Source organism: Solibacillus sp. R5-41 (genome assembly GCF_002736105.1).
Lineage (GTDB): Bacteria > Bacillota > Bacilli > Bacillales_A > Planococcaceae > Solibacillus.
In genome coordinates this window covers 2,777,544-2,835,214 of sequence record NZ_CP024123.1, presented here as the reverse complement: position 1 = coordinate 2,835,214, position 57,671 = coordinate 2,777,544, and the positions used below count along the sequence as shown (strand labels likewise).

53 protein-coding genes, 1 pseudogene and 1 riboswitch (2 of these 55 cut by a window edge) are annotated in these 57,671 nt (G+C 32.7%); of the genes and pseudogenes, 46 read left to right on the top strand and 8 right to left on the bottom strand.

Translation table 11 applies throughout. The features are described 5' to 3' along the window. The 10 genes from CSE16_RS13955 to CSE16_RS13915 all read left to right on the top strand — a co-directional run. Window positions 1–1,495: the 3' portion of an ATPase, T2SS/T4P/T4SS family gene (locus CSE16_RS13955; RefSeq protein WP_099424465.1), read on the top strand. It extends 500 nt beyond the left edge of the window; the window shows 1,495 of its 1,995 coding nt (coding positions 501–1,995); the start codon falls outside the window, past its left edge; it ends in the stop codon at window positions 1,493–1,495. A 10-nt stretch (window positions 1,496–1,505) separates the two neighbouring features. After that, window positions 1,506–4,112, top strand: a complete 2,607-nt coding sequence (locus CSE16_RS13950; protein ID WP_099424464.1) for a hypothetical protein — start codon at window positions 1,506–1,508, stop codon at window positions 4,110–4,112. A 21-nt stretch (window positions 4,113–4,133) separates the two neighbouring features. Next, on the top strand, window positions 4,134–5,750 hold the full coding sequence (locus CSE16_RS13945; RefSeq protein WP_099424463.1) for a site-specific integrase: 1,617 nt from the start codon (window positions 4,134–4,136) through the stop codon (window positions 5,748–5,750). Beyond that, the gene (locus CSE16_RS13940; RefSeq protein ID WP_099424462.1) at window positions 5,737–6,363 is read left to right on the top strand and encodes a hypothetical protein; all 627 of its coding nucleotides are present in this window, start codon (window positions 5,737–5,739) and stop codon (window positions 6,361–6,363) included. The genes CSE16_RS13945 and CSE16_RS13940 overlap by 14 nt, the downstream gene beginning before the upstream one ends. A gap of 776 nt (window positions 6,364–7,139) precedes the next feature. Continuing rightward, the gene (locus CSE16_RS21940) at window positions 7,140–8,318 is read left to right on the top strand and encodes an NACHT domain-containing protein (protein ID WP_253896092.1); all 1,179 of its coding nucleotides are present in this window, start codon (window positions 7,140–7,142) and stop codon (window positions 8,316–8,318) included. Between the two features lie 209 nt (window positions 8,319–8,527). Continuing rightward, window positions 8,528–11,830 carry a hypothetical protein gene (locus CSE16_RS13935; protein WP_253896091.1) on the top strand — a complete coding sequence of 1,101 codons (3,303 nt, stop codon included), beginning with the start codon at window positions 8,528–8,530 and terminating at the stop codon, window positions 11,828–11,830. Window positions 11,831–12,019: 189 nt separating this feature from the next. After that, a complete protein-coding gene (locus tag CSE16_RS13930) occupies window positions 12,020–13,651 on the top strand; it encodes a hypothetical protein (protein ID WP_099424461.1) in 1,632 nt (543 codons plus the stop codon). An 89-nt stretch (window positions 13,652–13,740) separates the two neighbouring features. Further along, on the top strand, window positions 13,741–14,688 hold the full coding sequence (locus CSE16_RS13925) for a bacteriophage abortive infection AbiH family protein (RefSeq protein WP_099424460.1): 948 nt from the start codon (window positions 13,741–13,743) through the stop codon (window positions 14,686–14,688). Window positions 14,689–15,055: 367 nt separating this feature from the next. Beyond that, entirely contained in the window at window positions 15,056–17,281 is a 2,226-nt protein-coding gene (locus tag CSE16_RS13920; RefSeq protein ID WP_099424459.1) for an AAA family ATPase, read from the top strand. Window positions 17,282–17,283: 2 nt separating this feature from the next. Then, window positions 17,284–18,135 (top strand): HNH endonuclease family protein, encoded by an 852-nt coding sequence (locus CSE16_RS13915; RefSeq protein ID WP_099424458.1) that lies wholly within the window; start codon window positions 17,284–17,286, stop codon window positions 18,133–18,135. Window positions 18,136–18,405: 270 nt separating this feature from the next. On the opposite strand, the gene CSE16_RS13910 is transcribed toward CSE16_RS13915, so the two are convergent. Beyond that, the gene (locus CSE16_RS13910; RefSeq protein WP_099424457.1) at window positions 18,406–18,759 is read right to left on the bottom strand and encodes a helix-turn-helix domain-containing protein; all 354 of its coding nucleotides are present in this window, start codon (window positions 18,757–18,759) and stop codon (window positions 18,406–18,408) included. Between the two features lie 149 nt (window positions 18,760–18,908). Here CSE16_RS13910 and CSE16_RS13905 point away from each other — a divergent pair, with 149 nt between their 5' ends. The 20 genes and pseudogenes from CSE16_RS13905 (at window position 18,909) to CSE16_RS13805 (ending at window position 36,546) form a co-directional block, all read left to right on the top strand. After that, a complete protein-coding gene (locus CSE16_RS13905; protein WP_099424456.1) occupies window positions 18,909–19,904 on the top strand; it encodes a DGQHR domain-containing protein in 996 nt (331 codons plus the stop codon). An 866-nt stretch (window positions 19,905–20,770) separates the two neighbouring features. Continuing rightward, window positions 20,771–21,139, top strand: a pseudogene (locus tag CSE16_RS13900) (ATPase, T2SS/T4P/T4SS family); the annotation flags it as partial. Further along, window positions 21,120–22,196: a competence type IV pilus assembly protein ComGB gene (gene comGB / locus CSE16_RS13895; protein WP_099424455.1), complete on the top strand. Its 1,077-nt coding sequence runs from the start codon at window positions 21,120–21,122 to the stop codon at window positions 22,194–22,196. The pseudogene CSE16_RS13900 and the gene comGB, both read left to right, overlap by 20 nt. Window positions 22,197–22,209: 13 nt before the next feature. After that, window positions 22,210–22,530 carry a competence type IV pilus major pilin ComGC gene (comGC, locus tag CSE16_RS13890; protein WP_099424454.1) on the top strand — a complete coding sequence of 107 codons (321 nt, stop codon included), beginning with the start codon at window positions 22,210–22,212 and terminating at the stop codon, window positions 22,528–22,530. After that, window positions 22,520–22,969 (top strand): competence type IV pilus minor pilin ComGD, encoded by a 450-nt coding sequence (gene comGD / locus CSE16_RS13885; RefSeq protein WP_099424453.1) that lies wholly within the window; start codon window positions 22,520–22,522, stop codon window positions 22,967–22,969. The genes comGC and comGD overlap by 11 nt, the downstream gene beginning before the upstream one ends. Beyond that, complete coding sequence (locus CSE16_RS13880; RefSeq protein ID WP_099424452.1) at window positions 22,962–23,255, top strand: type II secretion system protein; 294 nt, start codon at window positions 22,962–22,964, stop codon at window positions 23,253–23,255. Before comGD ends, CSE16_RS13880 begins: the two co-directional genes overlap by 8 nt. Continuing rightward, window positions 23,246–23,704: a ComGF family competence protein gene (locus tag CSE16_RS13875; RefSeq protein WP_099424451.1), complete on the top strand. Its 459-nt coding sequence runs from the start codon at window positions 23,246–23,248 to the stop codon at window positions 23,702–23,704. Before CSE16_RS13880 ends, CSE16_RS13875 begins: the two co-directional genes overlap by 10 nt. A gap of 407 nt (window positions 23,705–24,111) precedes the next feature. Continuing rightward, the gene (locus tag CSE16_RS13865; protein ID WP_099424449.1) at window positions 24,112–24,627 is read left to right on the top strand and encodes a shikimate kinase; all 516 of its coding nucleotides are present in this window, start codon (window positions 24,112–24,114) and stop codon (window positions 24,625–24,627) included. Between the two features lie 126 nt (window positions 24,628–24,753). Then, window positions 24,754–24,846, top strand: a riboswitch (glycine riboswitch). Window positions 24,847–25,292: 446 nt separating this feature from the next. After that, window positions 25,293–26,396: a glycine cleavage system aminomethyltransferase GcvT gene (gene gcvT / locus CSE16_RS13860; RefSeq protein ID WP_099424448.1), complete on the top strand. Its 1,104-nt coding sequence runs from the start codon at window positions 25,293–25,295 to the stop codon at window positions 26,394–26,396. 21 nt (window positions 26,397–26,417) lie between these two features. After that, on the top strand, window positions 26,418–27,764 hold the full coding sequence (gene gcvPA / locus CSE16_RS13855; RefSeq protein WP_099424447.1) for an aminomethyl-transferring glycine dehydrogenase subunit GcvPA: 1,347 nt from the start codon (window positions 26,418–26,420) through the stop codon (window positions 27,762–27,764). Then, window positions 27,757–29,217, top strand: a complete 1,461-nt coding sequence (gcvPB, locus tag CSE16_RS13850; RefSeq protein ID WP_099424446.1) for an aminomethyl-transferring glycine dehydrogenase subunit GcvPB — start codon at window positions 27,757–27,759, stop codon at window positions 29,215–29,217. Before gcvPA ends, gcvPB begins: the two co-directional genes overlap by 8 nt. 463 nt (window positions 29,218–29,680) lie before the next feature. Beyond that, a complete protein-coding gene (locus CSE16_RS13845; protein WP_099424445.1) occupies window positions 29,681–30,166 on the top strand; it encodes a GNAT family N-acetyltransferase in 486 nt (161 codons plus the stop codon). A 225-nt stretch (window positions 30,167–30,391) separates the two neighbouring features. Next, window positions 30,392–30,877, top strand: coding sequence for an HIT family protein (locus tag CSE16_RS13840; RefSeq protein WP_099424444.1), 486 nt, complete (start codon window positions 30,392–30,394; stop codon window positions 30,875–30,877). Window positions 30,878–30,963: 86 nt separating this feature from the next. Continuing rightward, window positions 30,964–31,689: a nucleotidyltransferase domain-containing protein gene (locus CSE16_RS13835; protein ID WP_099424443.1), complete on the top strand. Its 726-nt coding sequence runs from the start codon at window positions 30,964–30,966 to the stop codon at window positions 31,687–31,689. Window positions 31,690–32,052: 363 nt separating this feature from the next. After that, window positions 32,053–32,484, top strand: a complete 432-nt coding sequence (locus CSE16_RS13830) for a hypothetical protein (RefSeq protein ID WP_099424442.1) — start codon at window positions 32,053–32,055, stop codon at window positions 32,482–32,484. Between the two features lie 495 nt (window positions 32,485–32,979). Then, on the top strand, window positions 32,980–33,456 hold the full coding sequence (locus tag CSE16_RS13825; protein ID WP_099424441.1) for a GNAT family N-acetyltransferase: 477 nt from the start codon (window positions 32,980–32,982) through the stop codon (window positions 33,454–33,456). A 310-nt stretch (window positions 33,457–33,766) separates the two neighbouring features. Next, complete coding sequence (locus tag CSE16_RS13820; RefSeq protein WP_099424440.1) at window positions 33,767–34,471, top strand: MraY family glycosyltransferase; 705 nt, start codon at window positions 33,767–33,769, stop codon at window positions 34,469–34,471. Window positions 34,472–34,639: 168 nt separating this feature from the next. Then, window positions 34,640–35,122, top strand: a complete 483-nt coding sequence (locus CSE16_RS13815; protein ID WP_253896090.1) for a GNAT family N-acetyltransferase — start codon at window positions 34,640–34,642, stop codon at window positions 35,120–35,122. A gap of 126 nt (window positions 35,123–35,248) precedes the next feature. Continuing rightward, window positions 35,249–35,842: a DUF2441 domain-containing protein gene (locus CSE16_RS13810; RefSeq protein WP_099424439.1), complete on the top strand. Its 594-nt coding sequence runs from the start codon at window positions 35,249–35,251 to the stop codon at window positions 35,840–35,842. Window positions 35,843–36,036: 194 nt separating this feature from the next. Further along, the gene (locus tag CSE16_RS13805) at window positions 36,037–36,546 is read left to right on the top strand and encodes a GNAT family N-acetyltransferase (RefSeq protein ID WP_099424438.1); all 510 of its coding nucleotides are present in this window, start codon (window positions 36,037–36,039) and stop codon (window positions 36,544–36,546) included. 414 nt (window positions 36,547–36,960) lie between these two features. Here CSE16_RS13805 and CSE16_RS13800 read toward each other — a convergent pair whose 3' ends face one another. Next, the gene (locus CSE16_RS13800; RefSeq protein ID WP_099424437.1) at window positions 36,961–37,815 is read right to left on the bottom strand and encodes an effector binding domain-containing protein; all 855 of its coding nucleotides are present in this window, start codon (window positions 37,813–37,815) and stop codon (window positions 36,961–36,963) included. 455 nt (window positions 37,816–38,270) lie between these two features. Between CSE16_RS13800 and CSE16_RS13795 the strand changes: the two genes are divergently transcribed. The 6 genes from CSE16_RS13795 (at window position 38,271) to CSE16_RS13760 (ending at window position 44,490) form a co-directional block, all read left to right on the top strand. Beyond that, complete coding sequence (locus tag CSE16_RS13795) at window positions 38,271–38,486, top strand: helix-turn-helix transcriptional regulator (protein WP_099424436.1); 216 nt, start codon at window positions 38,271–38,273, stop codon at window positions 38,484–38,486. After that, window positions 38,479–38,871, top strand: coding sequence for a DUF2178 domain-containing protein (locus CSE16_RS13790; protein ID WP_099424435.1), 393 nt, complete (start codon window positions 38,479–38,481; stop codon window positions 38,869–38,871). The genes CSE16_RS13795 and CSE16_RS13790 overlap by 8 nt, the downstream gene beginning before the upstream one ends. A gap of 901 nt (window positions 38,872–39,772) precedes the next feature. Beyond that, a complete protein-coding gene (locus CSE16_RS13780; protein ID WP_099424433.1) occupies window positions 39,773–40,243 on the top strand; it encodes a peptide-methionine (S)-S-oxide reductase in 471 nt (156 codons plus the stop codon). A 306-nt stretch (window positions 40,244–40,549) separates the two neighbouring features. Continuing rightward, a complete protein-coding gene (locus CSE16_RS13775) occupies window positions 40,550–40,999 on the top strand; it encodes a hypothetical protein (RefSeq protein ID WP_099424432.1) in 450 nt (149 codons plus the stop codon). A 318-nt stretch (window positions 41,000–41,317) separates the two neighbouring features. Then, complete coding sequence (locus CSE16_RS13770; protein WP_099424431.1) at window positions 41,318–41,839, top strand: GNAT family N-acetyltransferase; 522 nt, start codon at window positions 41,318–41,320, stop codon at window positions 41,837–41,839. Window positions 41,840–42,516: 677 nt separating this feature from the next. Beyond that, entirely contained in the window at window positions 42,517–44,490 is a 1,974-nt protein-coding gene (locus tag CSE16_RS13760) for a S9 family peptidase (protein WP_099424430.1), read from the top strand. 670 nt (window positions 44,491–45,160) lie between these two features. On the opposite strand, the gene CSE16_RS13755 is transcribed toward CSE16_RS13760, so the two are convergent. Then, window positions 45,161–45,853, bottom strand: a complete 693-nt coding sequence (locus CSE16_RS13755; protein WP_099424429.1) for a stalk domain-containing protein — start codon at window positions 45,851–45,853, stop codon at window positions 45,161–45,163. Window positions 45,854–46,034: 181 nt separating this feature from the next. Between CSE16_RS13755 and CSE16_RS13750 the strand changes: the two genes are divergently transcribed. Beyond that, on the top strand, window positions 46,035–46,259 hold the full coding sequence (locus CSE16_RS13750) for a hypothetical protein (RefSeq protein ID WP_099424428.1): 225 nt from the start codon (window positions 46,035–46,037) through the stop codon (window positions 46,257–46,259). A gap of 162 nt (window positions 46,260–46,421) precedes the next feature. On the opposite strand, the gene CSE16_RS13745 is transcribed toward CSE16_RS13750, so the two are convergent. Beyond that, window positions 46,422–47,363 carry a DMT family transporter gene (locus CSE16_RS13745; protein ID WP_099424427.1) on the bottom strand — a complete coding sequence of 314 codons (942 nt, stop codon included), beginning with the start codon at window positions 47,361–47,363 and terminating at the stop codon, window positions 46,422–46,424. 273 nt (window positions 47,364–47,636) lie between these two features. On the opposite strand from CSE16_RS13745, the gene CSE16_RS13740 reads away from it, so the two are divergent. The 4 genes from CSE16_RS13740 to CSE16_RS13725 all read left to right on the top strand — a co-directional run bounded on the left by CSE16_RS13740 (window position 47,637) and on the right by CSE16_RS13725 (window position 50,685). Then, window positions 47,637–48,212, top strand: coding sequence for a ClbS/DfsB family four-helix bundle protein (locus CSE16_RS13740; RefSeq protein ID WP_371514487.1), 576 nt, complete (start codon window positions 47,637–47,639; stop codon window positions 48,210–48,212). 46 nt (window positions 48,213–48,258) lie between these two features. Further along, complete coding sequence (locus tag CSE16_RS13735) at window positions 48,259–48,729, top strand: GNAT family N-acetyltransferase (protein ID WP_099424426.1); 471 nt, start codon at window positions 48,259–48,261, stop codon at window positions 48,727–48,729. 210 nt (window positions 48,730–48,939) lie between these two features. After that, window positions 48,940–49,635 (top strand): VC0807 family protein, encoded by a 696-nt coding sequence (locus CSE16_RS13730; protein WP_099424425.1) that lies wholly within the window; start codon window positions 48,940–48,942, stop codon window positions 49,633–49,635. Window positions 49,636–49,911: 276 nt separating this feature from the next. Next, the gene (locus CSE16_RS13725) at window positions 49,912–50,685 is read left to right on the top strand and encodes a GNAT family N-acetyltransferase (RefSeq protein WP_099424424.1); all 774 of its coding nucleotides are present in this window, start codon (window positions 49,912–49,914) and stop codon (window positions 50,683–50,685) included. A 369-nt stretch (window positions 50,686–51,054) separates the two neighbouring features. On the opposite strand, the gene CSE16_RS13720 is transcribed toward CSE16_RS13725, so the two are convergent. Then, on the bottom strand, window positions 51,055–51,378 hold the full coding sequence (locus CSE16_RS13720; protein WP_099424423.1) for a hypothetical protein: 324 nt from the start codon (window positions 51,376–51,378) through the stop codon (window positions 51,055–51,057). 100 nt (window positions 51,379–51,478) lie between these two features. Further along, entirely contained in the window at window positions 51,479–52,186 is a 708-nt protein-coding gene (locus CSE16_RS13715) for a DNA alkylation repair protein (RefSeq protein WP_099424422.1), read from the bottom strand. 152 nt (window positions 52,187–52,338) lie between these two features. Between CSE16_RS13715 and CSE16_RS21930 the strand changes: the two genes are divergently transcribed. The 3 genes from CSE16_RS21930 to CSE16_RS13700 all read left to right on the top strand — a co-directional run bounded on the left by CSE16_RS21930 (window position 52,339) and on the right by CSE16_RS13700 (window position 54,709). Then, window positions 52,339–52,872 (top strand): CotD family spore coat protein, encoded by a 534-nt coding sequence (locus CSE16_RS21930; protein WP_253896089.1) that lies wholly within the window; start codon window positions 52,339–52,341, stop codon window positions 52,870–52,872. A gap of 243 nt (window positions 52,873–53,115) precedes the next feature. Continuing rightward, a complete protein-coding gene (locus tag CSE16_RS13705; protein ID WP_172954391.1) occupies window positions 53,116–54,198 on the top strand; it encodes a type III polyketide synthase in 1,083 nt (360 codons plus the stop codon). A gap of 1 nt (window position 54,199) precedes the next feature. Further along, the gene (locus tag CSE16_RS13700) at window positions 54,200–54,709 is read left to right on the top strand and encodes an isoprenylcysteine carboxyl methyltransferase family protein (protein ID WP_253896088.1); all 510 of its coding nucleotides are present in this window, start codon (window positions 54,200–54,202) and stop codon (window positions 54,707–54,709) included. Between the two features lie 82 nt (window positions 54,710–54,791). Here CSE16_RS13700 and CSE16_RS13695 read toward each other — a convergent pair whose 3' ends face one another. After that, entirely contained in the window at window positions 54,792–55,424 is a 633-nt protein-coding gene (locus CSE16_RS13695; RefSeq protein WP_099424420.1) for a pentapeptide repeat-containing protein, read from the bottom strand. A 351-nt stretch (window positions 55,425–55,775) separates the two neighbouring features. Further along, window positions 55,776–56,159, bottom strand: a complete 384-nt coding sequence (locus tag CSE16_RS13690) for a rhodanese-like domain-containing protein (RefSeq protein ID WP_099424419.1) — start codon at window positions 56,157–56,159, stop codon at window positions 55,776–55,778. A gap of 333 nt (window positions 56,160–56,492) precedes the next feature. Here CSE16_RS13690 and CSE16_RS13685 point away from each other — a divergent pair, with 333 nt between their 5' ends. Both CSE16_RS13685 and CSE16_RS13680 read left to right on the top strand, forming a co-directional pair. Next, window positions 56,493–57,272, top strand: a complete 780-nt coding sequence (locus tag CSE16_RS13685; RefSeq protein ID WP_099425836.1) for a lipoate--protein ligase family protein — start codon at window positions 56,493–56,495, stop codon at window positions 57,270–57,272. Between the two features lie 263 nt (window positions 57,273–57,535). Continuing rightward, window positions 57,536–57,671, top strand: the 5' portion of a protein-coding gene (locus tag CSE16_RS13680; RefSeq protein ID WP_099424418.1) for a vitamin B12-dependent ribonucleotide reductase. The gene runs 2,432 nt beyond the window's last position; the window shows 136 of its 2,568 coding nt (coding positions 1–136); its start codon is at window positions 57,536–57,538; its stop codon lies beyond the right edge, outside the window.

The window sequence follows — 57,671 nt, the reverse complement described above, 5'->3', positions numbered from 1 at the left end:
TGAGTTATCCCGCCACGTTATATCACTTGAAGACCCAGTAGAAAGTAGCCAAGAGCAACTGTTACAAATTCAAGTTAATGAGCGCGCGGGCGTTACGTATGCGACAGGGCTAAAAGCGATTTTACGCCATTCTCCGGATGTTATATATACAAATATGTTTAAAACGTTTAAAATTAGTATAAACACTAGTAATATAAAGTTTTATTTTGAACGAAGGGGAGGATTTTGTTTGAAAAATAAATTTTGTGTGATTCAAAGAGAGGTTTTAACGTTTGATAATACCAAGGAAACGAAAATAATAATGTCAATCCGATTTGCTAATTCTGAAATAGTTTATCCACACCCCATAACTAGATTTATTGAAGATATTCTAGAGCGTAGGAAATTTGAAATTAATACTATTAAAGCTTATGCGGAAGACCTAAAAGGATTCCTTAACTATATAGTTGAAGAGGAAGGTGACATAGGTTTAAAAGATATAAAAATTCAGCACGCTATCAATTATCTGAATTTTCTGAATGAAAGGATATATCTAAATCAGATAGGAGAATACACGTATAAAAGAAGAGCTAAAGTTTTAGAATGGTTTTTTAAATGGTTAAAGGATAAGGACTATCTAGATGAAAAACTACACTCTGATGTATATGCAAATATGTTTATTGAAAATAAAATGATTATCATAAAAAAGAACATGTTTGATCATCCTGAATATGGTTTGGTTTTAGCGAAAGAAGAAAGAACGGGGAATTTACTAGGCAGCGAAGTAATACATGATTTTCCTAATAATCGGATAGAGTATATGAAGACATTTCTAGAATTTACTTTGTCAGTTGTTCCTGAAATTGCTTTAGGTATTGCATTACAGTTTTTTGGAGGTCTTAGAAAAGGAGAAGTTGTAAACCTTACTATTGATGCTTTTCCAAAAACAATTACAAATAAAGACCCTTATTACATTGTAATAGTGCTAGATAGGTTTGATGAGATATTTGAGAATAAAATCTCTTCAGTACATGAGCAAGTAAAAGTTCCTAGAAACCAAATAGTTCTAAATTTAGGTATTGCACATGAGATATATACTCTACATCTTAAACGAAGAAATAAAATAAAAACAACTTCAAATGCAATGTTTGTTTCGGGTAAAGGAACTCCAATTTGTGGTCAAACTTATATAAAAAAATTTAATTATGTAAAAGAACTATTTTTAGATTATATGTTGATCAAAGATAGAAGAACTTATGAATATTTAACTCTTCATGAGTGGAGTTCTCATTTTGGGCGAGGAGTTTTTACTAATTTTTTATTAGATGATCTAGGGTGGGACTTAGAAGATGTTAGATTAATGCGTCATGACAAACGTGTGGATACAACTCAAATATATAGAGATAAAATAGTTCTAATAAATAAAGCAAAGACTATCCTAGATGTCATTCCTAAAATAATGCAACAAGAAGATATCGATCATTTAAAGAATGTTAGTAAAATGTTAAGGAAATAAGGGTGATTTGATGGATGAATTTATTACATTTAACAAAGTAAGACAATTATACGCCTATGGTTGTTCAAGTAAACGATTTGTTAATAAACTAGTAGAAAAAACTATTGTAAAGCGTAAAGCAGTTGGTAATAAAGTATTGTATTCAAAGGAGGACTTAGATAGATATGTTCAAGAAGTTGAACACATCATAAAGAATGGAGTAGCCTTAACTGATCTATCACTTCATTTATCTGGAATAAGTTCAAATAGTAATAACTTAAAAAAAGTTTATGAATTTGCTAAGGATATTGGCTTAAAAGAAACTAGACTACCTTTGAGAATCAATAACGAAAATGATATTTTTTATATGATGGAATCTATAAAAAAATTTCAAAATGATTTTATTTCAATAGATAATGCGTTTAATGAAAATGGAATGTACTCAGATCAATTAACATTTATTAAAAAGTTAAAAATTGAAGGTGTTAAGTTTTATGAGATGTTAAAATTTACAAAAACCACATTTATAAAAAAAAGTGATTCAAATAGTCTTATAAATATTAATGAGGTAATAGAATTAAATTATGCAATGCAACGGCTGAGTATAAATAAAGACTCATTTTATGCTGAGCTAAAGGATAAAAATATATTAACAATTAGAGGATTTAAAAAAAAAGTCTTTATAAAAAAAAATGACTTTAAAGTTTTATTGAATAAGCAAGCTCAATTAAGTGAAGAATTTGAAATGAATTACTATGACTTAGATGAGATAAAAGATTTAGTAAGAAATGAGGGATTAGTTAAAGAGAAAGGTGAGTTACTGGCATCGCTAACTAAAGTTGAAATCCCCAATTTATTGAGGACACAAAGATATAAAAATAAGTCAATTTTATATAATAAACAAGAATTTGATGAATATTTAAAAGTTTTACGGTTTAATAACGAATCAAAAAATATATTATTGGATTTCAACTTGGATAGCATAAGCACATACTTTGAATTATTAAAGTTAAATGGTATTGATATAAATGGCTTGAAAAACATAACTTGGAATGAGTGGTTCAAACATGTGAATTCAGAATTAAAATTCGCCAAAAAAGTGCGTGCGAGTACCAAAAATCTAATTATTAAGTTAAAGAATACGACTATAACTTTATATCAATTCAATAGAGGTAACGAGATATATGATTTCAAAAATGCAGAAATTAAATTAGCTCTTTTTAGTTCGGAAGTTCCAATAGTATATAGAATGGAAATCAGGAAGTTTTTGAATATTCTAAATAAAGTTCTGGTAACTAAAGGAATTAGAACTATTAACACTAGCGACTTAATTGTAGGTAGAGCAAGGGTGGGGTTAGAAACAGGGTTATATTCATATGAGGAGTATAAAATAATATATAATACAGTAAAAGACCTCTCAAGACATATAAGCTATATAATCAACAACAAGGTATTAAATAATCAAAATTCAGTATACATTGAGTTTTGGTTATATAGTTTACTCCACATTTTTACAGCATTACGCAGCCAAAATGCTATTGATTTCAAGGCTAACATCCCAGAATTACTCACAAAATATAATATTAAAACTATATATGATTTAAATGAAAGAAATATAACTGATGATACATTAGAAGAAATTATATTTTATGTGTGTAGTGTTACATATATACATACAAAAAATAACACAAAGGCTCTTATTTATTGTCCCGAAGAGCTTAAGAGATCTTTTGCATATGCTTTAATATGTTATCAGTTAAAAATGGCAAGCAGTAATATTGTAAAGGTTGGAGAAATTATATTGGAATCCAATAAATTTCCAGATAGTGTTGTAAATAGTTTTTTTGGAGAAAATATAGAGTTTAAATCAAAAAAGATGAATAAAACACTGATGACACTTGTGGACCAAGTTGAATCGGAAATATACAATAACTCAGTGGGAGAAGCTGCTGCAACTCTAAGAGGACATAAGAGGAATAGTGTAAGTACAGGGAAATATATTATTGTCACTCAGGAACGATTGGATGCAACACTTTCGGAAGTCTATGATATCGGTTTTTTTGGATATCTATATGAAAATCTAGTGAAATTTACAAAAAGTAATTTCGAAGAACTAGAGTTTGACAGTAAATATGAAATAATAAAAGGGATGAATAATATTTTTGGGGATACGTTAGAAATGCAACAAATAATCGAAGACATAATAAAATCTTCTGATAATGATATGATAGATATAAAAGATTATTTTGAGAATAACAATAAAACAAAAATTATAAATGATTATATGGGAATTGTATCTGGAATCAACATTAGTAAAACCAAAAATATTAGTTGTTTATTCAAGAACTGTGTTGATATGATAAGGGATTGTGAAAATTGTGTATTCCATGTACCTCATTTTTATTCAGTAAATGTTTTAATAAAAGAACTTTTTGCTAACCTGGAGCTATTTAAATCAATAGAGTTTTCAGAAGGAATGAATGGATATAAAAAGAAAATATATAATCTCATTATTAGAGATTTAAAGCAGTTAATATTTTTTTCCAAAAAATATGGTAAAGAATCTATAGAGTATTTAATGACCAAAGATTTTGATGAATTTAAGGGGCAGATGTTAAAACTACAAAAGCCTAAATAAATATCTTTGGAGGTGAATTTTTTGAATGATGGTGCATTAAGTATTTTAAATCATGAAGAGTTTGACGAGTATACTTTAGAAGTTACTGAAAAAACATTAAAAAAATGGGAAAACGCATCTAAGTATAATAGATGTAATATTAACGAAGATATATGGGAGATATTCTGTGAAGAAAACAATTTAATAATAACATTTAATTTCTCAAAAGTATCAACAAACTATAGTACTTCTTTAATTTTTAATTATGATGGAAATTTAAAGTTGCTTTTAAAATGTTGGGTAGCCAGTAATCTCTCTTTATATAGTTTGCGCAATATTGATCGCTCATTATATGTTTTGTGTGACTATATCGAAAAATCCTTATATCTTAATAAACTTAACACAGAAAGTTTGAGCTTATTATTCAAGAAGTTTTCAGACAATAAACAAAAAACTATTGCTATTTCAATTATCAATTTTGGTTTTTATGTTGAGGATTTACTTAAGGTAGAAGTTATAAATTATTTTTCTAAATTAAGTTTTAAGTATAATGACAACGTTAGATTGTTACCTAGTACGAAGTTTTTATTGATTTTTCATAATAAAATTAAAGAATTTGAAGGAATTATGAAAAAGAAACCTGTAAGGGTACAAATTTTACATTATTTAATTAAAATATGGTGGGAGTTATCGATGTTCGTTCCAATTCTGCCTATCGAAGCGGCCAAATTAAAATATAAAGACATAACTAAGGAAAACAACAAAATTTATTTAAAAATTAAAAGAAATAAAGCTTACAATAAAAGGGTTAATATTACAAAGGTGGTAATTCCTGAAAATTTATACAAGACTATCAGGAAATATTATAGAGAATCACGTGAATATGGAAGTTCAATTACGTTATTTAGTAGAAAATCTTTACCTATAATAGGAAAAAGGAATCAAAGATTACCTGAATATTTTAATAGAGGCAATCTAGATTATGCTTTAAAAAAGTATATTTCTATTGTTTTTAATAGCCAAGAGTTAGAAAATTATAAAGAAGATATCAAACTTTTCACACCAATAGTTACAAGGCATTTGGCAATTATAAATTTAGTGAGGCAAGGATATAATTCTCATGAAATTGCAGAGTTATCAGGGCATACATCAATATTTACACAAAACCATTATTCGTCGCACATCGAGAACTTAATTGATTTAGATTTAATAAATATATTTAATGCGTTTAAATATGATTCAGATTACAATGTGCATACGTTGTTTAGAACTTTTAAGAAGCGAATAGTAGCAGACAATGAATTGAATGAAAAAAAGCATGATGTATTGATAGGATTTTGCACTGAAGATGAAATGAAGTGTCCTGTAAAAAGTTGTTTTGATTGTGATTTTTGGAAAATTACTAAAAATGATGTACTTGTTTATAAAGAGGTATTGACAGAACATAGAAATAAAAAAATGGATGAGATAAAACTAGTTTTTTTTGAAATAATTTCTTTATTTAATATGATTCAAAATTTCAAAACAATGGTTGAGGTTGAAAAGCCTCTAGATAATGATCTAAAAATCAAAGCAAAAAAGCTGGAATCCTTAATGTTGCAGTATAAGAATTTTGAACAATTTTTCTGTTTAGAGGTGATTGAAAATGGGGAGAAATAAAATAGAGCTAGACGTTAAAATGGTAGAGGAATTTTTAGACACATATGTCGAAGAACATGGGAAAACTTCTAAACTAGAGTATAAAGAAGTTCATCTTTACTTTAACGATTTATTGGCTAAGGGTGAGTTTAAATATCCTAAAGATGAAATAAATATATCTTTTTGGAGAATCCCTAACAGACAAGGAAGAATTATTATCGATAATTATAATCAAAAAAGATTTGAAATAAAATATATTGATATAGATTTTCTTAAAGCCCTACATTCTATATACGATCTTAAGGATAATCCAACTAATTTAAAAAAATTATTGCAGCAATTAGAGAAAGATTATCTTGCGTTATTAAATAAACAAAAACCACTTGAGGAAAAAGTTGGCGTATTAAAAGATAAAATAGAAAAAATGAATTACAAAAATCATCACCTAGAAACAATACTTTTTTCTTTTAGTCAGAGTAATATTATGGATAAATCGAAACATCTAATGAAGATGCAGGAAGAATTTTTATTGAATATAGATAAGAATTTAATCAAAAACTTTAATTATAACATTCAGAATGTCATGAAAAATAACAGTGAAATTGAAGACTTGTTTAATGATTTAGAAGATTAGTATCCCCCTCTGTTTAAACTTATCGACATTAACCACTTTATTTGAAACGATGAACACGGGTGTACATCATTGGTGAATAAATAACAAGCTATTATCGAAATGTACAAAGAACTTTATGAAGCAGCTAAAAACTTGAATAAAAATACTGTAGTTTTTTAAACATATTTTTCAAATGAATCTGCAACTCGTTGTACCTGCTCAAAAGAATTAACTCGTTATTTTCAAGTAAACTGTCTATTGCTTTGTAGCATCGGCGTAGCTGGATCAAAGTAAAAAATCAAAAGAGGCGAAGAAATACACATTACATACTAAAAATGACGTGGGAAATATGCAGAATTTACTTTAGACGAAGTGATAGAAGGAACAACAGATAACTTTGATGTTATTGAAATGGATAAACAAAAGCATGAATATATATCCGTAACGAAAATATTAAAATTCTTGGTAATACTCATAAAAAGCGTAGTTTTGAAGATGAAAATACACAAAGGAATTTTATCAATGACAGTAACAAACGAACAACAGCTAATTCAGGTGGAAACCAACTGACCTAGTGATTAGAGCGGCAATCATTAATGGATATCCAAATTGATGGTTAACTAGGAGACTTTATAAAAGTTATGCGAGTGCTGCAAAAGTTTCCTGATAGTCATGAAACTTGGTAAAAAGAGCAACTTAATTTTTACAAAATTAATAATTCAACCTTAAAACACGGAAAGAAAGATGTCTGCCATAGAGCTAGAAGAATAATAAAAAATAAATTAAGAGGTTATATTATGTATAAAGATATAGCAATTAACTGGAATGTATTTCAATATAAGTTTACCGTAAATACTAGAGACGCATTTGAACATTTCTCGTATATACTCTTTTGTAATGAGTTTAAAATTGAAACAGGAATATTTAGATACTTTAATCAGCCATATGTAGAAACTTTACCTGTGAAAATTGGAGACGAATGGATTGGATTTCAAGCGAAATATTACGATGCAACGACAAGTATTGCCGATAAAAAAACGGAATTAAATAATGCAATTGAAGGTGCAAAAAATAAATACCCTGAAATCGATAAATTTATAATTTACACAAACAAAGAACTAAGTACTAGTAGCAAGAAAGATACAGTTAAACCTAAATATCAAGAAGAAATTGAGGAATATGGTCTTGAGAGAGAGATCTTAGTGGAATGGCGAGTCAAAAGTAATTTTGAAATAATGTTGATGAAGCCAGAATTAGAACTTATTAGGGATTATTTTTTTAATCCAGATTCGGGGATTAAGGGATATTTAGCTCAAACTAAACTTCACAGTCAAAATAAATTGGAAAATATAAAATCGACTATAATCTATAAAAATCAAGAACTTAAAATTAAAAATAACAAATTCAATCCCACTTCTTTTTATGAATCTGAGAAACCATGTTTAATTATTCATGGTGATGGAGGTTCTGGGAAGTCAGGTTTTGCAAAAGACTTATTAGAAAATGAAAGCGGGGCTACTATTGCTTTTAAAGCAACAGATTTTGATGTTACTACTTTTGCAGAATTTTCAAGGAAATTTGGAGACTATACTTTTGAGGATTACTTAAAACTGTATAAAGATGCAGAGAGAAAAATTTGTTTAATTGATTCAACTGAAAAAACCTTAATAATGAATAACCGAGATACATTTATTGAGTTTGTGAAATTATTAATCAAATATGGGTGGAAAATTATATTCACAATTAGGACAGTACACAAAGATAATTTTATTAATACTTTTTTATATGGGACAGGTTATCAAGAATTAAAGATAGAGACTTTAACAAAAATAGAATTACAAAATTTATTACAAGATTCAGATATCCTACTTCCAAAAGAAGAGCCATATATAAATCTAATATGTAATCTTTTTTATTATATATGGAGATTGCATGTGAAAATAGTAGTGATATTTCTACAATGGAAAAATTTATAGAAAGCATCTGGACATATAAAATTAAAAGTACAAACTATTATAGACAGTTGGAGATTCGTAGAGAATAAACTATTTATAATATAGTCCTATCTTGTGCAAATAAAGGTGAATATTATTATGAATATCAACTAAATGATGATTCAGAAGCAATAGAGGGACTTAAAGAAGATGAAATATTATTTTATGATGAAACTATGAGAGGATATTCTTTGAGTCATGATATTTATGAAGAACTTGTATTAAACCATATATTTGAAGGGTTATACAAGAAGAAAGTTGACTGCAAAAGTTTCTTTGAAGAAGTTGGAGATAGTTTAATTGTTAGGAAAAATCTGCGATTATGGCTTAAAGAGAAGCTAGTACAAGAAACAGAAAGAATTACAGATTTTATCCTTGAAATATTTTATTCTAATGAAGTTTCTACTATATGGCAAGATGAAATTTTGGTAACTTTGATGAGTATTGAAGATTACAAAATTTCATTAAATCTTATAGAACCTATACTAGCTAAAGATGAATATAAATTATTTTATAGAGCATTATTTTTATTAAATACGACTTGTAGAATTATAAATAATAATTTTTGGGATAAAATTCTTAATTCTGAAGAAAAAAAGTCAGTAAACCTGTATAGATCTACAAAACCAACTGGTGCAGGATGGAGATATACTTTTAATTTTATTAATGAAAATTTAACAACAATTAAATGGAATCCTCAAAATATAATGTTAGTAACTGAATGCTTATTTAATTGGACTTTGCATAACGTAAAAGGAATCGAAACTAAGCATGCAGGATTAATTGCATTATATTTATATGAACAAGTAAAAACTGAAAAATCTTTAACCTATAAGCTTAATGATAAAAAGATAGAGAAAATAAATAATGTGATATTATCAAGTGCCTGGGAAATTGATGGCGAGCTATCTGTCATCGTAGAAGAGGTAACTGCAGATACAAGTTTCAATCATATGCATAAATATTATGATTTGTGTAAGCAAGCATTATCTAATGTATATAATTGTGGGAATTTAGCTGACTCTAATCCAAAATTAATTTTTGCTTTAGCAAATAAATATTGGTTTTTTAAAAAAAAGAACGTATTTTATAATTCTCATGAAATTGAAGATTCTTTTGGGTTAAATGATTTAACAAGTCGCGAATATTATCCATCTAGTGCTTTTCAAACTCCTATATTTAGATTATTACAGTCCAGCCCTTGGGAAACAATAGATTTCATTATTAATTTGTTCGATAAGATAACTCAAGATTATTGTAGTTCAGAATTAGTAAATAAGTATGATGAAACATTAACAATAAAAATTACTTTACCTAATGGGAAAGAAATAGAGCAAATAGCTAGTCAACGCCTGTGGTTAATGCATAGAGGTACACATCCAGCCCCTAATTTACTTGAAAGTATTCTAATGGCATTAGAGAGATGGTTATTACTAGTTCTAAAAGATATCCCAGATGTTTTGGAGAATATTTCTATAAAATTATTGAGTTCAAAATCAGCAGCCTTAACCTCAGTTGTAGTGAGTTTAGTGGAAGCATATCCTCAAAGGTTATTTAAAATTGCATGTATTTTAATTCCATCAAAAGAGATTTTTGTATTAGATAAAATTCGAGCTTCTCATGAATTTAGCTCGAATTTTTTGAAAGATGTAGTTCCAGCTAATAAATTATATACAGATGAGAGAATAAGGACTAATAACCAAGCCTTTAGAAAGAAAATACTAGAAGATGTAATTCTTGAATATCAATTAAATTTAGAAGAAGTATCAGCAGAATTTTTAGAGGAAAGAAATAAAATTTTGTATAGCCAACTTGATAAAGTTTTCGAAAAAATAGAACAATTTGAAGAAATTTTCCAATTTGCATACTATAGAATGGATATCAGAAAATTAAAGCCGGACATTACTAATTCCATTGAAAAAGATGGAGATATTTATATGCCATTGGTTACTGAATTACCAAAGTCATTAACTGAAATTCAAAATCAACAAAGTAAGGAACGTAAGGAAAGGTTAAATGGCGTAGATTTAAATATGTGGGCAAAATTTAGGTTTGAAGAAAATCTGTCGGAATATGAAAAATATAGTGATTATGAAGAAAATCCGTCTCTAGCTTTTCATAAGGCTAAAGAAATTTTTGAAAGTAAAGATAGTAATTTTCTTTCATTAATAAATTATGCCCCTATATATACCTTTGTTGTCCTTTTTAGAGATTTTAAGGAAGAGATTTCTGAGGAAGAAACTATTTACTGTTTAGAGAATATTTTAGGTTATATTAATTCAAATATCGGTACATTTAATATGAAACAAGTTGGAACAGGAATCGATGCATGTATTGATGTTTTACCATTAATAATAAGTGAAGCACAAAATGATGTGATTTTAAAAGAATCGTTTTTTATATTCCTACTATTGATATTAGATTCTAATGAAGTAGCAATTAAGGCATTTTCTAATAAAATGTGGAATTTAAATGACATAAAATCTTTAGAGATTATCAGTTGTTATATGGAATTGAAGTCCATTTATGATTTATCAGTTAAAATTTATAATGGAATTACACAAAATGAATTTTTAAATCAGCATAAGCAGACAATTTATTCTATTTTAAATAGGTCATGTTTTGTTCCGGACGATTTCTCAACATTAAATTATTCTGAACTACTAAGTTTGAGTATGTGCTTATCTCCGTTTCATGAAGAAACAAGGGATATGACAATTGAAATTGGAAAGGTTATTTGGGAAACATTATTTAAGGAAGAGCGTAAGAGAAGAGATGATTTAAAAAGAAATATAGAAGTTGAGATGAAATATATCCAGTGGTTGGCGGAATATATTATGTCTATTCCACTATTAGAGCAAAAAAGACTTATAAAGCATTTATCTTCAAATATCAATAATGTTGAAGTTTTTGAATGGCTTTTAAGAGACATTATTTTTATTCAAGATAAAGTCAATAAATATGATGATTTTTGGAATATATGGAGTCAATTACAACCGGTTGTAATTTCTCTATGTAGGCAAACTGAACAAAGAGACAGAGATATATCTTCTAGAGAATATTACGATGATATTGATAAAATTGTAAGAACATATTTATTTGCGTTCCCTTGGTGGGGCGAAAAAATGAAATCTTGGCATTCTTTAAAGGAAGAAAGACATTTATTCTTCAGGCATATGAGTTATGAAATTGGTTTTAAGCCGAGTGTTTTGTACTCTATCAGTAAAGTTTTAAATAGTGTCGGTTATAATTTCTTATCACAAGGAATTGAATGGTTGTATGTGATTATTAAAAATAATTCACATTTAGAACATAAAAAATTAGAAGTAAATACAGAATATTATATAGAAGAGTACATGCAGCGATATATAGAAGAAAATCGATTGATTTTCAAAAGAACCCCTGCTTTACGCAATAAGGTAATAACTATTTTGAACTTTTTAGTTAATAGAGGTTCTACTGTTGGGTTTATGTTACGAGAGTCTATTGTTTAAAAGGGGAAGCAGGTACTATAAATTATTAGCTAATGACATTAAAAGATATATAGAGGGGCATTAAATAATGCTCCTTTTTTATTAATCCATAAATATCGAATCACTATTTTTTATAAAATTGCATATTTCTATTAATTTTTAATTTAATGAAGTTTATTAAGAAAGCTATTTGCTAGGAGGAATTATTTTATGATCAATCTTGACTTTACAAAAAGTGATTTCACAAAATTTTATAGAAAAATTTTGTGTACAGAGTGTAATGAATTTTCAATTCGTATGCTTAAAGGGGATATAGTAGAATGCTTTAATGGTTGTGAGGTACACCTAGAAAAATTGGAAGAAGATAATTTTAATGGTTTTTTTAATAGAGATGAGATTGAAGAATTGTTTTACTTTAACGAAAAAATTCAACTAGAACACTTCCTGAAATTTTCAAAATCTATTTCTTTTGGAAATATTAGAAAAGAAGAAGGGGATAGACTAAATTATCTTTTTGAAAAGAAAATGTTTACAGAGATTGATATAGATGATTTTGTTGTAAACTATATGATTAAAGAAGGAAAAACCGCAATTCCAGAAAAGCCAACTAACTTTGGATTTATAGTAAATTTAATAGAGGATATTCATTATTTCCTTGTGAGAGCATGCCAAGATTTAGCTCTTTTTGATATTACCCTTGAAGTTAATAAAACTAAAGAGGATCGCCCTTTTTATTCGGCAAGGTTTTTCTTTTATAACGCCATCGAAGCTATATGGTATGCATTTGAAAGATTAGTAGTATATATAGGTTTGAAATATGGATTCAAATTCAAAAGTAAAATAGAGGCGAATAAAACTTATAAAATAATCGATTTTCTTTCTAAGGAATTAGATGAAAAAACTACACCAATTTATAAAGAGCTATTTAGTTATATTCAAAATAGTACCAAGCATATTAGTTCTATCAGAAATAATAATACTCATAATGCTTCTATTCATATTCAAGAAATAAATAGAAAATCATCGGATAGGAATGCTAAAAAATTATTTATGGAAAAAAGTGCTAACTCCTTTGATGGTGTTTATCTAAAACCCAAAGTAAGTAAAACTATTTTGGCAATAGAGCAATTATATTCGGTTTTATTAGAAATTGTTAAGGATGCTAAGATAAGTTGTAATCAATTTGATAGTTTACAGATTCCGATGAAGAATGAATATGAAAAGCATACTTTACATGAGATACAGATGAATGAGAAATTTAATATTAAAGGGATTGATTTAAAGAAAAAGGCAGTTTTCAATATTTTACTTAAACTTCCAAAAGGAAATAAAAAAAATAATTTGGAACTTCAAATCTTGTGGGATATTTTCTTTAGACTTGAAGAAATACAAAAATGTATTTTTGATGTTTATAGATTAGAAAATAATACTTTTGTAGGATATTGGAATGATGTTTTAGGAATAGATATCTCGGGTTTTATTGACAAGCGAATGTTTATAAATGCTAGTATGTCTAGAATTTATGCTACGTTTGATAAATTTTCACAGTATTATGCTTCTACAAGAGGTATAGAAAATTTAAAATACTTTAAAGACTTGAAATCGGTCACTTTTAACAGTAATGATGAAGTATTAAATACTGTTAAAAGAATTTTAAATAGTGATGAATATTTGGGTTTGTCTAAATTTAGAAACAGGATAGCGCATAATTTGAGTGCAGGTATACTATATGGGGAGATCGGATTAAAAAGTGAAAATGCTCTCATCTATTATTGTATTAATAAATTAATTAATGACTGCTTCGACTTAATATTCGACGAAGCACAACAAAAATTGGAGTAATATTATCAACCTAAAGGAAAAAGTAACATTACCTGAATGATTAAGTAAGTATTTCTTGGAAAATTTATAAATAAGAGATGGAGAGAAAAATGAATTTATTTATTATTGGAAATGGTTTTGATTTAGGGCATGGTTTGCCTACGCATTATTGGAATTTCCGTATGTTTTTAAAAGAACATCATACTATTTTTTTAAACGAGTTTGAAGAAAAATATACTTTGTGGGGAGAGGGATTAAAAAAATTCCTTTGGAATGATATCGAATTTAATTTAGCTAATATACATGAAGATACTCTCTATGAAAAAATGTATCAAAATACAGATTTAGGATTAGAAAGTGGCAATGTTGGTATAGAAGATACTTTAAGTTATCATTTTGGAGAAGAATTCAACTATATTGAAAAATTAACTATCTATTTGAAAGATTGGATTGAAGAAGTAAGTCAAGAGTTAGATGGTGCGAATAAAAAAACTACTTTTATCAAAGAAAGCAGTCCTGATATATTTATAAACTTTAACTACACTACTACATTAGAAGAAGTCTACAGTATTAAAAAAGATAGAGTTTTACATATACATGGTGTTGTAAATTCTGACGACGATTTGGTGTTAGGACATTCAAATTTAGATAGAATCGCTTATTTCAATAAAAAATGTAGCGAATCTCAAAATAAAGGGGATGAACAAAGCTCGCCTATATATGAAATATTAGCTGAATATTGTTCCAATACATATAAGGACGTAAAGGAAAATATGCCTCTATTATTCTCATTAAATTACGATTCTATTGATAAAATATTGATTATTGGTCATTCTCTAAGTGCTGTGGATTTACCATATTTCAAAGAAATAAAGGAAAGTATTGGGGAAGATGTGAAATGGAACATTTATTATTATTGTGAAAATGAAATCGATATGTTTAGAAAACAATTAAAACAAATAGGTGTAAATGAACAACAAATACATATGATTCCTTCTTCTGAATTCTATGATTTACCTATCGTAGAACAACTATCATTAAAGTTAATATATTCATAGTTTTTTAATTCATTTTGATAAATCATTGTTCAAAACGTCTGGGTTTGCGATTTCTGCATCTTCTACAATTAAAACCTCCGTTAGCTTAAGTGTGATACTACACAATTTTGGGTTAAAATAGTTTAAACTCTTGTTCAACTCTAGCCCCGTTTTTTAATTAGATACATCAACTTTCTTAATTCGATTTAGTTGAGACTTTACCTGACTATGAAAACAGACAGAAATCACAAAGTATTTTGCGATTATGTCTAATTTTAGCATAATGTGTTAGTATATTTACTAATATATTACTAACTTTTACCACACAGTATCCCTAAATAGTTTTCGCGTGAAACTGTATGAAAAAAGTAAAAAAAGGATGAAATAGATGATAGGTCTTACACGCCCTAAGGAACCAGAATTCTTTAATCTTGAGGAAATTAATTACGAAAATATGCGATTAAATACTTTCTATAGTCAAGATTCCAAGTTACGAGATAACATTTATTTTAAACCAAAGTATCAAATAAATAGTCCAATACTTGATTTGCTAATGGTAGCCTTTTTCAATAAATGTGCTTTTTGTGAAAAACGTCTAATTAACAAGAAAACCTCTGCAGTTGAACGATTTAGACCCAGTATAAAGGCTATGGACCTTAAAGGTAAAATAAGTGAAGAACACTACTGGTGGTTACGATATGATTGGTCAAATTTATACCTATGTTGTAAAGAGTGTAATAAACATAAGAGTAATTTATTTCCTATAAAAGGAGAGAGAGCACTACCTTATACTACTGGGATTGATTTACAAAAAGAAGAGCCACTTCTTATAGATCCATGTAATGACCAACCCGAAAAACATTTTTTCTATGATTTTAATACAGGTTTGATGATAAGTGATACAAAACGAGGAAGATTAACTATTGATATTTACGGGTTGAATAGGCAAGAACTTCTAGAACTAAGGAATGAAGAAATTTTACAACTTAAGTTTGTAATGACCGAACTAATCACTGAGTTCAAACAGCATAAGAATAATAATCAGTACCCCATCATAGTTGAGTATGAACGTCGTTTACTGAAACTATTTAAAGGTGAGAGCGAACCATTTTTATTAATGAAAAGGCAATTTATTATACATGTTTTGATGGAAAACATAGATTTACTAAATAATTTATCATTTAGTAATGAATGGACAAAAATAATGAAGACTAATCAACTTCCACCAATAGGTAAAAAACAGCAGGATTCACTAGTTAACTATAATGATTATTTAATCAGAGGGGATAGCTATGATCTAAATAATAAGAGTAAGCTCCATTTATATTTTAAAAAATCGGTCTATATTGAAAAAGTTGAGATAAAGAATTTTAAAACGATTGAAAATCTAACAATCGACATATCTCCTAACAACGAGGGGAATGCTCCATGGTTTTTAATTTTAGGAGAAAATAGCACAGGTAAAAGTACGATACTTAAAGCTATTGCATTAGCACTTATGGATAGAACTAGTAGAAATAAAATTAGTAACTTAGATGCTAGGAGTTTTTTATACAAAAAGTCTAAATCCGGATATGTTAAAGTCTATCTTTCCGGGAGAAAAGAACCGGTAGAGCTATTTTTTAATAAAGAGAATGCTGAATTTAAAAGAAATATTGAAGACGCACCTGTTTTACTGATGGGGTATGGTTCAACACGACTACTCTCTTCAAATACTGGATCAGATACTGTCGTTAATAGGAATAGGGCTATTAGATGTGATAACCTATTTAACCCTACTTCTTCATTGGTAGATGCCGAGTTATGGTTATCTAAGTTAAGTGTAAGGAAATTTAAAGACGCAGTTGATACAATTAAGAGGTTGTTTGCAATAGATGAAAATTATAGGTTCATAAGAAGACTTAATAAAACTACAGGTAAGAGAGAAATCTTAGTAACATTGTTTGGAACAAAAACAACATTATATGAATTAAGTGACGGATACCAATCAATCCTTGCCCTTGCTTGCGATATAATGATGGTCTTACAAGAAATATGGCAAGATAGTGAATATGCTCAAGGAATTGTTCTATTAGATGAATTGGACGTTCATTTACATCCCCGTTGGAAGATGCAAATAGTAAAAAAACTTAAAGAAACTTTCCCTCGTATTCAATTCATTGCAACAAGTCATGAACCTCTTGTACTTAGAAGCTTGATGAAAGACGAAATAATGGTTTTGAGGAGAGATAAGCACCACAGATTATCATCAATAGAGAATTTACCTTCCCCTGAGGCTTTGCGGGTAGATCAAATACTTACATCTCCGTACTTTGGTCTAAAAAGTACAATAGATCCTGATATAGAAACATTATTTGATAGATATTATTTTCTTCTATCCGAAAGCTTTTTGACAGAGGATAATCGAAACGAACTAGAGAACATACAAGGGGAACTAGAAGAGATGAAATTATTAGGAGAAACTCCGCGAGACCAACTAATGTATAAAGCTATTGATCAGTTTCTTGCAAAAGAAAAAGAAACCATAAAACGTGGTGAAATTAATTCTTTAAAAGAAGAAACAGTTCAAAGAATTTCAAACATTATTTCCTCATTGGATTATAAAGGTGAATAGATATGATTTTTGTTGATCGAAATAAAATTAATCCACCAAATATTTTAACAAGCAATGGAAAAGGTATAAAGGAAGCTAACCTTGCAACTAAATTCTATTCTAAAGATGGTAATAAAACAAAGTCATTTCCTTATGAAGTATATAAAGATCCATCAATAAAATTAGCGTTTAATTCACTTTTTCACAAGAAATGTGCTTATTGTGAAAGTAATTACGCTAGAGTACATCCAGTTGATGTGGAACATTATCGTCCGAAGGGTGGGGTTTTTGTAAACGGCCATTTACAAAAACCAGGATACTACTGGCTAGGATCAAATTGGGGAAATCTGTTACCCTCATGTATTGATTGTAACAGACGCAGAACACAAGAAATTGATTCTAATGAAACCGAGTTACTAGGAAAAGCTAATTTATTTCCAATTATTAATGAGTCAAATAGAGCCATACAACCGGGATATGAATATTATGAAAAAAGGCTACTTTTACACCCTTGTATAGACAAACCTGACGAACACTTAAAATTTAATGAAGATGGAACTGTTGAAGGATTAAGTTTTATGGGAATTGTATCAATTGATACCTATGGTCTAAGAAGAAAAGATTTGGTCGATGCAAGAGAACAGGTTGCCAAAGAAATTAAGCAAAAAATAGATTTAATCAAATGGTTTCTTGTCCAAATTGACAAACTAAACGAAAAAGACATTGAACTAGTCAATGATTGGGAAGATAAAATAAAAAGTGAATTTCAGTTCCTAATTAATTATATGGATAGTAAAAGAGAGTACTCAGCTCTTGCAAGACAAATTATTAAACCTTTTTTAAATCAGTATATTGATAAAAATGCAACGAATTAATTGATACAATCAATTCATAATAGGCAAAATTACGAGTGAAAATATTACTCAATATTAAAATTTTGGATGGTGTTAGTGGTACAACAAGAAGGGCTGTCACAACAGCCCTTCCCTTTCTTCATCTAACTCCCACGTAAGTTCCAGTAGCCATAATACCGGAACTAAGCATTCACATAATTATAGGCCTTCTGAAACTCTTTAATTGAATAGGAATTAAACCTGAATTGTTAACAAACAGCTGATGAATTTAATCAACTAGCTGTTTGTTTTTTATTTTTTCTTATACGTATTAAATATTTCATTAGAAACATTTAATAACATTCTAATATCATTTTCGCTTTTGTCTTCAAGAGAACTTAATAGAACTTGTAACAGTTCTTCTTTTACATCTCCAATATCTAAATCAGACTTTTTTTCAGGAATTAATACTCTCCCAGGGTGTACATCTAAAGCATCTAATATTTTTGTTAGAGTCTGTAGAGTTATATTTCTCTCTCCGCGTTCTACATCAGATAGGTATGGTGCCTGAAAATCACATTTTTCGGCTAATTCATCAATAGTTAAATTTTGGGCCTTTCTAATAGCTCTAATATTTTTACCTACTCTTTTTGTTAAATTAAACATAATATCACCTCACTTTTAGACTAGGTGAGGTCAAATAAATATCACATACCATTAAAATATAAAAAAAATAACTTTAAAGTTAATAGTTTTTAGTTTATATTATTGATTAGTATTAAAATGATTATAAATTTGATAAAAGGAGAATATATATGAGTAATAATTTACCATCCAATATAGCGATAGAGAATGTTATTCAATCTAAAATGAGAGGGAGAGTAGCTTATCAGGGGTTTGTTTCTTCTCAAGTAGCAGTAACTTTTTCATATTCCAAGTTGTACAATGATCATTCCGGCAAAGGATATCAACGACCGATAAATACCAAACGTTGTCATGATTTCGCAAGTTACTTATCGCAAGGAGAAGGTTCCTTATACACACCGATTTTATTAAATGCTAGTGGTAACTGGGAATTTCATGCTTATGATAAACAACGTCCAAATTTGGGAAGATTAATATGTAAAAAGAAAGCAACATTGATGGATGGGCAGCACCGTCTAGGCGGAATTAAAGAATATATAAACGAAACAGACTGCACACTTAATGTACCATTTTTAGCATTTCATTATTTGGATGATGATGAGGAAATTAAATTATTCGATGTAATTAATACAAAAGCAAGGGGAATTGGGACTTCATTAAGTAGATATTTAAACAGAAATAATGATGAAATAAGTTGGGTTGCAACAAATCTGATTTTAAAGCCAGAAAGTCCCTTCTTTAATAAAGGGACACTTACGGGGAGGAGAAGTAAGGAAAAAAATATTACTCTGCAGAACTTGTATAATATGGTGAAGCTTTTAACTAAGAAGTCACAATTAGATAATTTGTCTAAAGAGAAAAAGCTTAATTTATGTTTGTTTTACTTTAATACAATAAAAGAGTTATTCCCAAATGAATGGGAAGATAATAAGCTCTTCAGAATGACACATATTACATGCTTAAATGCTCTCTCAATATCAGGAAATGAAGTTATTAATGAAAATTATTTAACGAAATCTCAACAGCCAGATTCAGTTAAGATTGCTCAAATATTAATGAACTTAAAAGAAATTGATTGGTTATCAACTGGAGATTTAAGATATCTAAAGGGTGCTGCTGGATCAAAGATTTTGGCTAATGATATTTTAAATTGTTTAAAGAGTTAATAATTTCCTAAATTTATATTAATAATTAATCTAGCAGGTTTTATTGTTATCTATACATGCATGTTGGAAGTCTTATGCTTGGCGAACAACTAATATTAATCCAAATTACGGATATCTAATCAAGATTCCTTTCTTTCATGTTAAATGAAAATGTCTATACAGCCCTTTGTTTAGCCACGTTCGAAAATGACTTTATCCATTTCCCAATACCCAAAAGTTTTGAGGGTCTTTTTTTAAACTTGGGTGTTGCACTAATATTACAATTCGTCTAAAAATAATTGAATAACAAAAGGTATAACATTAAATTTTTAATTTATTGCAATAAAGTCTTATGTAAATGATCTTTGAAATAATGTACTAATAGAGCGACATTAAATTGGAGGCGAATATAGTTGGAAAATCGTTTTGGCTATGTAGCTAATGTATTAGACTTATGGGATGTAAGAACTTCAAAGACTTTAATTTTTACACAGTACTTTACTCAAACCGAATAGGAAGAAATAGGATAATTAATACGAAAATTTAATTTATGTTAGAGTTTCCATCCAAATCTATTTACACACAGTGTAATGTAATCTTTATATTGGGGAATTTCTATATAATATTTGATGATAATTATGTACAGGAAAACTTTTAGCAAAGAATTTACTTAATTGTACTAAATAATATTAAAAACTAATGTTTATTCGATTAAAATAATAAAAAGCTTTTTATTTTCTTTGTTTCTTTGTATTAAACAATTTATAGGACCTATTGGGTTGTGTTAATAAACAATCTAATAGGTTTTTTTGTGTTCAAAATATAAATAATCCTGATATATCAATAAATGGATTATTTTGAACGTAAAAAACATATATATAAAATCCATCATAATGGTTGGAGAAATTCGCGATAAAGAAACGGCGAAAATTGCCATTGAAGCCGCTTTCACCGGACATTTGGTAATTTCAACCGTCCATGCAAAAGATACAATCAATTGTCTATATCGCTTGATGGATTTAGATGTTTCTGTTGAAGAGATGCGACAAATGCTTATAGCCGTCGTTACGCAAACGTTAATTAGCACGGAGCAGGATGAGCAAAAAGCATTGTTTGAAATATTATCTGAAACCACACTTGAAGCCGCTTTGAATGAAATAGCCCACCAAGGAAAATATATGCTCCCCTATGATCAAACATTAGCCGGTCAAAGGGCAAAACTAGGGGTGAAGCTGTATGAACCTACCTCTTCTTAGGAGGCGTTTTGCAAATCTTAGTATTACTAGTTATCGGAAAGTGAAAGTGTTGGATTTTCCGGTATTTTTAGAGAGGATGGGGGACTTGCTTAAAGAAGGGTATACTTTTCCGCATTCTATACAAATGCTCTTACCATTTCATATAAAGCAATATGAGGATCTTCAACGAAAAGTAAGTGAGGTACTTCAAGACGGTGGTGGCGCTACACAAGTTTTAAATCTATTAGGTTTAGAAAAACAGTATTTGGTGTCGATTGAACTCTCGGAAATGACTGGACAGTTAGCTGAAACCGTTCAAATCGTTTCACAGCAATTAACCTTTCAACAGGAGATGAAATTGAAATTAGTGAAGGTGCTGTCCTATCCCGTATTATTATTTGTATTTTTAATGGGGTTATTTCTTGCTTTCCGCACGTATTTTTTACCAAACATTTCGACCATGGTCACATCAAGAGCTCAAAATGAAGTATCGACGAGTGTGCAATGGTCCTCCTTCTTATTGCATATGCCCGATTACATTATTGGGCTCGTAGTGATCACGTTTAGTATTGTGATGACTTTTATCTACTACATTAAACGCAAACGTGTCGACCTTCAGTTAACGCTCCTATTTAAAATCCCTTTGCTCGGCCACTTTTGGAAATTACTATTAACCCGCCATTTTTCAAGGGTATTAGGAAATTTACTACTTGCAGGCTTTTCCTTACAACAAGCGCTTGGCCATCTAAAAAACCAAGAACACCAAATCCAAATTGCCTATGTCGCACAACTACTACAAGAAAAAGTAATATTAGGGGATTCATTGGCGGATGCGGTTCAAATTGATGGTTTTTTTTATCCGAAGTTTGAGCATTTTATTGCGCACGGGGAAGCTAGTGGGATGCTCGGGCGGGAATTGATTTTATATTGTGAGCTATTAGATAAACGCTTGCAGGTGACAATCCGTTTTTTGATGACGATAATTCAGCCGCTTTTATTTATGATTATTGCAGCTTGTGTTATTGCTGCATATTTAAGCATCTTGATTCCAATGTATGATGTACTTGATTTTATTTGAGAGGAGTAACGACATGAAAAATGAACGAGGTTTCACTTTAGTGGAAATGTTGGTAGTGCTGTTAATTATCTCTATTTTAATTCTGGTAACGATTCCAAATGTCTCCAAACATTTCGCGTCCATTGATAAAAAAGGATGCGATGCCTATGTAGTTATGATTCAGGGGCAGGTCGAGGCGTATAAGCTGGAAAATAAAAGCTACCCAACGTCAATTGATGATTTAGTGACGGCCGGTTATATTCCAGAATCAAATAAAGAATGTCCAAATGGTGAGCAGGTAACGATTGACGGAGAAGGGAAGGTAGCATCTACCTCGCAAGCAAGTGGGAATTAAACGAAGCCTTCGTAATGAACAAGGCTTTACGTTAATGGAAATGTTAGTCGTATTGGCAGTAATCATGATTTTATGTTCGTCCATCCTATATTTTTCACATGACAAATTCAACCGGCTCACAGTATTAAAAACAATGGACGAAGTGGAAATATTAATGCGCATGGCACAAATGAAGGCAATTGAAGAACAACGACCGGTAATCATCGACATATATGACAATACCGAACTGGTCATTAAATATTTTGTAGGACAGGAAATCCTGTACCGCTCACATTTACCAGAAGGGATGCAATTATATTTATCAGCACCAAATCCAAGGTTATATTTTCGAACGAATGGTAATTTGCAATCATTTGGAAGCATGGCTTTTCATTATGAGGGAGAAATATATAGTTACCATATTAACATAGGGAAAGGGAGAGTAACGAGGAATGAATGAACAAGGCTTTTCTTTTGTTGAGGCATTGTTGGCTGTCGTAATATTATTTTTTTTGAGTACGAGCCTCGTTCCACTAACCTATCATATGAAACAACAGTTGGAGCTACAAAAACGGCAAGCACATGCTGCTGAAGTGGCATTCAATGGCGCATTACTGCAGCAACGATATGGCGAATGGAATGGCATGCAAGAAATTGAAGGCATTTCTTACTTTTGGGATTTTGATACTGGTACTGTTTGTGTAACTTATTCTGTGGATGTAGAGGAACACCAACTATGCGTTTAATCCAAACAAAAAGATGGGATGAACGGGGATTTACATTTTTAGAAAGTATTTTCCAACTCATAATTTTTATATTATTTGCCAATATAAGCTTACTATTAATTTTTGGGTTTCGGGAAATTATTACTCTTGAAAAAATGAAAGAAGAAGTCAATTGGGAATTATTTATTTATGACCTTAATCAGTACAATGAGCGCTCGTTAACAGGCAAACTGAATTCAAGTACGAGCTTACAATTAGAACTTATTGATGAGGTGGATCGCTATTTTATTTTTGACCGTTCTGGATTGCATATTCGTAAACGATCCAATAAAGGCGGGAATGAAATCCTTTTACCCTATGTGGATGTATGGGATTTAACGATTGAAGGTAATGAATTATTAGTGAAAGTTGTGATGCGAGATGGGACGAAGAGGGAAAGGCGCTTGGTTTTACCGCTTGCTAAAGAATGAACGGGGAATTATTTTTCCATTTGCAATTGTTTTACTATTTATTGTGACAGGGGCTGCATTACTATATACAAATGCCTATTTTGCACAATTAAAAACATATAACTCATTGGAATCTATTTACGTTCGTGCTACGATAAATATACTAAGTACTTTTAACGATTAATTGAAGTAGCACGTTTATCCTCGTTCAGCTTAAAACTCCCACTTTAATAGGTGGAGAGATGAATGCAGAGTTCGTTTTTTCTGTTAAACCAGTACTGAACGAAGATAAAGACCCCGGTGAATAGCACTATTTAATTGAGGGTGTTAGACAAAGTTTGTCGCAATTACGCGACAGTGGCTAACTGACCTGTATCATACAGACCTCGATAACACCGAGACGTAATTGATAGAAGAAGGTGATTTGCATGCGAAAAATATATTTAGTGGGCTTTATGGGATGCGGGAAAAGTGCTATCGGTAGGCGCTTAAGTTTTTTTCTTAAAATGCCTTATTATGATATGGATCATGAAATTGTAAGGCAACAAGGAATGACAATACCTGAACTATTTGAAAAATACGGAGAGGCACGTTTTCGAGAAATTGAAACCGAATTTTTACGTTCTTTCCGAGATGAAGCCTGCATAATCGCGACAGGTGGTGGTGTTGCGATTCGTGAAGAAAACCGCAAAATTATGAGAAGGACAGGCTTAGTATTTTTCTTAGATGCACTATTTGACGATATTTACACACGTATTCGAAACGATAAAAACCGTCCAATTGTCCAAACTTCCACGGAGAAAGAACTGAAGGACCTGTATTTGTACAGAAGGAAATTTTATCGAGAAGCTGGCCATATTCAAGTATTGACAGCCAATCGTTCGTTAAGACAAATTGTCGAGTATATTGCATTCCAAGTGAATCGTCTAAAAGCGAATAATTAATTTAAAATATCGAATAAAGTTCGTTTTTTATCTGTTATTAAAAAAAGATTGCGTTCACATTACATTCAATGTTAGGATATTGCTAAAGGTTGTCTTGGGAAACAAGTCAATTTTATAGCAACGCGGATGAAGATACGGGGAGAGAACGTGAAGTCACGTCGCCGAAGGAGCAAATAGAAGATCTATGAATCTCTCAGGCAAAAAGACTCGTATTGGACGCAACTCTGGAGAGTGCTGTGATGTTATATTACAGCCACCAAAGGGGAAAGCCTAAAATGTGAATGGAATTTCAATTTTAGGTGTAACTTTCAGGTGCAAGGACAGGGAATCTCATTAAATGGGATTCGTCTGTCTATTTTTTTGCTTTTTAGTAAATTTGGGCGTCTTTATTCCTATTTAATTGGCATGAAAAAGGGTTGACCTTGCTTAAATTATTCAACTTGTTTCAGCAGAAGTCTGCCACTTCTATAAGTGGCGGATGAATACAAAGCATAACCTTAATTCAGTTGGGTTTAAACCCAGGCTGAATCAAGTTGAAGCCCCCGGCGGATGTCACAGATTTTTAGAGGAGTTTTTCGAGCGGGCTTGAAAAAAATCTGGACGCAATTACGCCTAGGCGTAATTGATCTAGAAAAGCAACTACATAAATTAAAGGAGGACTTTACATGACAAATGAATTAAAACGAACACCGCTATTTGATGAATATGCAAAATACGGTGGGAAAACAATTGATTTTGGTGGTTGGGATTTACCGGTACAATTCTCTTCAATTAAAGAAGAGCACGATGCAGTTCGTAACCGTGCTGGCTTATTTGATGTTTCACACATGGGTGAAATTTTCGTGGAAGGTCCAGATGCGCTTCCTTACTTACAAAAATTATTATCAAATGACATTTCAAAAATTGCGATTGGTGGCGCACAATATAGTGCATTATGCTATGAAAATGGCGGCGTAGTAGACGATTTATTAACTTATCGTTTAGATGAAACACGTTATTTACTATGTGTAAATGCTTCGAATATTGATAAAGACTTTGCTTGGATGAAGGAACATGTAGAAGGCGATGTGACAATTACAAATGCCTCTGATGACTTTGCACAAATTGCCCTACAAGGACCACTATCAGAAGAAGTATTACAAACGTTAACGGATACAGACTTAACAACAATTAAGTATTTCAAATTCCAAGATAACGTGAATGTATCAGGCCATAATGTATTAGTTTCACGCAGTGGTTATACAGGCGAGGACGGTTTTGAAATTTACGGAACACCGGTTGCGATTGTTGATTTATGGGATAAAATTTTACATGCGGGTAAAGAGCAAGGTGTCATTGCAGCTGGGTTAGGTGCACGTGATACGTTACGCTTTGAAGCATGCTTACCATTATACGGGCAAGAACTTTCACAAGACATTTCGCCATTAGAAGCTGGAATTGGCTTTGCGGTAAAACTTCAAAAAGAGCCGAAATTCATTGGACAAGAAGCATTAATCGCACAAAAAGAAGACGGCTTACCACGTAAATCTGTTGGCGTTGAAATGATTGATAAAGGAATTCCACGTCACGGCTATAAAGTATTTAAAGATGGTCAAGAAATTGGTGAGGTTACAACAGGTACTCAATCACCAATGACAAAACGCAATATTGGAATGGCTTTAATTGACGCAACATTTGCAGAAATAGGAATGGAAGTAGAAATCGAAATTCGCAATAAACTAGCGAAAGCTGTTATTGTCGAAAAACCATTCTATAAACGCAGTAAATAAAATTCGAAAAGAGGGTTACGTATGAAACATCGTTATTTACCAATGACGGAACAAGACAAGCAAGAAATGTTAGAGCGTATTGGAGTTTCTAGTGTGGATGAGCTATTTGCTGACATTCCTGAACAAGTACGCTTCCAAGGTTTATACAATATTAAAGAAGCGAAATCAGAAGCGGCATTAACGAAAGAATTAGCGCAACTTGCAGCGAAAAATAAAGATACAGCATCGAATGTATCGTTTTTAGGCGCGGGTGTTTACAATCACTACAAACCAGTTATCGTAGACCATGTTATTTCACGTTCTGAGTTTTATACAGCATATACACCATACCAGCCTGAAATTTCTCAAGGGGAATTACAAGCAATCTTTGAATTCCAAACGATGATTGCAGAGTTAACGGGCATGGATTTAGCGAACTCTTCAATGTATGATGGCGGTACATCATTAGCTGAGGCGGGTATGTTAGCAGCAGGTCACACACGTCGTAAAAAATTACTTGTTTCGGGTACAGTACACCCAGAATATAAAGATGTTGTTGCCACTTATGCATACGGTCAGTCAATTGAAGTCGTAACAATTCCGACAAAAGATGGCGTAACAGATATTGAAGCATTAAATAATTTAGTAGATGATCAAACAGCAGGTGTTATCGTTCAATATCCTAACTTCTTTGGTCAAGTAGAAAACTTACAAGCAATGGCGGATATTGCGCATGAAGCAAAAGGGTTATTCATCGTTTCGGCAAACCCATTAGCACTTGGCGTTTTAACACCTCCAGGTAAATTAGGTGCAGACATTACAGTTGGGGATGCGCAGGTCTTTGGTATTGCAGAAGGTTATGGTGGTCCTCACTGTGGTTACTTTGCGGTAACAACAAAATTAATGCGTAAAGTACCAGGTCGTTTAGTTGGTGAAACAGTTGACCAAGATGGCCGCCGTGGTTATGTATTAACATTACAAGCACGTGAACAACATATTCGTCGTGATAAAGCGACTTCAAACATTTGTTCAAACCAAGCATTACTTGCCCTTGCAGCATCTGTTGCGATGACAGCACTTGGGAAACAAGGTATGCAAGAAATGGCGAAGCAAAACATCGTAAAGACGCGCTATGCAAAAAATGCTTTTGAAGCAGCTGGATTTACAGTGCTGTATCAAGGTGCGCACTTCAATGAAATCGTTGTAAAAACGAATAAATCAGTTACAGAAATTAACAAAGCATTAATTGAAAAAGGCATTATCGGTGGATTTGACTTAGGTCGCGTTTACCCAGAATTAGAAAATCACGCATTAATCGCAGTAACAGAAATTCGCACAAAAGAAGAAATCGATGCGCTTGTTGCGGAAATGGGGGCTCACAATGCATAACGAAAACCAATCACTCATTTTTGAAATTACGAAAGAAGGTCGCGTAGGCTACAACTTAGAGCCATTAGACGTGCCAGATTTCGACCTTACAGACTTATTACCAGCTGAGCTTGTCCGTCAAGAAGCAGCAGAACTTCCAGAAGTATCTGAGCTAGATATTATGCGTCACTATACAGCTTTATCTCGTCGCAACCACGGCGTAGATTCAGGCTTCTACCCACTTGGTTCTTGTACAATGAAGTACAATCCAAAAATTAACGAATCAGTAGCGCGCTATGCTGGTTTTGCAAACGTTCACCCATTACAAGATGAGTCAACGGTGCAAGGGGCAATGGAATTATTATATGATTTACAAACTTCATTAGAAGAAATTACAGGTATGGATGAAGTAACACTACAACCAGCTGCAGGTGCACATGGTGAGTGGACAGCATTAATGATGATTCGTGCCTTCCATGAAGCAAACGGAGAAGGGCATCGTAACAAAGTTATCGTTCCTGACTCTGCACACGGTACAAACCCAGCTTCTGCTACAGTAGCAGGCTTTGAAACAATTACAATCAAATCAGGTGAAGATGGCTTAGTTGACCTTGAAGATTTACGTCGTGTAGTTGGTCCAGATACAGCGGCACTTATGTTAACAAATCCGAATACACTTGGTTTATTTGAAGAAAATATTTTAGACATGGCTGCGATTATTCATGAAGTAGGCGGTAAAGTGTACTATGATGGTGCCAACTTAAACGCGGTTATGAGTAAAGCACGTCCTGGCGATATGGGCTTTGACTGCGTACACTTAAACTTACACAAAACATTCACAGGTCCACACGGTGGCGGTGGTCCAGGTTCAGGTCCAGTAGGGGTGAAAGCAGATTTAATTCCATACTTACCAAAGCCAGTATTAGTGAAAAAAGAAGATGGTACTTTCCACTTCGATTACAACCGTCCTCAATCAATCGGACGTGTAAAACCATTCTACGGAAACTTCGGTATTAACGTTCGTGCGTATACGTATATCCGTACTATGGGTCCAGATGGCTTAAAAGCAGTAACAGAATATGCAGTATTAAATGCAAACTATATGATGCGTCGCTTAGAAGAGCATTTTGATTTACCATTTAACCGTCATTGTAAGCATGAATTTGTTTTATCAGGTCGTCGTCAAAAGAAATTAGGTGTGCGTACTCTTGATATCGCGAAACGCCTGTTAGACTTTGGCTACCATCCACCAACAACTTACTTCCCATTAAACGTGGAAGAGGCGTTAATGATTGAGCCAACTGAAACAGAATCAAAAGAAACATTAGATGCATTCTGTGATACAATGATTCAAATTGCACAAGAAACGATCGAAAATCCTTCAATCGTTCAAGAAGCACCACATACAACAGTTATTAATCGTTTAGACGAAACGCGTGCAGCACGTACACCAATTCTACGTTATACTAAATAATTTTAATTGTTAATTGTTATAATAGCCTATCAAATCATTTTGGTTTTGATAGGCTATTGTTTTTTGTGATTAAAAGTGATTAGAAAAGTCATGAGCTAAAAAATTGCTCGTGGCTTTTTTACTATGATTAAAGGTTTTTACGTGATGCATTCGAAACAAAAAACATCATCCCTATTTTTTAAATTCATTTTCGAACTCCTTTTTTCAATTGCCTCATCACTCACTGGAATGACCCCCTCTTCCGTTTGATCCCGCTTTATTATCGAATGAACGATGGCAGAATTATCAATAGCATGTTTTACGGCGAAATAAATGAAAGTATTAATGGTTCAGGGTGGCATTGTAATGAAGTCTGTTTAAAATTCAGAAAAGTTACTAAACGAAAAAGTGTCGAAGTTTTCGCATATAAGTTAATATAAAAATAGGAAGTATTTTTAAAAAAGGGAAAATTAGGAGGAATACAATGCACAATCTAAATTTACTAAAATTTCAAGAGGTTGATTTTCCTGAATATTTCAGTCTTGTTTCTAATGAGAAAGTAATGGCACAAATTACTGAGTACGCTATTCCTTTTGAAGAAGCTCAATCAGATTTCCAAAAGCTATTGAAACGCAATGAATTATTAGAACATTTCGGCTCATATAAAATAAACGATAGTTCAAAAAATGAATTTATTGGACTTGGACATTTAACTTTGGATGAAGAAAACGATGGAATAGCAGAAATTGGCTATATGATAAAGCCAGAGCATTGGGGTATGGGATACGGAAGTGAGATAGCGAAAGTATTGATTGAAAAAGCTATAGAAACTCAAGTAAAGACACTAAAAGCCATTATAGATCCAGATAATATTGCTTCAAGGAAAATTTTAATTAAACAAGGATTTATCTCGGAGAAGTTATGTGAAATTGATGGGTTACCAGGAGAAATATTAAGTAAAGAACTATAGAAAAATTTTTATTCGAAATATAATACTGATTATTCGTTTTTCTGGGGATTTAAAACAAAAAACATAATTCTTTTCAGATTGTTTACTTTTAATTTTCAATTAGAGAGATGATAATTTGAGGTTTTGTCATGTTGAACTAACGGAGAGCGTTACTTGTTAGTTTTGTAACTGTTTAGTCAGCCCTTATTTTATAATAATCCAAATGATTGAAAGGGGAAACTATCTGTGAGGAAAACAATATTGTCAAACGGGAAAAGTGTAGAAGTTGAATGTTTGAGTTGTGCATTGACAAGTGGATTAATTGAACCTGATGGTGGAGTTGTTATAGAAACGGAATACTTTCATGCACATCAAGATGTGGCATATCCAATAAAAGGGTTAATCATTTTAGCCTCTAAACGACATATTAAGTGCTTCGATGAATTAACTGAAGCAGAAAAATTAGATTATGTTAATCTTTTAACAAAAATTAGGCAGGCTCAGAGGGAAGTATTGAATATTGAGCATGTATATTATTTTTATAATGAAGATACAATACATCATTTCCATACTTGGATGGTTCCACGTTATGAATGGATGTATGATTTCGGACGTTCAATCGAATCCATAAGGCCAGTCCTCCTTCATGCCAGAAATAATATGAACAACGAAGCAAATATGAAAGAAGTATTGTCTGCAATTGAGAATTTAACGAAAGAATTAAATAGTTAATCCGTTGTTAAAATAACGGAACAGAATATTGAGGCTTGATAATGAATTTTAGTTAGTAGAAATTCAAATAGTTTGAGGTGAAGTTAATGGGAAATACTAAAAAGTTAAATCCAGTAGAAGCAGCCAAACGGTTTATTAATAAGCGCTTCCCTTCCTGTCAAGGAGCTGTATTGGCTGGAAGTGTTGTAAGAGGAGAGGAAACAGATACCTCTGATCTGGATATCGTCGTTTTTGAAAAAAGTATAACCTCCTCGTACAGGGAGTCATTGATTGATTTCGGTTGGCCAATAGAGATTTTCGTACATAATTCAACTTCCTATAAACAATTTTTCGAAATGGATTATAAAGATGCTAAGCCTTCTATGCAAAGAATGTTATTAGAAGGTATTATTTTAAAAGATGAAGGAATTATTGATTCTATAAAAGAAGAAGCTAAAGAGATGTTAGAAAAGGGACCTGAAAGATGGACAGAACAAATAATTACGACAAAGCGTTATTTTATAACTGATGCCCTGGATGATTTTATAGGTTGTAATAATAGAGCTGAAGAAATATTTATTGCGAACACATTAGCTGAGCTTGTTCAAGAATTTGTTTTAAGAACTAATGGTCGTTGGATAGGTTCTTCAAAATGGGTTATTCGTGCATTGAAGCATTACGATGTAAAATTTACCGAAGAATACGTTGAAGCCTTTGATACTTTTTATAAAACAGGAGAGAAAAGAAAAATTATTCAACTAAGTGAAAAGGTTCTAGAACCATACGGTGGGCGACTATTTGAAGGGTTTTCATTAGGGAAAGATAACCTTTAATCATAAAACATCCTCTTAGCTAACGTGGATAATAGTTCAACAGGCATTTCAAAAGCTTCTAATAACCATGCTTAGAGAAGGTTTGTACTTCAGCACCCTTGAAAGAACTTAATCATCTTTCGTTTTCTGTGGTGAAGTGTTTGGGGTGCACTTCATGAATGGCTAACGGGGTAGGATAGTGGAAACGAGAGGAAACGATAATAGGGAGTAGAATATTATTCTTGATAAGAACCTTTTTGTTTTGAGTAGGTGCGCTGATACGTCAATATATATTAGTGTTTTCTATTTAACTTTACGGATTAACGATTTTTACTCGGACAACGCAGTTTATTCAATGCAGTAATAAAGGGAGGTAGAGGGAAAATGCTACTAAAAAATATTTTAAATTCTTATAATTTATTATTGTGTTTAGGTGCTTTTTATTTGGGCGTGTCAATGTTTTTAGAAAGAGGTGTTTTCGATACGTTTCCGCAAGAGTGGCTAGGCGTTTTGCCATTTAATAATTGGGCGAGTTTAGCTTTATTTGGAATGATTGTTTTTGGGATCGGAAATGGCATTGCTTCAACTTACGGATTTATAAAGAAAGATAAAAAAATATTTATAATGACCTTCACTATGGGAGCTTTATTTTTCTCTTGTACTGTTATTCCAACTATTTTGTTGGGAGAATGGTACTTACCAACATCAGCATTATTTGTATTAAGCTTAATCCAAATATTACTTGGTTTATTTGGTTACCTCACTGTTTATTTGGTTTCGTTACTAAAAAATAATAAAAGGAAAATTTCGTTATAATTTCACTAAATATTCATTACATCCCTAACAGATGCTTTAGTGAAATAAGGATTAATAAAGTATACAAAATAAACTTAATAAACGTACCAAAATATAAGTTAGGTAACAATACACCCCATTCAAGTGATGAGTGGGGTGTTTGCTTTTGGCTGTTTACGAACTGTATATCCCCAAACCAGGCTTTGGGACCTAAAATCTTTATTAAACAATAATTTACATATATGTTATTATTTAATTGAATTTATTAATAATGTTAAATTGGGTGGGAATGTTGAAAAAATATTTTTACGTTAGCATTTTACTATCAATGGCAATGCTATTAGGAAGGATAGAGTAATTTATCTTGAACTAACGGGTACTTTACTTTAAGCCCGTTGAACAGCTTAGTTCAATAGGGATTTTACATTTTTGATTTTAAATTACTAAGTTGAATTGGAATCAATGAAATATCATTGATTACGATACTAATTTAGATGATGAAGGGAGAAGCAATGCATGATTGAGCTTAGAAAAATTACATTGGAAAACCGCCGCGCCATATTTAACCTGGAAGTTTCAGAAGAACAACGCCGCTTCGTTGCTTCCAATCTGTCAAGCGTGGCATCGTGTTATGTCCTTGCATCCAATGGGGGACAACCATTTCCGTTTGCCATTTACGCGGATGAGCAGCCGGTTGGTTTTGTTATGCTGACTTATGGAATCACCGGATACGAACTTCCATCAATAGCAGATGACAGTTATTGCATCTTGAGACTGATGATTGACAAGCAATACCAGAACAGGGGCTACGGTCGGGAAGCCATGAAAAAAATCTTGGAATTTATACGTACCTTTCCAGCGGGGCCAGCACGTTACTGCTGGATCCCATATGGGACTGATAACTTCGCAGCCAAAAAACTTTATGAAAGCTTTGGCTTCAGTGACAACGGCGAAATCTGCGACAACGAGCCAATAACCGTATTGCGACTCTGATTACCTGCCATTCCATTAAAGGGGAACTGTTAAATTTATCAATTTCTGTATCCTAATGATTCAACTAACCGAGACGATTCTGCAATATCAATAAAGCACAGGTAATTGAAACCTATCTTCCATAAGAAAATCGGATTATAAAATAACCAAGAAGTGGTGGGAACTGTTGATACATCAGTGTTTATAGAGGGAGGTTAGTTCAATAAACATTACCAGAGTATTCATGTTGTTTTTTTACACATAAGGTATTATTTGATTTGGGGTATTTAACTTTAAGTATTTCTAAAGAATTATCTTGGGAGGGGAAAATTTGTTATATTTAGCTTTATTTATTGGTATCGTTTCAATTGTAATTACGGACAAGCTTACTCAAGCTTATAAATTATCAAGCATTTGGTCATTGATTGGTCAAATTTGTGCGTCACTTGTAATAATAATGGTCGGCAAACTAGAGGTAATTCATATTAATCACATCGAATTAGGATATTTGACGATTCCATTTACTTTAATATTTCTTGTAGGTTTTACAAATGTAATGAATATAAAAAAAGTGCAAAATCCTTCAATATTGCTGTTGCCATTCGTTTCTTTAGTTTGTTTCTCAATGTCAGCTTTTTTCATAGGTCATTCATTTGTTTTAATAATAGGAATTTGTGCCTGTTTAGCGATTTTGATTATTCTGCTATACGGCTATTTTTCAGGTAAAGTATTTGTAGGAAGAACGCTTACTACGTCAATAGGTTTCATAATAGCAGTACTTTCAATATCTCTGATTAAAACATCTTTTATAACAATTTATATTCCGATATTTACTTTAGCACTACCATTCACTTTTTATTATTTTATTAAAGATAAATTTACGAGTATACAATCAATTACAGTTAGCACTTTAACAGCTATATCATTTGGTGTATTAATGTTCATAGTTCCTTTTAAAATAATATGGTATCTCGTTGTAGGGTTAACAATTATTTTGGTTATCACGCAATTTTCACGTAAATATCGCTTTATTTAGAAATTAAATTACTTATTCAACTAACTGGATGCTTTACATGAAGAACATTGAGCTGCTTAGACAGCTCTTCAAACGCTTTGAGAAGCTTTAAAGGATTGAAAGTTTATTTTGTCGAAATAATTTAAATCAGTAATTCAAAGTTTCAGGAAGGAATGGAGGTTCAATACTGTGAGTTTCGAAATAAGAAGTCTTGAAAGACACGATATCCCCTTCTTGCAGGATATGGTGTATGAGTCCGCATTTGTACCAGAAGGACAAAAACCTTTTCCACGAACAATATTAGACGAACCATCTGTCTCAAAATATGTAGAGAGATGGGGGGAACAAAGCGGTGATATTGGATTGATTGCGGAAAATGACAAACAAGCAATTGGTGCCATTTGGTTACGTCTGTTTGATGAAGAACAAAAGGGCTATGGTGATGATGAAACGCCAGAAATCGGCATTGCCATCCTTAAAGAATTTCGGGGTAAAGGAATTGGAAATGCTTTAATGCGTGCGCTCGAAACAGAAGCAATAAATTATGGGTATCAGAAATTATGTTTAAGCGTAGATCCAAGAAATCCAGCTTGTCGCTTATACGAACAATTAGGATATGTACATATTGGCTGGCACGATACTTACTGGACAATGGAGAAGAAATTAGTTTGACACTAATAGGATGTGTCTGCACAAAACTGCAAGGCTCCCTACTTAAACTAACGGGTGTGATTAGTTCAATAAGGTACCCCTTTTTTGTAAGAATTAATTTAGGTGAAGACAGATAGGAGATAAACAATGAAAGAGAATGAGCTGTATGTTTATCACATTGTTACTAGGCAAAAAATGAGTATAGGTCAAATAATAAGCTTTGATAAGAATCAAAGAAATACCTTATTTAGCTTCTTTTTTGAAAGAGAACAATCGAATTCTAAAGGAGAAGATTTTTTTCGAATTTTACAAGAACATTATTCAAATGAAGGCTTGTATTTGAATAAAGAAAATGCTGATGTAGTTATTAAGTATTCGGACCAAACAATAAGAGCTATTAGAGAAGTAATAGTAGAAATGGTCAGACTACAAGAATATCCAGAATACCCTTCTAGAATGTCTTGTTTATACGCGACAAAAAACTATGAAGACATATTGAAATGGAAAGAATTATTTGATTCATATAATCGGAAGGTTTTGCAAATTGTTAAACTTAGAGTTATTGGAAAATCCTTTGAGGGGGATGGAAACCTTTTACCAAAAGAAGATGGGGTTCCATTCTCTCGGAAAATGGAACAAGCTAGACAATATTGGCAGGGTAATGTGAAAAACGAGCTTCCTGAACTCTTAATCGACGGGAAAATAGAAGTGGTTGAAGTTATTGATGATTTCACTGCTTAAAATCAAACTTGTTAGTAACAACTTGTTTTCGTTTTACCGAGATATAGGTGCAATCCTTCTTCAACTAACGGTGGCTTAGCAGAACAGAGCTGCCTTTAGGGGAGTATTTTCTTCTTGTACTAACGTAGCAGGTTAGTTGAATTAGAAATCGATATTATATTGTAATATTTATTGCAATGAGGGGAGAGGAATTAATGAACATTAGAAAAGCAGTTTTATCTGATGCAAAGGGAATAGCTAAAGTACACGTTGATTGTTGGAAAACTACATATAAGAATATAATTTCAGACCAATATTTAAATAAGTTAACATACGAAAGTAGAGAACAATTATGGGAAAACAATATTCCTAATGGCGGAGTATTTGTAGCAGAAAACAAGGAAGGGGAAATTGTTGGTTTTTCTTCTGGTGGTATAGAAAGAAGTGGGAATTACAAAGGGTTCGAAGGGGAGTTATATGCAATATACATTTTAAAAGAGTATCAGGGCAATGGTATTGGAAAAGCACTTGTTAAACCGATAATTAAAGAGATTACAGAATTGGGATTAAACTCTATGCTTGTTCTTGTCTTAGAAGATAATATTTCTCGTCTATTTTATGAATCACTTGGTGGAAAAAAAATAGATACTGTTGAAGTTGAGATTTCAGAGAAAAAACTTTCCGAACTTGTGTATGGTTGGGAAGATATTAGAAATATATTTTAGTTTTCTTCTTCCACTCTCGGGGGCTTTAGTTAAACAAGATCATTATGATGGTTTATTTTTACGTCCAAAACATCAGGTGGATATTCGGCACTCCATTTTTGAAATGTTACACTTAAACTAACGCAGCAGCGCTACAAGTTTTGTCATAAGCATTAATGTGTGAAAAGACAAAGAAGCTAACAGCCTCTCACACAAAGAAAACGGTGAATAATCCAGGTCTGTTTATTCTCAACGTATCATTTATTTTTATGGGATACAGCGTGTCTATTTAAATATAAGTATTTCAAAGATGAGGCCTCGTTGCCTCGTTTGGTCTCTGATAACTCTCCGTTTAGTCTCGGAAAGGATATCTAGCCTCTATTCAAAAATCCCACTAGTCGTTTTGGCATCGACTAATGGGACATCTATTTCAAATTATTTTAATGGAACCCAAATTTCTGAATAGCAATCTGGACTGAATGGATCATCTTCTGTATACATTTCGAACTCTGGTGTTCCTGCATGTTGATATCCGTTAGCAGGGAACCATTCAGAAAAAATTTGTTTCCAAACCTTTGTCATTGCATCAGGCATTGGACCATGTACTTCAAAAACTCCCCATTTAGAAGCTGGAAGTTCGATTACTTCAAATCCATCTTTAACGTCACCTGCATAGTCTGTAGCAACCCAATAGTCAATTTTCTCATTAGGTTTTGCTACACAAATACCAAGAACTCCTTTAATTTGTCCATTATTAATTTGTGCTAGCTTGTCAGTAGTGCCATCACTATTTAATTCATCCCACATTTTAGGGATTCCGATTAAATTGCCATTATTCTCAAGTAAAAATTCTTTTTTTACACCTATTGCTTGTAAGCCTTCACGTTCTACGATTTGATATTTCATTGGTTCTGCCCCTCTCAATCTCACCTCTATTACGAGGCGGTTATATGATTTAATCTTGCCAATATTTTTCCTAGCGTCACTTGGTGAAACCTCATGCTGACGCCTAAAGGCTTTTGAAAAAGCCTCGGGAGTGTCATAGCCATACTTAAATGCAAGGTCGATAATCTTACTGTCTGTTCTTTTTAACTCGTCTGCTGCCAAAGTCAATCTTCTCCGCCGAATATATTCACCTACTGAGATCTCTGTTAATAATCCAAATGTTCGTTGAAAATTGAATGCAGAAGAGTTTGCTTCATTTGCAATGTCCACTATCGAAATTTCTTTTAATAAATTTTCTTCGATATAGTTAATTGCTTTTTGTAACGATTCTAACCAAGCTGACATGCTTTTTCCTCCTTAATTAAATAGTAAAATTATTTCACTTTAAATACCTGTCTTTAAATGCTCTGTTCTGTCAGGATTTATTTCTATAAATAATTTTATCGTTTAATTCACCAAAATAAAGGGAAATCCTAAAAGTTACATTAAAATTAATTTTTTAAGTAATGTGTAATAAGAATCTACTAGCTTTTGACTGAGGGAGCAATACTTGCTGTTTCGGCAGGAATCTCACAGGAGCAGCAAAAAGTAGCGTTCGAAATCATTCGATTATGCGATGGGGCGTTTAATATAATGAGTGGAATAGACGAAGAATTGGTAAAAATTAAAGAACTGTCAAGTATATAAGAAAGAATAAGCCAAAGGATATGTAAAATACATTCGACAATTTATTTGGCTTGTTTTACTATCGAGATGTAAAAGGTTTTTTACACCTCGGAAATATGGCGGTGGAATATTGAATGGAAAATAGAATTAAGGAATACAGAGAAAAAAACAGTTTTTCACAAGGTAAATTAGCAGAGTTATGTAATGTAAGTAGGCAGACGATTAACGCGATTGAGAACAATAAATATGACCCAAGTTTACAGTTGGCATTTGATTTAACGAAGTATTTAGGAATCACTATGGAGGGTTTATTTATACCATTGGTGAATGGAGGTAAAAAGAATGAATAAATCCAAAAAAATTATTGTTGTTTTAACCTTTATATTATTTTGTACATTAGCCGGAATTACGATTTACAGATGGTTACGATATGGAACTATAGATGGTAATTCTATATTTTTTAGTTTTATTGCCTTATCATATTTTTTTAATTCTCTTGTATGGGGTAATCACGAAGGTGCTAAAGAGAAGGACGAGTTAGACAAGCATATTGAAACCCAAAGTGCTAAGATAGGTTATTTTGTGCTGATGATATTGTCAGGTTTAATTCTTTTTATCTCTGAAGGGGTAACTAATTTAAATGATATTGAGAACTTTCCTTTACTTATTGTGGTCGGTCTTACATTTGTAACTCTTCCGATTACAGAATTTGTATATTCAAAGAAGTATAAATAATATTACCCACTAATATTGAAGTTCCTTATTCAACTAACGGGGGCTTTTGCTATGTCATGTTTATGAGAAGATTTACATTAATTGTATAACGAGGTGATGATGTGGAAAATGATAAATTAGTTTGTAAGGCTTGTGGTAATGATTCCTTCGCACAAGGTGAATTAGGCGGATCTATGTCAAATGTAAAACCCGTTAAGCTCGATATGCTCCATTTTTCGAGTTCGCCACTAATCTTGACTATTTGTACGAATTGCGGAGAAGTAGCTTCAATGAAAGTTAAGGAACCTCAAAAGTTCAAATAGTCCTTTATATTTAATATTTAGAGTTACTTCCAGCGGAGGGACCCTTTTTTAATTCCTTACCTCAGAATGAAACCCCTTACTGAACACTTTTATTCAATTGTTTAGTAAAATGTAATTTTATAACAGCCTAAATTTAAAGGGTTATAAGATATACAAACTAAATCTAAAAAACGTTCCCAAATCAAAATTTTGGGACGAAGTAAAACACTTAAAACGTTGTCATACCAATGTATTAAGTGTTTTTCTGTATTTCATTCATATACACCTTATCGTACACTATCGTTTGAACTTAGATACAACAAAGCTTTCAATGCTGTTCAAAAGAAATTGCACTGGATCATATTTTGAATAAAATCTTGCATATATAGCGGATTCTTTAACGTTACAAATCACCCTATTTCTATAACATAGCCTTATTTTTGAACTACCGTGGTAGTTTAGTTGATGAGCGTTGTTTGACTTGTGCTCTACAATCGGGCCATAATGTGGAATAATAAAAATGTCATTATTTTAATTAGTAGTAGACTTAGTAACTACATCTTTTTCCTCCTATTTACTTGGAATGATTTTTTTATTTTTAAACAAAGAGGTGAGTCAATATGGAAGTAGTATATTTTGCAGGTGGATGTTTATGGGGAGTACAAGCTTTTATAAAAACTTTACCTGGAGTTAAGTTTACAGAAGCAGGAAGAGCTAATGGAACAAGTCATACACTTGAGGGTGATTATGATGGGTACGCCGAATGTGTAAAAACAGGATTTGATCCGACAGTTGTAACAATCAAGGAATTAATGGGATATTTTTTTGAAATCATTGATCCATACAGTTTGAATAAACAAGGACAGGATGTTGGCGAGAAATACAGAACAGGCGTATATAGTGAAAAGCCTGAACACTTAAAAGATGCGAAGGCGTTTCTTGTTGAGAGAAACGATTATGACCTTATAGTTGTTGAAGTATTACCTCTTAAAAACTATATGAGAAGTGCAGAAGAACATCAAGATAGGTTAGCTAGATGTCCAAATGATTATTGTCATATTCCAGAAGAAATATTAAGTAGGTATAAGTAAGGAAGATTATTATAAGATGGTTTATGGAATCTACAGTTTTCAGTAATGCTTTACCATATAATAAGTGGAACAGAACTGTTTAATCATTTTCAACGATTCGGCGCGATTGTTTAATTAGAGTCTCGGTTTTTATTGAACTAACGGTGAGCTTTACTTGAAGATCATGGAGTTGCATATGCAGCTCTTTTTTCTTATTGAACTGAAAGAGCAGTTTAGTTCTACAAGGCGAGTTCAATTAATAACACCTCACAAGTGGAATTTTATGTTAATGTGGTAATGGGTAATAATGGAAAGTGAGGGATGTCTTTGAATCTAAAATTATTAACCTCTTTTATTTTAACCTTAGTATTATTAGTAGGGTGCGTTAGTGAAAAAAATATCAATGTAAATGATATGGATAAAATCAAGCTAGAGTTAATTGAACAGAATAAGCTAGATGAAGGGATATCATATTCCATAAAATTAACAAATGGTAGTGATTATGTTATAAAGCAAAATAATGTTTTTGTTTCCTTCCCTATAAAAAACGGTGAAAGCGCTTATAAAGGTAATGAGTATAAAGTTGAAGCTGATGGAAACAAATTAGATATTCAACCAGGGGAAAAGATAACATTAAATGTTTTTATGCGATATGAAGGTATAGGTGATAAATCTTTGTTAGGAATAGATAATCCTCATATTCAATTAAAAGGTTATATGCATACTGTTGACGACGAACATCACTTTACTATTGGAGGTTCCTTAATTAAGAATTAAAGTTAAGTTTTATTAAGCTAACGGGGTGCTTTACTTGAAGGTCATTGAGCTGCATAGAGAATTCTTTTTTTCTTATTGTGCTAACGTAGCAGTTTTGTTCAAAAAGGATAAATGACAATCTATGACGAAATTAATTTAAGATACGAGATTTAAGTCAATGAGATTTCAGAGGTGGATTTCTGATGAATGTGACACTATCAATCGTTCCTTATGAAGTTAAAGTGGTTCTTGTGATTTATACTTTTTAAAGATGGAGTGCATAAATATAACTTTACAGGAAATTTACGGATAATTTTTAAAGGCAAGGAAGTGATTATTATGAAGCTTGATGGAAAAAATGTAATTCTTTCAAGAGTTACTCCGGATGATTTGGATTTTATTTGTGAACTAGAATGCAATAAAGATATTTGGTTATTTGAAGAATATATTGAATCAGATATGAAAGTCGTTAGAGAAAAGTACCTACAAAAGATGAATACTCAGTATAGTTATGATTTTATTGTCAAAAGCACTATAGCGGGAGAAGTTAAACCAATTGGTCTGGCCCAAATTTGGAGTTATGTAGAGCATAGAAAGAGTTGGGAACTTGGTTTTGCAATTCTTCCTATTTACCAAGGAAACGGTTTTGGGTATGAAGCAACGAAACTTTTAATAGAGTTTGCATTCGAAAAATTACAAGCTCATAAAGTAGTTGGAATGTGTAATTGTAACAATCTTGAATCTATAAAATTAATGGAGAGCCTGGGTATGAGAAGAGAGGGAACATTTCAAGAAGAACTGTTCTGGAATAACCAATGGCATGATCAACATTTTTATTCAATACTGGATAGAGAGTATTGAATTAATTCATCAATGATATTATAAGCATCTTAAAGTAGGCATCAACTTTCACAATGTATTCACGTATTGGAGAACAAGCGCTACGGTCGCCCGGAGCACCTCAATGGCCGAAATCGTGTTGATGCACTACTCAAAGGACCTAACGGGTCATGAAAGCTTTCAGCCTGCTGGATAAAGAAAATTACCAATATAAGTCAATCGAGCTACTTTTAGTAGCTCTTTTTTTGTACAAAACACCAAGTAGATTTCGGTGATCCAATGTGAAATGTTTAAAACGACAAAAAACTAGGAAGTAAGCAACTTATCAAAAGGTATTCCACAGATTTCAATTGGAGTGGTTTCAGTTTAAGTTACAAAATAAAAAATGGAAAATTTATAAAAAACTACATAGTATTACAAATATCGTAGAAATATTAATAGTGTGAAGCTTATAATTGAAGGGAATAAGTTAAAGACCAATTATCGCCAAAACATTAACCTTTTCTTATAACAGGTCGGGTTTTGGCAGGAATCAAGTCTCATCCGTCCCGACGACTTGCTATGATTTAGTCGAGGAGTTCAAAGAATTGTTCCTAGCGTTAGGAATTTTCGTTTATGCCCAACAGATTATGATTCAGAGTTTAGGTTGTTTTATATGATGTCTTACTACCGGAAATTAGTTACGAGGGGGATTATTTATGAAAATGAATGAAAAAACATATCTAAGTATAGATGAGATTATTTCATTACCAACCTTATCAGGTACAAACATAAGTGATAATGGCAAAAACGTAGCATTTGTCAAGAAGACAACTAACTGGAAAGACAATAAATATAGGAATCATGTATGGATATATGAAAAAGATAAGGGGCAGTGTTACCTATTAACAACTGGAGATATAGATTGTACGTACCCATTATGGTCTCCAGATTCTAGAAATATCGCATACCTTAGCCCAATTGGTGACGGGGATAATAAGAAAAATCAGATCTTTGTTAAGTCAATAGATGGTAATAGTGGAGTTCAAATCACTGATGAAAAAGAAGGGGTCAGTAAATTCAAATGGGAGCCTACTGGCAAGGGGCTTTATTATATTGCACAGTCAAAAGAATCTGAGGCGATAAAGAAACGTAAGGAATTATATGGAGACTTTCATTATGTGGGTAAGGAATACCAGAATAGTTGTTTATATTACATTGAAATAGAAAAAGTGCTACAAAATGATAAATACAAACACGAAAAAAGCATTGTTTATCAACTAACTGATGGTAAGGATTTTCATATCCATGAATTTGATATTTCAAATGATGGGAAAAAGGCTGTATTTATGGCTACTTCAAGCCCAAATATGGGAGATTACATTAATGGAGATCTATTCATACTAGATATTAAAGCTAGAGTGCTACAAAAGATGAATATAGATAAGTTGTTGGGAGGGAGCGTTTGCTTTTCTCCTGAAGGCAGCAAAATATGTTATTCAGCAAGCATAAGGGAGAAGGATTATTATAAGACCCATATTCAAGACAGTACACTAGAAATATATGATATTAATAATGGAGAGCTAATTCAACCTTTAATAGATTTTGACAGTTCGGTTATTCCAATACGGTGGACAGCTAAAGGAATTTTAATTAGATGGCAGAATAAAACTAATTATCTTATTGGGTTGTTATCTGAGAATGGCACTGTGGAAATGTTAAGCGAAAAAGTAGATGGCTTTATAATGGATGCTTCTATAACAAGGGATGGAAATTATATATCCTATAGTAAGGCAATAACAAATGAAACCTTTGAAATCTATTTAGACGATAAAAAAATAACGAATGAAAATAGTTATTTCAAAGGAAAGCTTAAAAGTAACAGGGAAATAATCTCATGGCAAAGTAGTGATGGTCTTGAAATAGAGGGAGTTTTATCAACCCCAGTAGAGTTTGACGCAAATAAAAAATATCCCTTATTAGTGGTGATCCATGGTGGTCCGGCTTGGGCATCATTTCCAATATTTTCAGACTGTTTTAATGAGAAGTATCCTATTGAACAGTTTATCGAAAAAGGCTTTATCATTTTAGAACCAAACTACAGGGGAAGTTCTGGTTATGGTAATGAATTCTTAAAAGCAAACTATAGAAAACTGGGAATTGCTGACTACGACGATATTATATCTGGAGTGGATAAACTAGTTGACAATGGGATTGCAGATAAAGATAGAGTAGGGGTTATGGGGTGGAGCAACGGGGGATATATATCAGCTTTCTGTTCTACATTTAGTAGTAGGTTTAAAGCTATTTCAGTTGGAGGTGGAATTACTAATTGGAGTACCCATTATGTAAATACAGATATACCTTACTTTATTAAGATGTATTTAGGAAATAATCCATGGAATGATCCAGAGATATATACTAAAACATCACCAATGACATATATTAAATCATCCTGTACGCCCACTTTAATCCAACATGGTGAAAAGGATGCAAGAATTCCTGCTCCGAATGCATATGAGCTATATCAAGGATTAAGGGATATGGAAGTTGATACAGAATTAGTTATTTTTAAAGGAATGGCATATAGTTCGGACCAGCCAGGAATTAATGTGGCTATTATGAAGCAGAATTTGATGTGGTTTTCCCACTATATTCTTGGAGAAAGTATGAAAGATTTTAGGGTTTTATGATTAATAAATGGATATCATCACAGGACACGTAAGGATGAAACAGTCTTCATAAGGAAGGCGTTTTTTCTTATTTAGCCTGTGACTAGCTCTATGATTTCTATGTGAATTTTCAATGTCTAATAAACTAGCAACTATATTGACTTACAAATTTATAGCAACGTTATGGCATTAAGCTGCCTTTAATTTTGTAGGTGTACGGAAATAATATAATCGTACATTTATGAAACTGGATTTCTGCAAAAGAACTGAGCTTTATTTCTCACTCAGTTCTTTTATTTACATAAATGGATTGCTGCATCCAATGAAAACATTGTGGAATTATCTAAATGTCTGCCTATGGTGACACCTCGATTTCAACTGAAAATGTAGCTGGAAAGAGTTAAATGCTGTACAAAAAGGAAATGGCTCCTTTTGTAATCCTTATCGTTTTGCATTAGGAGAGCCATATACTTAAATGAACAATTGATGACTTAAGCGTACATTACTACATTAAATGTTGCGGAAAAGGTCATTGTCTTGTTGGGTTGAAATGAAGTTAGATTAAATGAGCCGATAAAACCTGATTTGCGAGAAAAGAAGAATCTGTTTTAAAAAAATTCAATCGTATAATGGAACTCCATTATAAAAACTTCTTTTAGGTTTCAGATTCTTCTATATTTACTTTGTTAAATTATTGAATAAGTTTAGGGTCTAATATACCTAAACCACTGCCTTCAATTTCAAATTTTACTTTTGAAGCACCGTCTAAATTAACATTAACCTTTACCTTTTCTTTTATCGATCCACTATCATAAATCAATTTATTATCTGCGTAAATTTTCATAGAACCTATGCCGAAAGAGCCCGCCACTAGCTTTTTAACTGGTGCTAAATATGTTTCGAATCCTTTGTAATTTCCATTAGCTAAGTATTCAACTGTATGATCTTGTACAGCCCCCCCACCATGATATCCACCAAGTTGATAGGATTGTTCAAACTTTTCTCCGGTACTAATAATAATAGTGCTTGGGTAATGGAAGAAGTGGTCTTCATCACTCCCAATAGGTTTTACATCTTTTAAAGAGATGAATTTTGGAACATTACCAATATATACGGATTTTGATTTTCCATCCCATGTCACTTTTTCCCCTAAAGACTCAGCAATAAAACGCATTGGAACATAAGTAGTACCTTCATAAATAAAGCCAGATTGACCCTCGAGTGGTTTTTTTTCAACCTTATCTACATAGTAATTGATTTTATCTTGAAATACGCTAATCTTTTTCATATTGCTTGCTGCTTCCGTTGTTGAGAGGTAAGTAAAGGTTAAACCTCCTAATATAAAAAAGCCTAAATAACTTGTTACTATAAGTAATTTTTTCATATAGTCACTCCTTAATATATATTGTTATATGTAATTATATCAAAAATTACATACTATATTTCGGGATTTTTCCAAATATTGACCATAGTGGAATAAGAAGAAATTCGGCATATCAACACAGAATTATTAAGCAATCTTTATTTTACATATTAGAATTTGGCTTTTAATAGATGATGAAGAATTGTGGCTAGCAATTGTAGATGAATTAATTGCAGAAATTGAAGACCAAATTATCGAAAGAAAAATTCAACGACAGTGGGAGACGACAGAGCTTGGCGAAGGTACAGTAAATGTTTTTTATTTTCTTTTAAATAACATTACTACACAATACCTGAAGGAACGTAGCGACTCCCTTTTTGGATGGATTTCTCCAGAATTACCTGAGGATTTAATTTTATCAAGATGAAGAATGTTTACTATTTACAAAGAGAGGGAAATGATTGTATACGTTTAAAATTATTTTAGGATATTATACAAACACTCTAAAAGTATACTTTTAGAGTGTTTTAAAAGTATACCTTTTTAAAGAAGTTAAGTGCTTCCCCAAAAGAACGTATAATGAAGTTATTTAGAATATCTGGATTAAAAAGACACCAACTATCATAACGATTAAACCGAATATTTGTATTAGTTTAATTGGTTTTTTTAAAGAGTTAAACAAACCGAATTTCTCTACTATCAAGCTACCAGTGATTTGACCAAATAAAGCAAGGACTACAGTTTGTCCATTTCCGATTTGATCAACAAGATATACATTTATCAGGACATAAGACCCTCCTAGTATACCTCCAGTCCATACCCACCAAGGAGCTGACTGCTTAATAGGCTCTTTAATATTTGTGTAAGAACGGTCCATTGCCCCAACAACCATAATTAACGTAATAGTACCTACAAAAAATGAAACAAAGGCTGCGTGGGAAGGAGAGTTCAGAACTAGCCCTAACTGACCATTGATAGCAATTTGTATAGCCAGTAACATTCCTGCTATTATGCCTACTAAACGCCAAATCCATTGATTTAACATGTTTTTCATAGCTGCTTCGGAAGGATTTTGTTTAGTTTTCATTCTCGGTATAGCCACAGCAAAAAAAACACCTATTATGACCAGTAAAACCCCAATGACTCGGTTCAAGCCGAAAGAATATGGAATGGATTTAAACCAACCATAATTATCTATTAACATACTCATCAAGGTTATTCCCAAAATTGGTATTATAGATGTTTGTACACTTCCTAATTTAGGGAATAAAAGTATATTGGTGGTTATAGCAATTGCACCACAAATCCCCCCTAGCCAAATAAAAATAGGTTGGCTTGAGAATAACTCTAATGGAATACCTAATGGTAAACCACTAACTAATATTGTGATAGCTAAGAAGATGAACCCTACAGCGAATGATAGCATTGAAGCTAAAAAAGGAGAAATCACAACTTTTCGTAATTGAGCATTGATAGCTGTTTGCATAGCAAAAACGGCTCCAATGCTTATAGCTAGCAGTATTGAAAACATAGGAACTCACCTCAAATCTTGTTGAATAAAATTTAGTCTATTATACTGAGAGATTCTCTTTCTCATAACTAAAAAAGAAATTTTAAACGATGGTATAGACGAGAAAAACCTTCAATACTCTTTTTAGATTCATTAGTTTCCCATGCTTTTGATATTTACAAAATACATACCTCCAAAAATATTATTTTATAAAGGGATTATTTCTAAATTACTAGAAAGAGTATACATAGAAAAATAAAAACTTCACTAACAGAGGAGGGTAGTGAAATAAGGATGTCTAAAAAAATCAAACTTTTTTTCAAAGGGATAATAGGAGAATGGAGAATAGAGATGCCGACAGTTAATTCAAAAGAACTCTTTTTAATAGCAATCCAGGAAAGCTTTGATCAATTATTTACAATTATCGAAAGTGTTCCAACACGTAAACGAAAACTTTCTGTTGATATAACAGATCGTGATAAAAACTTTCGTGACATTCTCATGCATTTATATGAATGGCATGCGATGCTTGAACGATGGTACAACGAAGGGATGAATGGCGATACCCCTGCAATGCCAGCACCGGGTTATAAGTGGCGTACGCTAGGTAAATTAAACGATCAAATTTGGACAAACTACCAGGACGAATCACTAACAAATGCAATAAAAAAAGTGACACTAAGTCATAGGCGTGTTGTCCAATTAATTGAATCTCATACATATGAAGAAATCATCATGAAAAAACAGTATAAATGGTCAAAAACAAGTAACCTTTATAGTTATTTTGCAGCGAATACAGTTGACCATTACAAATGGGCAATCAAAAAATGTTCAGTTATTGCGAAAATGTTACATAACTTGGATGTATAAATGAAAACGTTACTGTTTCATTAAAAATATAAAGAAGGTGAAAATAATGGAACTTAGATTGGATAAAGCAATTGAAATCGATGCACAAGCTATTTTTGATCTTCAGGTTAAAGCCTTTATGCCTTTGTTGAATAAGTATGAGGATTACAAAACAAACCCAGCAAATGAAACTATTGATAAAGTAATATCAAGAATAAATCAACATAATGGTAGTTTTTACAAGATAGTAGCGGATAATATGCTTGTGGGAGCTATCTTTGTTTTTTGGAGAGAAGACGTACAGTTTTGGATCAGTCCTATGTTTATTTTGCCTACTCACCAAGGAAAAGGGATAGCTCAGTTGGTTATAAATTTAATTGAAGGTATGTTCCCTCAAGCAACTACGTGGGAATTAGCTACAATCTTAGAGGAAGAACGAAATTGTTATTTATACGAAAAAATGGGTTATAGAAAAACAGGAGTAAGCAAGAAATTAAACGATAACACAACCCTTATATTTTATAAAAAGGTCTGTTAAAACATAAAATAGTTTATTAAGCAAACGCGGTGCATTACTTGAAGAGCGTTGAGCAGCTCAGCTTAGACAGCTTTTTTCTTATTAAACTAAAGGTGCAGTTTAGTATAAGAATAATGTTTTGCTTATTCGTCAATCGGGTAAAATTATATAGTTAAAGCGCATATATGTATAAATAAGTGCGAAGCTGTATGGGGATAAATGGAGGGGGATATGGTAAAAAGACAACGTTCAAACAAAAGGTTAATTTTATTGGATTTGATTTTTTATGCAGCATTACCTTATATTATATGGAATTATGGGAAGGAACCTTTTGGAGATTATGCAGCAATGCTGATTTCAACAATTCCGGGATTTGTTTATACCTGTTATCGATTTATATTAGATAAGCAATTTAACATAACAGGATTATTTATCATAGGCTCATTGGCACTAGGAACCGCTATTAATCTGATATCAGGATCAGCAGAGCAAATGATATGGAATGGGGTATATTTAGGTCTGTTTTATACAGTTATTTACTTTATTGCTTTGATTTTTAAGCGTCCTTTTTCTTTATACTTTGCTGTTGATTTTGCTTATTTGCAAGGTTATGCACGAAAGGACAGTACAACATTATTTTTTCAAAAAGGAATCTTTATATGGTTTCAATTCATTCAGGTTGTTTTCATTGTCAGAGGTCTATTTATGGCAGGATTAACAGTATTTCTACTTAAAAAGTATGGAATTGATGGTTATGGTGGAATGTTGATTTATAAACAAATCGCAGGGTGGATTTTCGCGATTCTCATTATGGGGTTGTTCTTTTATATAAATATCCCAGTTCGAAGATTTTTTGCTGTGCAGCAAGATAAATTACAAGACAAGAATAAAAAAGATATTCATCAATCGGACGCGATTGTTGAATAAGCCACTTTTTCTTCTTCAACGACGGTGGTGTTAATTAAATATCGTTGAGTTGCATAAGCAACTCTTTTTTTCTTTATTGGGCTAACGCTTGCTATACTTGATGATTATTGAGCTGTTCAGAAAGCCTTAATTTCTTATTAAACTAATGTAGCAGAAAACTTCATCAAAAAGCCTGTAAAATAAATAAATTAACAATTAATGCAATTCTAATTTTTAAGTTTATATGGTAATATGGATAATGATGGGAAAAATATTACTCAAGGAAGAAGGAATTGAATGATTTTTGAAGCAGATATAAATGTTAGGGAAAAGTTAATCTCAATGTTTGAAAAAATTGATAGTACTATTATTCTTTCATATCTTCAAGGGCATATGGGATCTGCTTGGGTTGATGATCTCGAGAATCCAACGGTTGCACAAATAACAGTTGGGATCTTTGTGTTTTTTGCTGGAAATTCCGAGGCGAAGGAAGCTGAAGAATTACTTTGTAATCTACCGGATTTTGCACTTGCAATTGTTGATTCCGATGAATGGAAAAATCGCATTGAAACGTTTCATGTTGGTTCTATTGAGAAGTTTCAACGTTACAGATTTAAAAAGAAACCAGAGCATTTAGATAAAAAACATTTACAGACCCTACTATCTATATTACCAGAAGGATATGAAATTAAGCGTATAGATAAAAAGATAGCAACAGAACCGTCTTTCCATGAACTTTCAGAAGACTTTGTAAGTCAGTTTGATTCTATTGATGATTTTATCAATAGGGGAGTAGGTTTTGCTATTTTGAATGAAGGCCAAGTTGTTTCTGCTGCTACATCATTTAGTATATATGATGATGGGATTGAGATTGAAGTGGCCAGTCACCCTAACCATAGAAGGAAAGGATTAGCAACAATAATAGCTTCTACCTTGATTTTGGATTGTCTGGATAGAGGAAAGTACCCTAGTTGGGATGGTGCTAATGAGGAATCTGTTAAATTAGCCCAAAAACTTGGGTATAATTTTCAAGAATCATATGATACATATTTTATTGATTATAAAAGGTAAGCATGTTTCCTAAAGGTAACTTATAGAGTATAACAGTCATCACTTTCGAATGAGAAATCGAATATAACTTGTGAAGGATTGTACCTAAACTATTGGTGTACTTTAGTGAAATAAAGATCTTTAAAATAAATAATCTTATTTATAAAAAACAGTCCATAAAAAATTATGAAAAGCTATCGTTTTGATCGATCTTTATTCAAAATGATGGCTTTTTCTATACTGTGATATCAAGGGATTTAGAAAGATATTTAATCAAGCTTTATTTTAATTCAACATCAGGCGGTTATCCGGAAAAGTCCGTTCGGGTCGGTGTCATTGATTCTGTTGCGGTAAATATTGTATTGATAAAGGCTTTTTAGAGTTTTACCCTTAAACAGGGGGTGTGTTTTGCTCTTGTTTCCACATTTTATAGTTATAGAGAAACTGAATGATAAATCCGATAACCGAAAATAGCAGTAGGAATAGCAGATAGCGAAATCTTAAAGGTGAAGCTGCATATAAAATGACGAATGCCACCATTAAAACGAGGAAAGAGTAAAGTGTTCGAATCATTTTTCTTCTATAGGATAGTTTGAAATAATTGAAGGCAAAGCCATGATCTACCTTTTCTTTATTTTTATAAATTTTCATAAAAATAGCCGTTGCTATGAGTGCAACGATAATTGGCATAATAGTCAGTTTGATGATATCCATTTTAGCCCTCCTCGTATATTAATTTATTCTCCAATCATCCTAAAAAAACCTTCATAAAAAAACATGTTGAATGTGTATAAATTCAACATGCTCTGTGTTCTTAACATCTTACATATTTGCGTTTGAAACCAATACGTTCTTTTTCTACTTCTTTCTGAATGCTTTCATAGGCGTTCACAAAACTACTTTTTTTATTAACCTTTTTGATTTCGACTGTACCGACTGCTTGGGCGATTTTCATTGCCTTTTCATGTAGTGGCAAAAAGGAAACCCCTGTTGTGTATATGAAATTATTCATCGCAGATTTTGTACGTTCCGGCGCATCATGAATCGAATTTTTAACGGTTTCAAGCATGCCTAAGAGTTTTTGCTCTGAAAATTCAGTGTCTTTGCGGTTACCTAAAAGCCAGCAATAGCAACTCCAGCCCGCAGACATTTTTAATTCCTCGCCACTTTCTATCCATGTATCCGCGATTTCTTGGGCAAGAACCGATTCAGCTAATGTCACAGCAACGACGTAATCAGATAGCATATAAAAATACGCACCGTCAATCCAGCGCTCGAAATCATCCTTCGTCATGACTGCAGGGTCCGCGATAACTCCGGCAAAATACATGGCGTCATAATTGCCCGTAGCGTAAAGCTCTTCTGCTAAAGGTTGATTTTTTTTAATCATTTTGGCAATTGGTTTCATAGAACCCGTCGTCGTGCCGAAAAGTGGCTCACGTGCACCGTTAGATTGATACATTTTTTTCGATCGTTCCTTACCTAAAGCCTCTAGCTCTTGCATAACCGTTTGTAAATTCATTCGTTTCCACACCCAATTCTTCTTAATATTGTTAGTCGTCATGGTCTACCTTCAAATCGTACCATCAAACGTATAGGCATACAAATAGTTCATTGTATTTCCGTTTCATATGTTAATAAGGATACAAAACTCATCAAGAAGGAGGACGTTAGATGAATAATGGTAATTGGTACAATCAATTTGACATGAATAGTGAGCAATTTACTCAAGGTTTCCCGCAGCAACAAATGCCAATGCAAATGCCAATGCAAATGCCAATGCAAATGCCGATGCAAATGCCGATGCAAATGCCGATGCAAATGCCGATGCAGATGCCAATGCAGATGCCAATGCAGATGCCAATGCAAATGCCAATGGATATGACAATGGGTATGCCGATGGAGATGCCGATGCAATCGCAATCGCCAACACAGTTGCCGACACAAACAGGACCTACTCAATTCGAGGCACCGCGCGTATCACCAACACGTCAGTATGAGCAAACAATCGTGACAAATGAAGTGATACCACACATTTCACCTTCACATATGACTACTATTAATCGACATATGATGCATCATCAATATCATTTCCCACATACGGAATCTGTTGTAAATGAATGTTGTGAAACGCATACGATGTGTGGAACACCATTTAGACCACATATTTGTAATTGCAAATGCGGAAAATCACACGGTCACCGATAACAAAGTGAATTTTAATTAATGGAGATTTGTTTCCCATACATGCAGAATCAATAAATTAAACTGTCCCTCTAGCTGTTCCGTAATCGGGGGAGCTAGGGGGATATTAGTGAGATATAAATATATGGAAAGGCAATTGTGTAATTGACGCATCCCGTTTACTCATTATCATGTAGGAAAACGTTATATTTTTCTCGTTCATTTAATATATTGGTAGAAATGCATTTTTTAAAAGGAGACATGACCTTGCCAAAAATAGCTTCTGTCGGTACATATACACCGCCTTTTTCGTTGGCGCAGTCGAATATTCAACAATTAACGAAAGAGCTTTTTCAACAGCAAATGCCTAAAATTGATCGTTTGCTAAATGTTTTTGTAAACGGTGAAATTGAAACACGTCATTTTTGTGTTCCACCTGAATGGTATCGTGAGGAGCATACGTTTGAAGAACGCAATGAACTTTATGTTGATCTAGCAGTTGCGTATAGCGTAGAAGTGATTCAAAAATGTTTAACGAATCCCTCTTTTTTACAAACGGCTATTACAACAGAAGACATTGATGCGCTGATTTTCGTAAGTAGTACAGGCATTTCTACACCAAGTATCGATGCGCGTGTCATGAACATCCTTCCGTTTTCGGATGAAGTGGTTCGCCTACCGATCTGGGGGCTAGGATGTGCTGGAGGGGCTGCGGGTGTAAGTCGCGCCTATGACTATTGCAAAGCGTATCCGAAAGCGAAAGTGCTTGTCGTTTGTATTGAGCTATGTAGCTTGACCTTCCAAAAAGATGACTATACAAAAAGCAATATCGTCGGAACGTCATTGTTCGCGGACGGCGCAGCCTGTGTGCTCATATGTGGGGATCAAGTGGAACTAGAGCAGGACAAGCCGGTGCCGCATATTATTGGTCGGAAATCAAAGTGGATGCCAAATTCTGAGGATGTGATGGGCTGGCAAGTAAAAAAAGGGGGCTTGCATGTTGTATTTGCTAAAAGCATTCCTGTAATTATTGCTACATGGCTCGGTCCATTTATCCATCAATTATTAAGTGATTATGACATTCAGCCAGAGCAAATTGATCATTTTGTTGCACATCCTGGGGGGAAAAAAGTGTTGCAGGCATATGAGGAGGCACTGCAATTAGACAGTGTTCACACTGCCATTTCACGAGATATTTTAAAGTATCACGGCAATATGTCGTCGCCAACGGTCCTGTATGTACTTGAACAATTTATGTTAAAAGAAACGGCAGCCAATACACTTGGATTATTAGTTGCATTAGGTCCTGGTTTTAGCGGGGAAGCTGTTTTACTGGAATGGAGGGATTGATGTGGTATTTGCGATTATTATCATACTCATCATCTTGCAAAGACTAGTCGAACTTGTCGTAGCGAAACGCAATGAAAAAACGATGCGGGCAAAAGGAGCTTACGAGGTAGGGGCTTCTCATTATCCTTACATGATTATGTTGCATAGTAGTTTTTTTGTCAGTCTCATAATTGAAGTGATGTACGGGAACGCAATACAGACGCCGGATTACTTGTTACTAATAGTTTTCCTAGGTTTACAACTGATGCGAATTTGGTGCTTAATGTCTTTAGGGTCATTTTGGAATACGAAAATACTCATTTTACCAGGGGCAACGCTTGTCAAAAAAGGTCCATATGCCTTTATACCTCATCCTAATTACGTCATTGTATGTCTTGAAATTTTAGTGATTCCGCTGATGTTCCAAGCTTATTTTACCGCTCTCTGTTTTACCATCTTAAACGCGTGGATGCTTACGGTTCGGATTCCTATAGAAGGAAAAGCATTAAAAGAAGCGACAAAAAGTTTGTGAAGTTGGAACACTTGAAATAAGCTACAATTAAAATTTATAATAAGCCTATTGAAGAGATTAATCTTCAATAGGCTTATTTTTATTATTTAACAATCAATCCCATAAGTGTGGCGAGTAGCGTGGCCTGCTGTACAGAAACGGTGCAACCCTTTAATGACTGGATGCCAACCGTCAGTGTTTCAAATGTGCATGAACTTAAGTCGACACCAGCAAGTTTCGTTTCTTCGAGGTTAGCTTCATTGATATTGCAATGATGGAACTCGATGTTTTTAAAGGTGCAATCGTAAAAATCCGTTTGTTTAAGCTCGCATGATACAAATTGCACTTTATCAAATTTGGACTGTGAAAAAACCGATAAATTGCCGATACAGTGCTCAAACGTCACATTGCCAAAGCGCACATCTGTAAAATTGACGCCGAGTAATTTACAATTTTTGAAGTGGACACGGTGTATATTCGCACCGTCTAGTCGTACATTCGATAAGTCGCAGTTTTCAAAGATGACGTCTAGGAAATCTGCTTTTGATAAGCTGGAACCGATTAAATTTGAATTCTTTATATGAGCAGTGGAAATACGTAAATTGTCTATTTGTTCATTTTCAAATTCATCATCGATAATTTGGCAATCATAAAGTTCTAACTCTTCTTCCATTTGCAAATCATGGAAGGAACGCATCGGTAAATGATTCGCAATTTTTGGCGCGGCGATTTTCATGTGAATAACCATCCTTTGTCTCTATTATTGTTGTAATTGTCCAGTTTTACTAGATGTTAATTATTTGACTTCTAACCGCTTCGTGTATAATAGAAGAAACTCAAATTAAACTTGCTTCAGCAGAAGTCATTCCTTCTATATGTGGGGGATAAATACTAAATCAGCACTTAATTCAGTAGGGCTCAAACCCCGCCTGAGTGACCAACATCGTGTTGGCCCAATGCTCCTGGCGGCTGTCATAGATTTTTAAAAGGAGCTTTTCGAGCAGGCTCGAAGAAATCTGGACAAGAGTTAGCCGAGGCTTGATTGATATAAAGAAAGCTCCCTACAAAAGAGGGAGCTGGATTTTCGTTATGATTTTGCTTTTACTTTACCAGTCCAAGTTTTGAAGCCGCCTTGTAATTGAAAAATTTGAGTGTATCCTTTTTTCTTTAATGACAAAGCTGCACGCGCGCTGCGTCCTGAATTTTGGCAATATAGGTAGACCGGTAAATCTGGACGAATTTCTTTATGACGTGTGCCAAATTGAGTTGTCGGGATGTTACGGGCACCTAAAATATGTCCTGCTTCGAATTCTTTTGGCTCACGTAAATCGATTAATTGTGCTTTTCGGTAGCCTTTAATAAATTCTTCTTGTGTTAAATTTGTTACAGCTTTTTTTAAGCGATATGAATTGACTACTACATAAATGATTATGATCGCTAAAACAGCTAAAATGGAATAAAGTATTGTCACTGCTAAATTGCCCCTTTCGTTCTCTACATCTATTATAAGAGATGGATTAGAGTTAGTCGAGTCAGTTTGCTAAAATAGTTAACTTGTTTCAGCAGAAGTCCCTTAATTGTATAAGTGGGGGATGAATGCCAAATATGCAATTTTATTCAATGTGGGTTCAAAACCCAGCTGAATCAAGTTAATGCCCCGGCGGATGTCACAGATTTTTTTTCGAGCGAGCTCGAAAAAAATCTGGACACAAATACGCCGAGGCGTAATTGAATTATAGGAGATGAGATTTTGAAAAAACAGTGGTATTTTATCAATTCAGGTAAGTGTAGTCCGAGTTTTAATATGGCATTAGATGAAGCATTATTAGACTGGCATAGTGAGGGAAGTATGCCACCAATTATCCGTTTTTATGAATGGAACCCTGCGACGTTATCAATTGGTTACTTTCAACGAGCCGAGCGTGATATTAATTTGCAGGCGGTGAAGGATCAAAATTTAGGTTTTGTTCGTCGCCCAACAGGTGGACGTGCTGTATTACATGATCAAGAACTTACATATTCAATTATTGTTTCAGAAAACTATCCAAATATGCCTGTAACAGTAACAGAAGCGTATCGTGTATTGAGTGAGGGGTTATTACTTGGGTTTAGAAAATTAGGTTTAGATGCTTATTTTAGTGTTCCGGAAACGCAGGAAAGCTTATCTGATTTAAAAAAACCAAAAAGCGCGGTTTGTTTTGACGCGCCAAGTTGGTATGAATTGGTTGTGGAAGGGAAAAAAGTTGCTGGTAGTGCGCAAACTCGACAAAAGGGTGTTATACTTCAACATGGAGCAATTCTATTAGATCTTGATGAAGAATTATTGTTATCACTATTTAATTTTGCAACGCCTGAAGCGAAAGAGAAAATGCGTTTAAAATTGCCTGAGAAGGCGGTTGCGATGAATCAATTAGCAACAACACCTTTTACAATTGAACAATGTGTGAGCGCGTTCTCAGAAGGGTTTGAAGAGGCGCTGGACATTGACTTAGTTCCTTATGAATTAACGGCGGAACAACTTCAATATGTGAAACAGTTAGAGCAAAATAAATACTTGACAGACAATTGGAATTTCAGAAAATGAGTTACGAACGTTTGTTTTGTTTTTTATAAAAATATTTTTAATGCGGGAAACGTTGATATTATTGAGGTTTACGAAATTTTAAAAAAATCAACCCCTTGTTTGAAATAAATTTATATTGTAATCTTTTTTAAGTAAATAAATGAAAATCAACATATAGATTCCAATAAAAGAATCAAACACAATATATTGTATATATTGTGTTTGATTTTGATTTTTGTTGGGAACTATTAATTTAGAGTAATTTTCAAAAGGAGGCTTTATAGATGGCAAGTGTATTAGAGCAAACCATCCAAATTGATCAGTTAAATCAAGATATCGAACAATTCCCGCAGGTGCATCCGATTACATCCGATATGCATATTACGCATAAAGGGGTGTCTCGCCTTGTAATGATTGATC

What these genes read in the sequence shown, in the direction of transcription:
- CSE16_RS13950 (WP_099424464.1), top strand. Translation starts at nt 1,506, where the DNA reads ATGGATGAATTTATTACATTTAACAAAGTAAGACAATTATACGCCTAT.
- CSE16_RS13940 (WP_099424462.1), top strand. Translation starts at nt 5,737, where the DNA reads ATGGGGAGAAATAAAATAGAGCTAGACGTTAAAATGGTAGAGGAATTT.
- CSE16_RS21940 (WP_253896092.1), top strand. Translation starts at nt 7,140, where the DNA reads ATGTATAAAGATATAGCAATTAACTGGAATGTATTTCAATATAAGTTT.
- CSE16_RS13930 (WP_099424461.1), top strand. Translation starts at nt 12,020, where the DNA reads ATGATCAATCTTGACTTTACAAAAAGTGATTTCACAAAATTTTATAGA.
- CSE16_RS13925 (WP_099424460.1), top strand. Translation starts at nt 13,741, where the DNA reads ATGAATTTATTTATTATTGGAAATGGTTTTGATTTAGGGCATGGTTTG.
- CSE16_RS13920 (WP_099424459.1), top strand. Translation starts at nt 15,056, where the DNA reads ATGATAGGTCTTACACGCCCTAAGGAACCAGAATTCTTTAATCTTGAG.
- CSE16_RS13915 (WP_099424458.1), top strand. Translation starts at nt 17,284, where the DNA reads ATGATTTTTGTTGATCGAAATAAAATTAATCCACCAAATATTTTAACA.
- CSE16_RS13910 (WP_099424457.1), bottom strand. Translation starts at nt 18,759, where the DNA reads ATGTTTAATTTAACAAAAAGAGTAGGTAAAAATATTAGAGCTATTAGA.
- CSE16_RS13905 (WP_099424456.1), top strand. Translation starts at nt 18,909, where the DNA reads ATGAGTAATAATTTACCATCCAATATAGCGATAGAGAATGTTATTCAA.
- comGB (WP_099424455.1), top strand. Translation starts at nt 21,120, where the DNA reads ATGAACCTACCTCTTCTTAGGAGGCGTTTTGCAAATCTTAGTATTACT.
- comGC (WP_099424454.1), top strand. Translation starts at nt 22,210, where the DNA reads ATGAAAAATGAACGAGGTTTCACTTTAGTGGAAATGTTGGTAGTGCTG.
- CSE16_RS13880 (WP_099424452.1), top strand. Translation starts at nt 22,962, where the DNA reads ATGAATGAACAAGGCTTTTCTTTTGTTGAGGCATTGTTGGCTGTCGTA.
- CSE16_RS13875 (WP_099424451.1), top strand. Translation starts at nt 23,246, where the DNA reads ATGCGTTTAATCCAAACAAAAAGATGGGATGAACGGGGATTTACATTT.
- CSE16_RS13865 (WP_099424449.1), top strand. Translation starts at nt 24,112, where the DNA reads ATGCGAAAAATATATTTAGTGGGCTTTATGGGATGCGGGAAAAGTGCT.
- gcvT (WP_099424448.1), top strand. Translation starts at nt 25,293, where the DNA reads ATGACAAATGAATTAAAACGAACACCGCTATTTGATGAATATGCAAAA.
- gcvPA (WP_099424447.1), top strand. Translation starts at nt 26,418, where the DNA reads ATGAAACATCGTTATTTACCAATGACGGAACAAGACAAGCAAGAAATG.
- gcvPB (WP_099424446.1), top strand. Translation starts at nt 27,757, where the DNA reads ATGCATAACGAAAACCAATCACTCATTTTTGAAATTACGAAAGAAGGT.
- CSE16_RS13845 (WP_099424445.1), top strand. Translation starts at nt 29,681, where the DNA reads ATGCACAATCTAAATTTACTAAAATTTCAAGAGGTTGATTTTCCTGAA.
- CSE16_RS13835 (WP_099424443.1), top strand. Translation starts at nt 30,964, where the DNA reads ATGGGAAATACTAAAAAGTTAAATCCAGTAGAAGCAGCCAAACGGTTT.
- CSE16_RS13830 (WP_099424442.1), top strand. Translation starts at nt 32,053, where the DNA reads ATGCTACTAAAAAATATTTTAAATTCTTATAATTTATTATTGTGTTTA.
- CSE16_RS13825 (WP_099424441.1), top strand. Translation starts at nt 32,980, where the DNA reads ATGATTGAGCTTAGAAAAATTACATTGGAAAACCGCCGCGCCATATTT.
- CSE16_RS13810 (WP_099424439.1), top strand. Translation starts at nt 35,249, where the DNA reads ATGAAAGAGAATGAGCTGTATGTTTATCACATTGTTACTAGGCAAAAA.
- CSE16_RS13805 (WP_099424438.1), top strand. Translation starts at nt 36,037, where the DNA reads ATGAACATTAGAAAAGCAGTTTTATCTGATGCAAAGGGAATAGCTAAA.
- CSE16_RS13800 (WP_099424437.1), bottom strand. Translation starts at nt 37,815, where the DNA reads ATGTCAGCTTGGTTAGAATCGTTACAAAAAGCAATTAACTATATCGAA.
- CSE16_RS13795 (WP_099424436.1), top strand. Translation starts at nt 38,271, where the DNA reads ATGGAAAATAGAATTAAGGAATACAGAGAAAAAAACAGTTTTTCACAA.
- CSE16_RS13790 (WP_099424435.1), top strand. Translation starts at nt 38,479, where the DNA reads ATGAATAAATCCAAAAAAATTATTGTTGTTTTAACCTTTATATTATTT.
- CSE16_RS13780 (WP_099424433.1), top strand. Translation starts at nt 39,773, where the DNA reads ATGGAAGTAGTATATTTTGCAGGTGGATGTTTATGGGGAGTACAAGCT.
- CSE16_RS13770 (WP_099424431.1), top strand. Translation starts at nt 41,318, where the DNA reads ATGAAGCTTGATGGAAAAAATGTAATTCTTTCAAGAGTTACTCCGGAT.
- CSE16_RS13760 (WP_099424430.1), top strand. Translation starts at nt 42,517, where the DNA reads ATGAAAATGAATGAAAAAACATATCTAAGTATAGATGAGATTATTTCA.
- CSE16_RS13755 (WP_099424429.1), bottom strand. Translation starts at nt 45,853, where the DNA reads ATGAAAAAATTACTTATAGTAACAAGTTATTTAGGCTTTTTTATATTA.
- CSE16_RS13745 (WP_099424427.1), bottom strand. Translation starts at nt 47,363, where the DNA reads ATGTTTTCAATACTGCTAGCTATAAGCATTGGAGCCGTTTTTGCTATG.
- CSE16_RS13740 (WP_371514487.1), top strand. Translation starts at nt 47,637, where the DNA reads ATGTCTAAAAAAATCAAACTTTTTTTCAAAGGGATAATAGGAGAATGG.
- CSE16_RS13735 (WP_099424426.1), top strand. Translation starts at nt 48,259, where the DNA reads ATGGAACTTAGATTGGATAAAGCAATTGAAATCGATGCACAAGCTATT.
- CSE16_RS13730 (WP_099424425.1), top strand. Translation starts at nt 48,940, where the DNA reads ATGGTAAAAAGACAACGTTCAAACAAAAGGTTAATTTTATTGGATTTG.
- CSE16_RS13725 (WP_099424424.1), top strand. Translation starts at nt 49,912, where the DNA reads ATGATTTTTGAAGCAGATATAAATGTTAGGGAAAAGTTAATCTCAATG.
- CSE16_RS13720 (WP_099424423.1), bottom strand. Translation starts at nt 51,378, where the DNA reads ATGGATATCATCAAACTGACTATTATGCCAATTATCGTTGCACTCATA.
- CSE16_RS13715 (WP_099424422.1), bottom strand. Translation starts at nt 52,186, where the DNA reads ATGAATTTACAAACGGTTATGCAAGAGCTAGAGGCTTTAGGTAAGGAA.
- CSE16_RS21930 (WP_253896089.1), top strand. Translation starts at nt 52,339, where the DNA reads ATGAATAATGGTAATTGGTACAATCAATTTGACATGAATAGTGAGCAA.
- CSE16_RS13695 (WP_099424420.1), bottom strand. Translation starts at nt 55,424, where the DNA reads ATGAAAATCGCCGCGCCAAAAATTGCGAATCATTTACCGATGCGTTCC.
- CSE16_RS13685 (WP_099425836.1), top strand. Translation starts at nt 56,493, where the DNA reads ATGGCATTAGATGAAGCATTATTAGACTGGCATAGTGAGGGAAGTATG.